At 72.1% G+C, this 56,225-nt stretch carries 55 protein-coding genes and 1 riboswitch (1 of these 56 only partly in view); of the genes, 34 read left to right on the plus strand and 21 right to left on the minus strand.

Annotated features, from left to right (window positions below; translation table 11 throughout):
- Window positions 1-128: 128 nt before the first annotated feature.
- The 5 genes from AB0D85_RS05685 to AB0D85_RS05705 all read left to right on the plus strand — a co-directional run bounded on the left by AB0D85_RS05685 (window position 129) and on the right by AB0D85_RS05705 (window position 4,543).
- The gene (locus tag AB0D85_RS05685; RefSeq protein WP_362314073.1) at window positions 129-572 is read left to right on the plus strand and encodes an SRPBCC family protein; all 444 of its coding nucleotides are present in this window, start codon (window positions 129-131) and stop codon (window positions 570-572) included.
- Window positions 573-707: 135 nt separating this feature from the next.
- On the plus strand, window positions 708-1,862 hold the full coding sequence (locus tag AB0D85_RS05690) for an ArsA-related P-loop ATPase (RefSeq protein ID WP_362314076.1): 1,155 nt from the start codon (window positions 708-710) through the stop codon (window positions 1,860-1,862).
- Between the two features lie 63 nt (window positions 1,863-1,925).
- A complete protein-coding gene (locus AB0D85_RS05695) occupies window positions 1,926-2,387 on the plus strand; it encodes a DUF5304 domain-containing protein (RefSeq protein WP_362314079.1) in 462 nt (153 codons plus the stop codon).
- A gap of 310 nt (window positions 2,388-2,697) precedes the next feature.
- Window positions 2,698-3,651: an ROK family glucokinase gene (locus AB0D85_RS05700; protein ID WP_362314082.1), complete on the plus strand. Its 954-nt coding sequence runs from the start codon at window positions 2,698-2,700 to the stop codon at window positions 3,649-3,651.
- Window positions 3,652-3,793: 142 nt separating this feature from the next.
- Window positions 3,794-4,543, plus strand: a complete 750-nt coding sequence (locus AB0D85_RS05705; protein ID WP_362314085.1) for an endonuclease/exonuclease/phosphatase family protein — start codon at window positions 3,794-3,796, stop codon at window positions 4,541-4,543.
- Between the two features lie 4 nt (window positions 4,544-4,547).
- Here AB0D85_RS05705 and AB0D85_RS05710 read toward each other — a convergent pair whose 3' ends face one another.
- From AB0D85_RS05710 to AB0D85_RS05725, 4 genes are all read right to left on the minus strand, one after another.
- Window positions 4,548-5,558 (minus strand): CU044_5270 family protein, encoded by a 1,011-nt coding sequence (locus AB0D85_RS05710; RefSeq protein ID WP_362314088.1) that lies wholly within the window; start codon window positions 5,556-5,558, stop codon window positions 4,548-4,550.
- Window positions 5,551-6,174, minus strand: coding sequence for a sigma-70 family RNA polymerase sigma factor (locus AB0D85_RS05715; protein ID WP_362314091.1), 624 nt, complete (start codon window positions 6,172-6,174; stop codon window positions 5,551-5,553). The genes AB0D85_RS05710 and AB0D85_RS05715 overlap by 8 nt, the downstream gene beginning before the upstream one ends.
- A 170-nt stretch (window positions 6,175-6,344) precedes the next feature.
- Window positions 6,345-6,926 (minus strand): hypothetical protein, encoded by a 582-nt coding sequence (locus tag AB0D85_RS05720; protein WP_362314093.1) that lies wholly within the window; start codon window positions 6,924-6,926, stop codon window positions 6,345-6,347.
- Entirely contained in the window at window positions 6,919-7,698 is a 780-nt protein-coding gene (locus AB0D85_RS05725) for an alpha/beta fold hydrolase (protein WP_362314096.1), read from the minus strand. The genes AB0D85_RS05720 and AB0D85_RS05725 overlap by 8 nt, the downstream gene beginning before the upstream one ends.
- A gap of 178 nt (window positions 7,699-7,876) precedes the next feature.
- On the opposite strand from AB0D85_RS05725, the gene AB0D85_RS05730 reads away from it, so the two are divergent.
- The 4 genes from AB0D85_RS05730 (at window position 7,877) to AB0D85_RS05745 (ending at window position 11,716) form a co-directional block, all read left to right on the plus strand.
- Complete coding sequence (locus AB0D85_RS05730; RefSeq protein WP_362314099.1) at window positions 7,877-8,599, plus strand: lysophospholipid acyltransferase family protein; 723 nt, start codon at window positions 7,877-7,879, stop codon at window positions 8,597-8,599.
- 69 nt (window positions 8,600-8,668) lie between these two features.
- Complete coding sequence (locus tag AB0D85_RS05735; RefSeq protein ID WP_362314101.1) at window positions 8,669-9,880, plus strand: DUF5931 domain-containing protein; 1,212 nt, start codon at window positions 8,669-8,671, stop codon at window positions 9,878-9,880.
- Window positions 9,877-10,539, plus strand: coding sequence for a response regulator transcription factor (locus AB0D85_RS05740; RefSeq protein ID WP_362314104.1), 663 nt, complete (start codon window positions 9,877-9,879; stop codon window positions 10,537-10,539). The genes AB0D85_RS05735 and AB0D85_RS05740 overlap by 4 nt, the downstream gene beginning before the upstream one ends.
- A gap of 148 nt (window positions 10,540-10,687) precedes the next feature.
- Window positions 10,688-11,716 carry a 6-phosphofructokinase gene (locus AB0D85_RS05745; RefSeq protein ID WP_362314106.1) on the plus strand — a complete coding sequence of 343 codons (1,029 nt, stop codon included), beginning with the start codon at window positions 10,688-10,690 and terminating at the stop codon, window positions 11,714-11,716.
- 74 nt (window positions 11,717-11,790) lie between these two features.
- On the opposite strand, the gene AB0D85_RS05750 is transcribed toward AB0D85_RS05745, so the two are convergent.
- Together AB0D85_RS05750 and AB0D85_RS05755 are read right to left on the minus strand one after the other, a co-directional pair.
- Window positions 11,791-13,671, minus strand: a complete 1,881-nt coding sequence (locus AB0D85_RS05750) for an anthranilate synthase family protein (protein WP_362314109.1) — start codon at window positions 13,669-13,671, stop codon at window positions 11,791-11,793.
- 106 nt (window positions 13,672-13,777) lie between these two features.
- Complete coding sequence (locus AB0D85_RS05755) at window positions 13,778-13,846, minus strand: trp operon leader peptide (RefSeq protein ID WP_362315180.1); 69 nt, start codon at window positions 13,844-13,846, stop codon at window positions 13,778-13,780.
- 106 nt (window positions 13,847-13,952) lie between these two features.
- Between AB0D85_RS05755 and AB0D85_RS05760 the strand changes: the two genes are divergently transcribed.
- Window positions 13,953-15,305 carry a class II 3-deoxy-7-phosphoheptulonate synthase gene (locus tag AB0D85_RS05760; protein ID WP_362314112.1) on the plus strand — a complete coding sequence of 451 codons (1,353 nt, stop codon included), beginning with the start codon at window positions 13,953-13,955 and terminating at the stop codon, window positions 15,303-15,305.
- A 122-nt stretch (window positions 15,306-15,427) separates the two neighbouring features.
- Window positions 15,428-15,685: a (2Fe-2S)-binding protein gene (locus AB0D85_RS05765; RefSeq protein ID WP_362314115.1), complete on the plus strand. Its 258-nt coding sequence runs from the start codon at window positions 15,428-15,430 to the stop codon at window positions 15,683-15,685.
- Here the strand turns inward: AB0D85_RS05765 and bfr are convergent.
- Complete coding sequence (gene bfr / locus AB0D85_RS05770; RefSeq protein WP_362314117.1) at window positions 15,682-16,164, minus strand: bacterioferritin; 483 nt, start codon at window positions 16,162-16,164, stop codon at window positions 15,682-15,684. The genes AB0D85_RS05765 and bfr overlap by 4 nt on opposite strands.
- 180 nt (window positions 16,165-16,344) lie before the next feature.
- Here bfr and AB0D85_RS05775 point away from each other — a divergent pair, with 180 nt between their 5' ends.
- From AB0D85_RS05775 to AB0D85_RS05800, 6 genes are all read left to right on the plus strand, one after another.
- A complete protein-coding gene (locus AB0D85_RS05775) occupies window positions 16,345-16,977 on the plus strand; it encodes a sulfite oxidase-like oxidoreductase (protein ID WP_362314120.1) in 633 nt (210 codons plus the stop codon).
- A gap of 203 nt (window positions 16,978-17,180) precedes the next feature.
- Window positions 17,181-17,843, plus strand: a complete 663-nt coding sequence (locus tag AB0D85_RS05780; RefSeq protein WP_362314123.1) for a Crp/Fnr family transcriptional regulator — start codon at window positions 17,181-17,183, stop codon at window positions 17,841-17,843.
- 112 nt (window positions 17,844-17,955) lie between these two features.
- On the plus strand, window positions 17,956-18,717 hold the full coding sequence (locus AB0D85_RS05785; protein ID WP_362314126.1) for a hypothetical protein: 762 nt from the start codon (window positions 17,956-17,958) through the stop codon (window positions 18,715-18,717).
- Between the two features lie 3 nt (window positions 18,718-18,720).
- Complete coding sequence (locus AB0D85_RS05790) at window positions 18,721-20,928, plus strand: hypothetical protein (RefSeq protein WP_362314129.1); 2,208 nt, start codon at window positions 18,721-18,723, stop codon at window positions 20,926-20,928.
- Complete coding sequence (locus AB0D85_RS05795; protein WP_362314132.1) at window positions 20,925-22,001, plus strand: hypothetical protein; 1,077 nt, start codon at window positions 20,925-20,927, stop codon at window positions 21,999-22,001. Before AB0D85_RS05790 ends, AB0D85_RS05795 begins: the two co-directional genes overlap by 4 nt.
- Window positions 21,998-22,486, plus strand: a complete 489-nt coding sequence (locus AB0D85_RS05800; protein ID WP_362314134.1) for a Pycsar system effector family protein — start codon at window positions 21,998-22,000, stop codon at window positions 22,484-22,486. Before AB0D85_RS05795 ends, AB0D85_RS05800 begins: the two co-directional genes overlap by 4 nt.
- A 17-nt stretch (window positions 22,487-22,503) precedes the next feature.
- Here the strand turns inward: AB0D85_RS05800 and AB0D85_RS05805 are convergent, their stop codons facing one another.
- A complete protein-coding gene (locus AB0D85_RS05805; RefSeq protein WP_362314137.1) occupies window positions 22,504-23,406 on the minus strand; it encodes a deoxyribonuclease IV in 903 nt (300 codons plus the stop codon).
- A gap of 34 nt (window positions 23,407-23,440) precedes the next feature.
- On the minus strand, window positions 23,441-25,363 hold the full coding sequence (gene pknB / locus AB0D85_RS05810; RefSeq protein ID WP_362314140.1) for a Stk1 family PASTA domain-containing Ser/Thr kinase: 1,923 nt from the start codon (window positions 25,361-25,363) through the stop codon (window positions 23,441-23,443).
- Window positions 25,364-25,505: 142 nt separating this feature from the next.
- On the opposite strand from pknB, the gene AB0D85_RS05815 reads away from it, so the two are divergent.
- Window positions 25,506-25,988, plus strand: coding sequence for a MarR family transcriptional regulator (locus AB0D85_RS05815; protein ID WP_362314143.1), 483 nt, complete (start codon window positions 25,506-25,508; stop codon window positions 25,986-25,988).
- A complete protein-coding gene (locus AB0D85_RS05820; protein WP_362314146.1) occupies window positions 25,985-26,431 on the plus strand; it encodes a MarR family winged helix-turn-helix transcriptional regulator in 447 nt (148 codons plus the stop codon). The genes AB0D85_RS05815 and AB0D85_RS05820 overlap by 4 nt, the downstream gene beginning before the upstream one ends.
- Window positions 26,432-26,602: 171 nt before the next feature.
- Here the strand turns inward: AB0D85_RS05820 and AB0D85_RS05825 are convergent, their stop codons facing one another.
- The 3 genes from AB0D85_RS05825 to thiO form a co-directional block, all read right to left on the minus strand.
- Complete coding sequence (locus AB0D85_RS05825; protein ID WP_362314148.1) at window positions 26,603-27,397, minus strand: thiazole synthase; 795 nt, start codon at window positions 27,395-27,397, stop codon at window positions 26,603-26,605.
- A gap of 3 nt (window positions 27,398-27,400) precedes the next feature.
- Window positions 27,401-27,613: a sulfur carrier protein ThiS gene (gene thiS / locus AB0D85_RS05830; RefSeq protein ID WP_362314151.1), complete on the minus strand. Its 213-nt coding sequence runs from the start codon at window positions 27,611-27,613 to the stop codon at window positions 27,401-27,403.
- Window positions 27,610-28,770, minus strand: coding sequence for a glycine oxidase ThiO (gene thiO / locus AB0D85_RS05835; protein WP_362314154.1), 1,161 nt, complete (start codon window positions 28,768-28,770; stop codon window positions 27,610-27,612). Before thiO ends, thiS begins: the two co-directional genes overlap by 4 nt.
- A riboswitch (TPP riboswitch) is annotated at window positions 28,768-28,879 on the minus strand. Its footprint overlaps the gene before it by 3 nt.
- Window positions 28,880-29,007: 128 nt before the next feature.
- On the opposite strand from thiO, the gene AB0D85_RS05840 reads away from it, so the two are divergent.
- The 5 genes from AB0D85_RS05840 to AB0D85_RS05860 all read left to right on the plus strand — a co-directional run bounded on the left by AB0D85_RS05840 (window position 29,008) and on the right by AB0D85_RS05860 (window position 33,516).
- Complete coding sequence (locus AB0D85_RS05840) at window positions 29,008-30,246, plus strand: FAD-dependent oxidoreductase (RefSeq protein WP_362314157.1); 1,239 nt, start codon at window positions 29,008-29,010, stop codon at window positions 30,244-30,246.
- A 115-nt stretch (window positions 30,247-30,361) separates the two neighbouring features.
- Window positions 30,362-30,727 carry an Rv2175c family DNA-binding protein gene (locus AB0D85_RS05845; RefSeq protein ID WP_362314159.1) on the plus strand — a complete coding sequence of 122 codons (366 nt, stop codon included), beginning with the start codon at window positions 30,362-30,364 and terminating at the stop codon, window positions 30,725-30,727.
- A gap of 32 nt (window positions 30,728-30,759) precedes the next feature.
- Window positions 30,760-31,407: a thiamine phosphate synthase gene (thiE, locus tag AB0D85_RS05850; RefSeq protein ID WP_362314162.1), complete on the plus strand. Its 648-nt coding sequence runs from the start codon at window positions 30,760-30,762 to the stop codon at window positions 31,405-31,407.
- 130 nt (window positions 31,408-31,537) lie between these two features.
- Window positions 31,538-32,461, plus strand: coding sequence for a methylenetetrahydrofolate reductase [NAD(P)H] (metF, locus tag AB0D85_RS05855; RefSeq protein WP_362314165.1), 924 nt, complete (start codon window positions 31,538-31,540; stop codon window positions 32,459-32,461).
- Between the two features lie 56 nt (window positions 32,462-32,517).
- On the plus strand, window positions 32,518-33,516 hold the full coding sequence (locus tag AB0D85_RS05860) for a hypothetical protein (RefSeq protein ID WP_362314167.1): 999 nt from the start codon (window positions 32,518-32,520) through the stop codon (window positions 33,514-33,516).
- Between the two features lie 19 nt (window positions 33,517-33,535).
- Here the strand turns inward: AB0D85_RS05860 and AB0D85_RS05865 are convergent, their stop codons facing one another.
- The 5 genes from AB0D85_RS05865 to AB0D85_RS05885 form a co-directional block, all read right to left on the minus strand.
- Complete coding sequence (locus AB0D85_RS05865; protein ID WP_362314170.1) at window positions 33,536-35,044, minus strand: NAD(P)/FAD-dependent oxidoreductase; 1,509 nt, start codon at window positions 35,042-35,044, stop codon at window positions 33,536-33,538.
- 47 nt (window positions 35,045-35,091) lie between these two features.
- On the minus strand, window positions 35,092-35,706 hold the full coding sequence (locus tag AB0D85_RS05870) for a DUF4126 domain-containing protein (RefSeq protein ID WP_362314173.1): 615 nt from the start codon (window positions 35,704-35,706) through the stop codon (window positions 35,092-35,094).
- A 382-nt stretch (window positions 35,707-36,088) separates the two neighbouring features.
- The gene (locus tag AB0D85_RS05875; RefSeq protein ID WP_362314175.1) at window positions 36,089-36,715 is read right to left on the minus strand and encodes a TetR/AcrR family transcriptional regulator; all 627 of its coding nucleotides are present in this window, start codon (window positions 36,713-36,715) and stop codon (window positions 36,089-36,091) included.
- A 62-nt stretch (window positions 36,716-36,777) separates the two neighbouring features.
- Window positions 36,778-38,862: a YhgE/Pip domain-containing protein gene (locus AB0D85_RS05880; RefSeq protein WP_362314178.1), complete on the minus strand. Its 2,085-nt coding sequence runs from the start codon at window positions 38,860-38,862 to the stop codon at window positions 36,778-36,780.
- Entirely contained in the window at window positions 38,834-39,586 is a 753-nt protein-coding gene (locus AB0D85_RS05885; RefSeq protein WP_362314181.1) for an ATP-binding cassette domain-containing protein, read from the minus strand. Before AB0D85_RS05885 ends, AB0D85_RS05880 begins: the two co-directional genes overlap by 29 nt.
- A 179-nt stretch (window positions 39,587-39,765) precedes the next feature.
- Here AB0D85_RS05885 and AB0D85_RS05890 point away from each other — a divergent pair, with 179 nt between their 5' ends.
- The 3 genes from AB0D85_RS05890 (at window position 39,766) to AB0D85_RS05900 (ending at window position 41,935) form a co-directional block, all read left to right on the plus strand.
- Window positions 39,766-40,338: an SAV_6107 family HEPN domain-containing protein gene (locus AB0D85_RS05890; protein WP_362314184.1), complete on the plus strand. Its 573-nt coding sequence runs from the start codon at window positions 39,766-39,768 to the stop codon at window positions 40,336-40,338.
- A 160-nt stretch (window positions 40,339-40,498) separates the two neighbouring features.
- Entirely contained in the window at window positions 40,499-41,269 is a 771-nt protein-coding gene (locus AB0D85_RS05895) for a methyltransferase (RefSeq protein ID WP_362314187.1), read from the plus strand.
- Between the two features lie 276 nt (window positions 41,270-41,545).
- Window positions 41,546-41,935, plus strand: a complete 390-nt coding sequence (locus AB0D85_RS05900) for a DUF3040 domain-containing protein (RefSeq protein WP_362314189.1) — start codon at window positions 41,546-41,548, stop codon at window positions 41,933-41,935.
- 160 nt (window positions 41,936-42,095) lie between these two features.
- Here AB0D85_RS05900 and AB0D85_RS05905 read toward each other — a convergent pair whose 3' ends face one another.
- The 4 genes from AB0D85_RS05905 to AB0D85_RS05920 form a co-directional block, all read right to left on the minus strand.
- Window positions 42,096-44,480: a DUF3488 and transglutaminase-like domain-containing protein gene (locus AB0D85_RS05905; RefSeq protein ID WP_362314192.1), complete on the minus strand. Its 2,385-nt coding sequence runs from the start codon at window positions 44,478-44,480 to the stop codon at window positions 42,096-42,098.
- On the minus strand, window positions 44,480-45,826 hold the full coding sequence (locus AB0D85_RS05910) for a DUF58 domain-containing protein (RefSeq protein ID WP_362314195.1): 1,347 nt from the start codon (window positions 45,824-45,826) through the stop codon (window positions 44,480-44,482). The genes AB0D85_RS05905 and AB0D85_RS05910 overlap by 1 nt, the downstream gene beginning before the upstream one ends.
- On the minus strand, window positions 45,826-46,866 hold the full coding sequence (locus AB0D85_RS05915) for a MoxR family ATPase (protein ID WP_362314199.1): 1,041 nt from the start codon (window positions 46,864-46,866) through the stop codon (window positions 45,826-45,828). The genes AB0D85_RS05910 and AB0D85_RS05915 overlap by 1 nt, the downstream gene beginning before the upstream one ends.
- 262 nt (window positions 46,867-47,128) lie before the next feature.
- Window positions 47,129-47,677 (minus strand): carbonic anhydrase, encoded by a 549-nt coding sequence (locus AB0D85_RS05920; RefSeq protein ID WP_362314202.1) that lies wholly within the window; start codon window positions 47,675-47,677, stop codon window positions 47,129-47,131.
- Between the two features lie 355 nt (window positions 47,678-48,032).
- Here AB0D85_RS05920 and rsmH point away from each other — a divergent pair, with 355 nt between their 5' ends.
- The 7 genes in view from rsmH to murD are tightly spaced (at most 42 nt apart) and all read left to right on the plus strand, a layout consistent with a single transcriptional unit that may run on beyond the window.
- Window positions 48,033-48,989 (plus strand): 16S rRNA (cytosine(1402)-N(4))-methyltransferase RsmH, encoded by a 957-nt coding sequence (rsmH, locus tag AB0D85_RS05925; RefSeq protein ID WP_362314205.1) that lies wholly within the window; start codon window positions 48,033-48,035, stop codon window positions 48,987-48,989.
- Between the two features lie 42 nt (window positions 48,990-49,031).
- Entirely contained in the window at window positions 49,032-49,610 is a 579-nt protein-coding gene (locus AB0D85_RS05930; protein ID WP_362314208.1) for a septum formation initiator family protein, read from the plus strand.
- 5 nt (window positions 49,611-49,615) lie between these two features.
- Window positions 49,616-51,601 (plus strand): penicillin-binding protein 2, encoded by a 1,986-nt coding sequence (locus tag AB0D85_RS05935; protein WP_362314211.1) that lies wholly within the window; start codon window positions 49,616-49,618, stop codon window positions 51,599-51,601.
- Between the two features lie 42 nt (window positions 51,602-51,643).
- Window positions 51,644-53,305 (plus strand): UDP-N-acetylmuramoyl-L-alanyl-D-glutamate--2,6-diaminopimelate ligase, encoded by a 1,662-nt coding sequence (locus AB0D85_RS05940; protein WP_362314214.1) that lies wholly within the window; start codon window positions 51,644-51,646, stop codon window positions 53,303-53,305.
- Between the two features lie 28 nt (window positions 53,306-53,333).
- On the plus strand, window positions 53,334-54,761 hold the full coding sequence (gene murF / locus AB0D85_RS05945; protein WP_362314216.1) for a UDP-N-acetylmuramoyl-tripeptide--D-alanyl-D-alanine ligase: 1,428 nt from the start codon (window positions 53,334-53,336) through the stop codon (window positions 54,759-54,761).
- Window positions 54,761-55,831: a phospho-N-acetylmuramoyl-pentapeptide-transferase gene (gene mraY, locus AB0D85_RS05950; RefSeq protein WP_362315182.1), complete on the plus strand. Its 1,071-nt coding sequence runs from the start codon at window positions 54,761-54,763 to the stop codon at window positions 55,829-55,831. Before murF ends, mraY begins: the two co-directional genes overlap by 1 nt.
- Window positions 55,813-56,225, plus strand: the 5' portion of a protein-coding gene (gene murD / locus AB0D85_RS05955) for a UDP-N-acetylmuramoyl-L-alanine--D-glutamate ligase (protein WP_362314220.1). Its footprint extends 1,006 nt past the window's final position; 413 of the gene's 1,419 nt are visible here — the first part of the coding sequence; its start codon is at window positions 55,813-55,815; its stop codon lies off the right edge, out of view. Before mraY ends, murD begins: the two co-directional genes overlap by 19 nt.

A 56,225-nucleotide genomic window follows, 5' to 3' on the forward strand; every position in this document is an offset into this window, starting at 1 on the left:
CCCCGGACAGGGGGTGAAGTCGGCTGGTCGGACGCGCGGTAGCCTTCACGCTGCACACGCGTGCGCACGCGCGCACGGCGACCCCTTTTCATCGGTCTCACCGGCCCGCATCTGGAGGAGCCACGGCGATGGCGGAACACACCAGCTCGAGCATCACGATCGAGGCGGCCCCGGCCGACGTCATGGCGGTGATCGCCGACTTCGCCCGGTACCCGGACTGGACCGGCGAGGTGAAGGAGGCGGAGGTGCTGCAGACCGACGCCAGGGGCCGGGCCGAGCAGGTCCGTCTCGTCATGGACGCCGGCGCGATCAAGGACGACCAGACGCTGGGGTACACGTGGACCGGCGACAACGAGGTCTCCTGGACGCTGGTGAAGTCCCAGATGTTGCGGTCGCTGGACGGCTCCTACCTGCTGAAGCCGGCGGGCGAGGGGGCGACCGAGGTGACGTACTCGCTGACGGTGGACGTCAAGATCCCCATGCTCGGGATGATCAAGCGCAAGGCCGAGAAGGTCATCATCGACCGGGCACTGGCGGGACTGAAGAAGAGGGTGGAGTCGGGGGAGAAGTGACGTAGGGGACAGCTGCGGGCAGGCGTGCCGCAGGGCGGCACGGGTGGGCGCAGCGGCACCCTGCCAACGCCGGTAGGTGACACCCCCGCCCGCCACGGCGAGGGCTCACCTGGACGTCCGTTACGGTTCACCCTCATGCGCACCATCCTGATCACCGGCCCCGGCGGCAGCGGCCGTACGACCGTCGCCGCGGCCACCGCCCTGCGCGCCGCGGGCGAGGGCACCCCGACCCTCGTGCTCAGCGCCGACCGCACGGACACCCTCGGCGCGGCCCTGGGCACGGCGACGGGACCGGTGCCCACCCGCCTCACCCCCGCCCTCACCGCCTGGCGCCCCGACGCGGCCGCCCGGTTCCGCGAGGACCTCACCGCCTTCCAGACCCGCGCCGCGAACGTCCTCGACCTCCTCGGCGCCTCCCGCCTGGACGCCGAGGAGCTCACCCCCCTCCCCGGCGCCGAGGAACTCTCCTTCCTGCGCGCCCTGCGTGACGCCGCCCTCTCCGAGCGGTACGAGCTGCTCGTCGTGGACCTCCCGCCCGCGTCCCAGGCCCTCGCCCTGCTCGCCCTCCCCGAGGAGCTCCGCCGCTACCTGCGCCGCCTCCTCCCGCCCGAGCGGCAGGCGGCCCGCGCCCTGCGCCCCGTCCTCGGCCGGCTCGCCGGCGTCCCCATGCCCGCCGACTGGCTCTACGAGACCGCGGCGCGCTGGGACGTCGAGCTGGCCGCCGTGGAGGCCGTCCTCGCCGACCGCCACACCGCCGTACGGCTGGTCGCCGAACCCGGCCCGGCCGGCGCCGACGCCGTCCGCACCGCCCGCCTCGGCCTCGCCCTGCGCGGCCTGCGGGCCGAGACGGTGGTCGCCAACCGCGTGCTCCCCGAGGCCACCCCCCTGCACAACCTCGTCGCCCAGCAGCGCAAGGCCCTCGCCGACTGGGCGGAGACGTACGACGTCACCCCTGTTCCGCACCTCGGGCACGACCCGCGCGGCACCGACGACCTCGCCGCGCTCGCCGTGCCCGGCGTCAACACCGCGCCCGCCCCGGTCGAGTGGCCCGTGGCCGACCGCATCGAGGAGGACGGTGTCCTCGTCTGGCACATTCCGCTGCCCGGCGCGATACGGGACGACCTGGACCTCGTCCGGCGCGGCGACGAGCTCGTGATCACCGTCGGCGGCTTCCGCCGGATCGTCACCCTGCCGTCCGCCCTGCGCCGCTGCACCGTCGCCGGGGCCGCGCTGCGCGACGGCGAGCTGCGGCTGCGGTTCGCGCCGGACCCGGATCTGTGGCCGCGCTGACGGTGAAACCGGTACGCCCGTTCGGGTAACGTCGTAGAGACGAACCGTAGTCAGGAGTGCGTCATGAGCGAAGAGCGCCCCACAGCCGACGCCTTTGAGGAAGCGGACGAGGTACGGGCGACCGACGACGACGCCTGGGCCACGGCCTGTGCCGAGGACCTGGCACGGGAGAAGGCCCGCCGCCGCACCCAGTACGGCCAGCCCCCCGGTACGGCCGCCGAGGAACTGCGCAAACTCGTCGACGCCGTCGCCGACAAGCTCTCCGGCCTCCAGACCCCGCTCCTCGGCGCGGTCGCGGGCCCCGCCGCCCAGCAGGTGGTCCGGCAGGTCGTACAGCAGGCGAAGAACGCCGTCGACCCCGTCATAGAGCGCAACCCGGACGTCTTCGACCACCTGGCCGCGGCCGGCAGCGAACTCCTCGCGGCCTACCGCTCCGCGGTCCAGACCCAGGAGACCCGCTGGACCTCCGCCGGCCACGACAAGGGCGACGACCCCGGCCCCGGCGAACGCATCGACCTCGACTGACAGCCCCCGGAAGACCCTGCCGTCGGGTTCCCTCCCCCCACTGCCTGAAGGGCGTGGGAGGTGCCCCCAGCCGGGCGGGGGCTGGCACGCGCTCCCCCAGAGGGGGTGCCCCCAGCGGTGTTGTCGTCAGTCGCCGACGTCCCCCAGCCTTCGGCCGGGAGGTGCCCCCACCGCGTCGACTCCCTCCTCCGCCTTGCAGCTGCACGTACCAGCCCCCGCCCGGCCCGCCCTCCGGGCGGACGACGGGAACCCGACCGCAGGGCCTCGGGTACGGTTGGCCGTAGCGGGGCTCGACCGAACTGAGGGATTCATGGGACTCACCATCGGCGTCGACATCGGCGGCACGAAGATCGCGGCCGGCGTGGTCGATGAGGAAGGCAACATCCTCTCGACCCACAAGGTGCCGACCCCGGGCACGCCCGAGGGCATCGTGGACGCCATTGCTTCCGCCGTAGAGGGCGCCCGCGCCGGGCACGAGATCGTCGGCGTGGGCATCGGTGCGGCCGGTTACGTGAACCGGCAGCGCTCCACGGTCTACTTCGCGCCCAACATCGACTGGCGCAACGAGCCGTTGAAGGAGAAGGTCGAGGCCCGCGTCGGCCTCCCCGTGGTCGTGGAGAACGACGCCAACGCCGCCGCCTGGGGCGAGTACAGGTTCGGCGCCGGCAAGGGCCACCGCAACGTCATCTGCATCACCCTCGGCACCGGCCTCGGCGGCGGCATCATCATCGGCAACAAGCTGCGCCGCGGTCACTTCGGGGTCGCCGCCGAGTTCGGCCACATCCGCATGGTCCCGGACGGGCTGCTGTGCGGCTGCGGCTCGCAGGGCTGCTGGGAGCAGTACGCCTCCGGCCGCGCCCTCGTCCGCTACGCCAAGCAGCGCGCCAACGCCACCCCCGAGCACGCCGAGATCCTGCTCGGCCTCGGTGACGGCAGCCCCGAGGGCATCGAGGGCAAGCACATCTCCATGGCCGCCCGCCAGGGCGACCCGGTCGCCGTCGACTCCTACCGCGAGCTCGCCCGCTGGGCCGGCGCCGGCCTCGCCGACCTCGCCTCCCTCTTCGACCCCTCCGCGTTCATCGTCGGCGGCGGCCTCTCGGACGAGGGCGAACTGGTCCTCGACCCGATCCGCAAGTCCTACAAGCGCTGGCTGGTAGGCGGCAACTGGCGCCCGGTGGCCGAGGTCATCGCCGCCCAGCTGGGCAACGAGGCGGGCCTGGTGGGCGCGGCCGACCTGGCGAGAGAGCCCGACCCGATCATGTAATCGCGGCCGGCTGTATGGCCCTCAGGGGCGCGGGGCGGTAGTCGATATGCGGCTACCGCCGCGCGGGCGCGACCAGCCACCACGCACCGGCAGTCGCACACCCACCTCGCGCCCCGAGCCATTGGGCGTACAGTTGATCCACATGGCGCCGCTCCCCAACTCCCACACAGAGCCCGATGGTTCCGCCGTCATCCGCGTCCTCAGCTACAACATCCGCTCCATGCGGGACGACACCGACGCCCTCGCCCGCGTCATCAGGGCCTGCGCCCCCGACCTGGTCCTCATCCAGGAAGCCCCCCGCTTCTTCCGCTGGCGCAAGAAGCTCGCGCGGCTGGCCTCCGCCGCCGACCTGGTGATCCTCACCGGCGGAGCGACCGCGGCGGGCCCGGCGGTGCTCTGCTCCCTCCGCGCCACCGTCGAGCGCACCGAGGACGTCCTCCTCCCCCTCACCCCCGGCCTGCACCGCCGCGGCTTCGCGACCGCCGTCGTCCGGTTCGGCGCCGCCCGCCTCGGCGTCGTCAGCTTCCACCTCAGCCTTCAGCAGGACGAGCGCTACGAGCAGGGCGGCCTGCTCCTCGACCGCCTCGCCGGCCTGGGCGTGGACCACGCCATCGCGGGCGGCGACCTCAACGACCGCCCCGACGGCCGCACCTTCCGCCGCCTGGCCGACGCCCTCCAGGACTGCCGTACCACCGCACCCTGGGGCGGCGAGTTCACCTCCTGGTCCACCAACCCCCACCAGCGCATCGACGCGATCTTCGCGACCAAGGGCATCGAGGTGCTCGGCTGCGGGGTTCCCGAGGACCGGCCAGGTCTCACCGGCGCGGACCTGAGGGCGGCCACGGACCACCTCCCGGTCCTGGCCGCCCTCAGGGTCCCCGCCGCCTCCTGACGGTCTACGGCCGCTGCTTCACCCTGTCCACGACGGCCCAGCCGTCGAGATACGAGAGCTGGGTGTACGTCTTCATGGCCGCGCCGTCGCCCGAGGTGCGGGTGTCACGGAAGCCCAGGAACCGGTATGTCACCGGGTCGAAGATGAAAGAGGCGGCGAAGTCCGTGGCGCCCTTCGGGAGCGTCGGGTCGTCGTACGTGACGGCCACCCCGGTACGCCCCTTCGCGTCCTTCTGATCCGGCACGAGCCTCACACCCGGCACCATGCCGAGCGCCTCGTAGGCCGCCGGCCGCAACCCCTCCGGCATCACCGGGACCAGCTTCAGCAGCCCGGCGAGGTCGAAGTGGATCGCCCACCAGTCCTCGTCGGTGAGGTCGTCGAGGGACTTGTTCCCGCCGCCGATGACGTACTTGTCGGCGAGCGAGAGGATCAGCTTCTTCGGGTCGGTCGGCAGTTTCCGCAACGTGCCCCAGTCCTGCGGCGGCCACACGGTCTCGTTCTTCTTCAGCGGCGGCGACCACCAGCCGTGGCCGATCTCCATGACCCAGGACCGCTGGGAGCGGTCCACCGAGCGCCAGTCCTCGTCGACGTAGCTCTTCGTGGCACCCGTCTTCTGATCGGTCTCCTTGATGATCTCCTTGGTGTAGATGAACTGGTCGTCGCGCGGACTGACCGTCCGCTCGTGCTCGCGCGCATACGCGGCAGCCCCCTTGAGCACCGTCTGCGCGCTCACGTTCCGCATGGCCGGCGCACTGGTGGCCGGCGGTTTCGCCGTGCGGTGCGTGCGGGTGCCGTCGTCGTCCCGCACGGCGACCAGTACGCCGGCGGTGACCGCGGCGGCCAGCCCGGCCGTCAGGGCGATGCGCAGCGCGGGGCGGCGGTGCCGTACGCGCACGGCGGGTCCGTCGATCGCCGTGATCAGACGGGCCCGCGCCCGGCGCCTGGTCGCCTCGTCGAGCGGGGGAGCTCCTGTGTCGAAGTCCCGCAGTGCGCGCAGTTCGTCGATGTCACGCATGGGCGTCTGCCTCTCGGAAAGCCGTCGGATCGGTGCCGCCCAGTGCTTCGCGCAGTCTGCCGCGGGCCCGGTGCAGTCGCGATCTGATGGTGCCGACCGGCACCTCGAGCGCCTCGGCGGCCTCCTCGTAGTCGAGGCCGGCCCACGCCACCAGCAGCACGACATCGCGATGCCGGGCGGACAACCCGCCCAGCGCTGCCGCCAGTTGCCGGCGCACCCCCGTGGCACCGGCCCTGTCGACAGCGCGGTCCGCGACCGGCTCCTCGTGCTCCACCGGCTCCGGCAGCCGGGACAGCGCCCTGAACCGGCGTGCCTCGGCCCGGCGGTGCCGGCCGACGAGGTTGGTCGCGATGCCGAACAGCCACGGGCGGGCGTCGGCTCGTGTGAGGTCGTACGTGTGGCGCCGCTGGAAGGCGGTGACGAAGGTCTCCGCCATCAGATCCTCCGCCGCCTCCGGACCCAGCCGCCGGGCCGCGTAACGGTGCACGGCGTCGGCGTACCGGTCGAAGAGCACGGCGAACTGCTCGGGCTCCTCCCGGGACCGCGCGATCACCCGGGCGTCACTGTCCTCGCGATCCTCGTCGCGGGTACCTGTGCCCGGTGGGCCGACGGTCATCGGGGCTCCTTCCGTTCGTCCGAACGCCTCGAAGGCTTGGGCTTGTTGGTTCACCTCTTCCTTCGCCGATCGGCGGAATCGAGTTCCCTTTCGGGACAGCGACCGCTCCCGGAAACGCGAGGGCCCGTCCGGAGCGACTCCGGACGGGCCCTCGGGCGGGAGCTGATCGGTCAGACGACGGCACCCCGCCCCGGGTCGCCGTCCTCGTCGTCGTCCGTCTTCATCCGGGTCACCAGCGTGACGAAACCGCCCAGGAACCCGCCGATCCCCAGCGTCGCCAGCCACCAGGTCATGTCCCAGCCGAGCAGCACCGCGAGCAGCAGCAGGACCGGCCCGCCCACCACGCCGAGCCAGGCGAACTTGGCGGTCGTGTCGGCGATCGGCAGCGGCGGCGGCTCGGGCGGCACGAAGTGCCCCTCGTCGTCCTCGTCGAAGTCGTCCTCGGAGGGCTCCGGCGCCGTGTAGTCGCGCGGGCCCACCCCGGGCGCGAAGGAGACGGAGCTGCCCAGCGGCCGCACGGGCCGCTGCTGCTCCTCGCTCGCTTCTGCGCCGGTGTCGTCGTCGGTGTCGTCGTCCTCTTCCGCCGGCGGCAGCGCCAGATCCTCCACCGGCTTGTAGGGCTTCGCGCCCGGCGGATCCGGCGGCTCCTCGCCGTACCCCGCGACGATCGCCGCCCAGGCGGCCTCCTCGTCGAAGGGCACCCCCTTCTCGTCCGGCTCGCGGTCCTCGCGGTCGGAGTCGTGCTCAGCCAACTGCGGCCGTCCCTTCCTTGCCGACACTGGGTGCGAGCCGGCCGACGAAGGCGAGGCTCTCCTCGAAGATCCGGTCCGCGTCGTGGTCCAACGTCGCCACGTGGTAACTCTGTTCCAGCACGACCTCCGTTACGTCCGTGGAGGACACCCGGCTCAGGATGCGGGCGGAATCGACCGCCGGAACGACGTGGTCCCGGGTGCTGCGCAGGAGCAGCAGGGGCTGGGTCACCTGCGGAAGTTCACCGTCCACCCGGCGGAAGAAGTTCCGCAGGGAGTGTGCGCAGTGCAGCGGCACCCGGTCGTACCCCACCTCCGCGGCGCCCGGCTTGGCGATGTCACTGGCGATGCCCCGCGTCGTCCGCACGAGATGCCGGGCCACCGGAAGGGCGTACGCCGACAGGCCGTGCACCTTGTTCGCCGGGTTGACGACCACCACGCCGTCCACACCCGTCCCGTTCCTGGCGGCCAGCCGCAGCGCCAGCGTGCCGCCCATGGACAGGCCCGCCACGAACACCTGGGAGCACCGCTCGCGCAGCAGCCGCAGCTCGCGGTCCACCTCCGCGTACCAGTCCTGCCAGCCCGTGACCTGCATGTCCTCCCAGCGGGTGCCATGCCCGGGCAGCAGGGGCAGGGACACGGTCAGGCCGTGGGCCGCATGGTGCTCCGCCCAGGGGCGCAGCGACTGGGGCGAGCCGGTGAAACCGTGACAGAGGAGGACACCGACCTCCCCGCCGGCATGGCGGTACGGCTCGGCTCCGGGGAGAACCGGCACCTTCGGTCTCCAATTCATGAGAGGGCGGGAACTGGAAGAGGCACGCACGACGACTCCAGTTGTGCTTCACGGTACGCGACGGCACTGACACCGACCAGGGTCGTCGGTCCCATTCCCGGCGCTCCGGGTTAAGGTCTGATCGACGGAAACAGGAGGCACTCGGTTGTTGTACGGCGCGATGAAGGTCGCTATCGGGGGACCGCTCAAGGTCACCTTCAGGCCCTGGGTGGAGGGCCTGGAGAACATCCCGGCCGAGGGCCCGGCCATCCTGGCGAGTAACCACCTGTCCTTCTCGGACTCGTTCTTCCTGCCCGCGGTGCTGGACCGCAAGGTCACCTTCATCGCGAAGGCCGAGTACTTCACCACGCCCGGCGTGAAGGGCCGGCTGACGGCCGCCTTCTTCAAGGGCGTCGGCCAGCTCCCCGTGGACCGCTCCGGAGCGCGCGGCGCCGGCGAGGCGGCGGTGAAGAGCGGCATAGACGTGCTGGAGCGCGGTGAGTTGTTCGGTATCTACCCGGAGGGCACCCGCTCGCCCGACGGCCGTCTCTACCGGGGCAAGCCCGGCGGCCTCGCGCGCGTGGCGCTCGCGACCGGCGCCCCGGTGATCCCGGTCGCCATGATCGACACGGAGAAGATCCAGCCGCCGGGGCAGGTGATGCCCAAGCTGATGCGTCCGGGCATCCGGATCGGCAAGGCCCTGGACTTCAGCCGTTACCAGGGCATGGAGCACGACCGTTTCGTGCTCCGCGCGGTGACCGACGAGGTCATGTACGAGATCATGAAGCTCTCCGGCCAGGAGTACGTCGACATCTACGCGACCGCCGCCAAGCGGCAGATCGCGGAGGCCGCCAAGGCGGAGAAGGACGCGGCGAAGGCCGAGAAGAAGGCCGCTGAGTCGTAATCGGCGACGGAGCCTGCGGCGGGGGCCGACGGCGGGGGCCGGCGGCGGGGACTGGGGGGACTGGGGGACATGACCAAGCGGGAACGCGTCATACGGATGTCGGTCGAGCAGCCCCTGTGGCGTGCCCTCACCGGCTACCGCGTACTGACCCTGCTGTACGCGATCGGCCTGTTCGCCTCCGCCTACGACGACTACGACCGTCCCGGCGCCGCCATCGGCTACTACGCCGTCCTGACCGTCTGGACGCTGGCCACCCTGCCCCGCGTCCAGAACGCGGCGGCCTGCACCAAGCGCTTCCTCGCCGTCGACCTGGCGATCGCGATCACCGGCATCGTCCTGACGCCCTGGGTGGTCACCCAGGGCCACATCGACCGCGGGGGACCGACCCTGCCGTCGATCTGGACCGCCGGTTCGGTCCTCGCCTTCGCCATCAAGGGCGGCTGGCGCTGGGCCGCGTTCGCCTCCACGCCGGTCGCCGCCGCCAACCTGATCGAGCGCGGCCACCCGGCCCGCGACACCGTCCACAACGTGATCCTGGTCTGGGTCGCCTCCATCGCCATCGGGTACGTCGTCGAGGTCGCCCGCGCCTCCGAACGCACCCTCGCCCGCGCCCTGGAGATCGAGGCGGCCACCCGGGAACGGGAGCGGCTCGCCCGGGACATCCACGACAGCGTGCTGCAGGTGCTGGCCATGGTGCAGCGCCGGGGCGCGGTCCTCGGCGGCGAGGCGGCCGAACTGGGCCGGATGGCCGGGGAACAGGAGGTCGCCCTGCGCACGCTGGTCTCCGGCGGCCTGGTGCCTGCCTCACGGGTCTCGGAGGACGAGGCCGAGGGCGCGGTCGTACGCCTGGTCGAGGAACCGGACGACTCCGGTCCCGCCGATCTGCGCACCCTGCTCGCGCGGTACGCCGGATCCCGGGTCAGCCTCGCCGAGCCCGGCGCGCCGGTGCCGCTGCCGCCGGCCGCGGCCCGCGAACTGGCCGCCGCCGTCGGTGCCGCCCTGGACAATGTGCGCAGGCACGCGGGGGAGGGGGCGCGGGCCTGGATCCTGGTCGAGGACGAGCCCGACGAGATCGTGGTGACCGTACGGGACGACGGCCCCGGCATCCCGGAGGGACGGCTCGCCCAGGCCGAGGGGGAGGGGCGGCTCGGGGTGGCCCAGTCGATCCGGGGAAGGCTGCGCGACCTCGGCGGCAGTGCCGAGCTGATCTCGGTCCCCGGGCAGGGCACGGAAGTCGAGCTGAAGGTACCGAAGGTCTCGGGGAAGGCGGAGCGGGGATGAGCATCAAGGTCATGGTGGTCGACGACCACCCCATGTGGCGCGACGCGGTCGCCCGGGACCTGGCCGAGTCCGGGTTCGAGGTGGTCGCCACCGCCGGGGACGGTGAGCAGGCGGTGCGCCGCGCCAAGGCCGCCGCGCCCGACGTCCTCGTCCTGGACCTCAACCTGCCCGCCAAGCCCGGTGTCCAGGTCTGCAAGGAACTCGTCGGGCACAACCCGGCGTTGCGGGTCCTGGTCCTCTCGGCGAGCGGGGAGCACGCCGACGTCCTGGAGGCGGTGAAGTCCGGCGCGACCGGCTATCTGCTCAAGTCGGCCTCCACCGAGGAACTCCTGGACGCGGTCCGCCGTACCGCCGTCGGCGACCCGGTGTTCACGCCCGGCCTCGCCGGACTGGTCCTCGGCGAGTACCGCCGGCTGGCCTCCGAACCGGCCCCGGCCGCGGACGCCGAGGGGCCCGACGCGCCCCGGCTCACCGACCGCGAGACCGAGGTGCTGCGGCTGGTCGCCAAGGGCCTGAGCTACAAGCAGATCGCCGAGCGCCTGGTCATCTCGCACCGCACGGTCCAGAACCATGTCCAGAACACCCTCGGCAAGCTCCAGCTGCACAACAGGGTGGAGTTGGTCCGGTATGCGATAGAGCGCGGCCTGGACGACGAATGATCCACAGGTGATGTGATCTTCGCGTTTGACGGCAAGTAAACCAACCGTCCGCCGATTCACCGGAATTGCCGGTCCCGCCCATCCCTGTGTGACCTGGATCACCACTAGCGTGAGCCGCACCAGGCAACCGCGGCGAAGGGACATTTCCATGCGGGTCGGAGTACTGACCGGGGGCGGCGACTGCCCCGGGCTCAACGCCGTCATCCGGGGCGTCGTCCGCAAGGGCGTCCAGGAGTACGGCTACGACTTCGTCGGCTTCCGGGACGGCTGGCGCGGACCCCTCGAAGGCGACACCGTCCGCCTCGACATCCCCGCCGTGCGCGGCATCCTGCCCCGCGGCGGCACCATCCTCGGCTCCTCGCGCACCAATCCGCTCAAGCAGGAGAACGGCATCCGGCGGATCAAGGACAACCTCGCCAAGCTGGAGGTCGGGGCGCTCATCGCGATCGGCGGCGAGGACACCCTCGGCGTGGCCGCGCGCCTCACCGACGAGTACGGCGTGCCCGTCGTCGGCGTACCGAAGACCATCGACAACGACCTCTCCGCCACCGACTACACCTTCGGCTTCGACACCGCCGTCGGCATCGCGACGGAGGCGATCGACCGCCTGCACACCACCGCCGAATCGCACATGCGGGTCCTGGTCTGCGAGGTGATGGGCCGGCACGCCGGCTGGATCGCCATCCACTCCGGCCTCGCGGGCGGCGCCAACGCCATCCTCATCCCCGAACAGCGCTTCGACGTCGACCAGGTGTGCGCCTGGGTCACCTCCCGCTTCAAGGCGTCCTACGCCCCGATCGTGGTCGTCGCCGAGGGCGCCATGCCGAAGGACGGCGACGCCGTCCTCAAGGACGAGTCCCTCGACTCCTTCGGACACGTCCGCCTCTCCGGGGTCGGCGAGTGGCTCGCCAAGGAGATCGAGAAGCGCACCGGCAAGGAGGCCCGCACCACCGTCCTCGGCCACATCCAGCGCGGCGGCACCCCGAGCGCCTTCGACCGCTGGCTGGCCACCCGCTTCGGGCTGCACGCCATCGACGCCGTCCGCGACGGGGACTTCGGCAAGATGGTCGCGCTGCGCGGCACCGACATCGTCCGGGTGCCGATCGCGGAGGCCACGGCGAAGCTGAAGACCGTCGACCTGAAGCTGTACGACGAGGTCGGGGTGTTCTTCGGCTGACGCCTGACGGCTCCGTCGGTCGACTGACTGCTCCCCTCGTAGAAGAGGGGAGCAGTGCTCCTGGACCAGCTGGGTTACAGGGCCGGCCGCTGCTCGGAGAACGTCCTCGTGCCGCGCAACTGCCCCACCAGCTCCCGCACCACCGCCGCCCCGTTCAGCGTGAGAACCGACTCGGGATGGAACTGCACCCCGGCGAACCCGGGCCCCCGCAGCGCATGCACCTCGCCGTTCGCCGCCCGGCTCACCTCCACGCCGTGCGCCGACAGCTCCCGCAGCGCGTCCTCCTCGCACCGCGCCACGAAGCTGTTGTAGAACCCGACGGTCTCGTCCCGCCCGAACAGGTCCACCGTCGTCTGCGCCCCCTGGTACGGCACTTCCTTCCGTACGATCTCCAGCCCCAGCTCCGCCGCGATCAGCTCGTGCCCGAGGCACACCCCCAGCACCCCGTACCGGTGCTCCCGGATCACCGTCGCCGTCAGCTCCCGCAGGAACCGCATCTTCGGATCGTCCAGGTCGGACGGGTCACCGGGCCCCGGGCCGAGCACGACCGGCCCCGCGTGCGCGAGCACCGCCTCCCGCAGCCCCGGCTCGTCGTACCGCCGGACGGTCACGTCGAGTCCGCCCGCGCGCAGCACATGCGCGAGCATTGCCGTGAACGTGTCCTCGCCGTCCACCACGAGCGCGTGCCCGGCCAGTTCCTCCGTCCGCTCCTGCATCCGCAGCCAGAACGGCGCCAGCGCGGCCCGGCGCCCGTCCAGCGCGGCCCGCACCCGGGGGTCGTCGGCCAGCCGGGGGCGCGCACTCTCCGCACGCGGCCGTGCCGGTCGTACGCCCAGGGCCGCCAGCACCCCGGCCGCCTTCGCATGGGTCTCCGCGACCTCGCCCGCCGGGTCCGAGCCGCGCACCAGCGTGGCGCCGACGGGCACCCGGAGCCGCCCCTCGGCGTCGATGTCGGCGGTGCGGATGAGGATGGGGGAGTCGAGGGTCTGGGCGCCCCCGGAGTCCCGGCCGAGCAGGGCCAGCGCACCGGCGTAGTAGCCGCGCCCGCCCACCTCGTGGCGCTCGATCACCCGGCAGGCGTTCTGCACCGGCGAGCCCGTGACGGTCGCCGCGAACATGGTCTCCTTCAGGACCTCGCGCGCGTCCAGCGAGGACTTCCCGCGCAGCTCGTACTCGGTGTGCGCGAGATGGGCCATCTCCTTGAGCCGGGGCCCGACGACCACACCCCCCATGTCGCCCACCGTGCACATCATCTTGAGCTCCTCGTCGACGACCATCGACAGCTCCTCGATCTCCTTGCCGTCGGCGAGGAAGCCGAGCAGGTGCTCGGGCGTGGGCCCCTCGGCGGGGTAGCGGTACGTGCCGCTGATCGGGTTCATGACGACCGTGCCGCCGGACATCCGGACGTGCACCTCGGGGCTGGCCCCGACCAGCGTCCGGTCCCCGGTGTGGACCACGAACGTCCAGTACGCGCCCCGCTCGCCCTCCAGGAGCCGGCGGAAGAGAGCGAGGGCGTCGGCCCGCCCGAAGCCGGGGATCTCGCCCTCGTACGTCCGCCGGATCACGAAGTTCGCGCCCTCGCCCCGCCCGATCTCCTCGCGGAGCACCCGGCCGACGATCTCGGCGTACTCGTCGTCGTCGACGTCGAAGCCGCCGGACTCGACGCGGACGTCGTGGGAGGGCAGGGTGGCGAGGGCCTCGGCCAGCGGAATGTGGCGTACCACCGTCGGCGTCAGTGCCAGCAGCGGTGTCCCGTCGTCGCGCACGTCGAACCCGCGCTCGCGGATCTGCCGGTACGGGACGAGGGCGAGTCCCTCGTCGGGCAGGTCGGCGAGGCGGTCGTGGGCGGTGACCGGGCCGAGCAGGAGCTCCACCGTGCTCTCGTCGTGGCCGGGCGCGCGGCGGCGGAGCAGGGCGAAGGGGCGGTCGTCGTGGAGCAGCTGGTTCAGGTCCATGGTTCCTCGGTTCCTCTGCCTGGTGAGGCTGGTCAGGAGGAACGACCCCGGGAAACACCGAAGGCCGCCCCTCGGGCGGCCTTCGCGAAGTCTTGCGTACGCGCAGTCAGTGGGCCGCCGGAGAAGCGGTCCACCACCAGTTCTGGATCGGGTTCTGGGTCGAAAGCGCGAACATGCGGCACACCCTAGCGCACCCGACCCCCCGTCCACAGGACAATCACGCCGTCTCACCAGTCGAGCCAGAGGAAAAACCGTGGACACGACCCCGTAATGTTTACGGGGTGACCGTGAACGCTAAGACCAGCCAGAGCGCTGGCAACACCTGGCGAGACCTGCCCGCGGCGCAGCAGCCCGAGTACCCCGACCCCGAGGCTCTGCGCGCAGTCGTTGCGGAGCTGGAGTCGTATCCGCCGCTCGTCTTCGCGGGCGAGTGCGACCAGCTGCGCGCCCGGATGGCGGCCGTCGCCAAGGGAGAGGCGTTCCTCCTCCAGGGCGGCGACTGCGCCGAGGCCTTCGACGCGGTGTCGGCCGACCACATCCGCAACAAGCTCAAGACGCTCCTCCAGATGGGTGCCGTGCTGACGTACGCGGCGTCGGTGCCCGTGGTGAAGGTGGGCCGGATCGCCGGCCAGTACAGCAAGCCGCGCTCCAAGGGGACCGAGACCCGCGACGGCGTGACGCTGCCGACGTACCGCGGTGACTCGGTCAACGGCTTCGGCTTCGACGAGAAGGCCCGGATCCCGGACCCCGAGCGGCTGAAGCGGATGTACCACGCGTCCGCCTCGACGCTGAACCTGGTGCGTGCCTTCACCACCGGTGGCTACGCGGACCTGCGCCAGGTGCACGCCTGGAACCAGGACTTCGTGAAGTCCTCGCCGTCCGGCCAGCGCTACGAGCAGCTCGCGCGCGAGATCGACAACGCGCTGAACTTCATGCGGGCCTGCGGCGCGGAGCCGGAAGAGTTCAAGACGGTCGAGTTCTTCTCCTCGCACGAGGCGCTGCTGCTGGACTACGAGTCCGCCCTGACCAGGGTCGACTCGCGCACCGGCAAGCTGTACGACGTCTCCGGGCACATGGTGTGGATCGGTGAGCGCACCCGGCAGCTGGACGGGGCGCACATCGAGTTCGCCTCGAAGATCCGCAACCCGCTCGGTCTCAAGCTCGGCCCGACGACGACGGCCGAGGAGGCGCTGCGGTACATCGACCGCCTCGACCCGGACCGTGAGCCGGGCCGGCTGACCTTCATCGTCCGGATGGGCGCGGACAAGGTCCGTGACAAGCTCCCCGAGCTGGTCGAGAAGGTCACCGCGTCGGGCGCCACCGTGGCCTGGGTGACCGACCCGATGCACGGCAACACCTTCGAGGCGGCCTCGGGCCACAAGACCCGCCGCTTCGACGACGTGCTCGACGAGGTCAAGGGCTTCTTCGAGGTCCACAAGGGCCTCGGCACCCACCCGGGCGGCATCCATGTCGAGCTCACCGGTGACGACGTCACCGAGTGCGTGGGCGGCGGCGACGAGATCTTCGTCGACGACCTGCACCAGCGCTACGAGACGGCCTGCGACCCCCGCCTGAACCGCAGCCAGTCCCTTGACCTGGCGTTCCTCGTGGCGGAGATGTACCGGGACCAGTAGCCGGTCCGAGTGTGAAGTGGGGCGCGGATCACAAATGATCCGCGCCCCTTCCACTTTTGCGGACCCCGAGTGATGGGTAAGGTTAGGTTTGCCTTATTGATCTCGGCGGGAGGTGAGTCCGCGTGTACGTCTGCAGTTGCTTCGGGGTGACCGAAGAGCAGGTCAAGCAGCACGCGGAGGTCGGCGCCTGCACCCCTCGCCAGATAGCGTCCGCCTGCAAGGCGGGCACGGACTGCGGTTCGTGCGTCCGCCGCATCCAGGCGATCCTGGGCAGGGGTGCCGGTGAGCGCCCCGAAGGGGCGCGAGGAACTGCGCGCCCGGCCACGACGGGCCCGCGGGCGATCGACGACCTGCCCCGGTCCCTCCCGCGGAGCGCCTAGCTGCTCTCGGGCTGCTCGATCACCTGCGCGATGTAGAGCGCCTCACCGAGCTTCTCCACCAGCTCCAGCTGGGTGTCGAGGTAGTCGATGTGCTGCTCCTCGTCGGCGAGGATGTCCTCGAAGATGTTCGCGGACGTGATGTCGCCCTTCTCGCGCATCACCTTGATCCCGCGCTTGAGCCGGTCGATCGCCTCCACCTCGATCTGCCGGTCGGCCTCGAACATCTCCTTCACGGTCTGCCCCACGCGCACGTGGAACAGCCGCTGGTAGTTGGGCAGTCCCTCCAGGAACAGGATCCGGTCGGTGAGCACCTCGGCGTGCTTCATCTCGTCGAACGACTCGTGCCGGGTGTACTTCGCGAGCTTGTACCAGCCGAAGTTCTCCTGCATCTTCGCGTGCAGGAAGTACTGGTTGATCGCGGTGAGCTCACCGGTGAGCTGCTCGTTGAGGAATTCGATGACCTCGGGGTCGCCCTGCATCGCAGAGGCTCCTTCCGGACTGGGGTGTTTGCGGCGCATGATTGCACCGGCGCGGAAGATCGTCCAGTAAGTGCGTACTTAGTAAGTAAGTGCATGCTTGATGTCAGTTGACCGATTTGCCGGTCTCGGGAGGGTCTGCCTGGTCAGGTGCACCGCTCGTGGTCTGTCAGGATGGAAGACATGGGTCATCCGGTGGAGCGCGCGTCTCGAGAAGCTGCAGGGTCCGAGCTTCCGCCGGGACAGCGACTGCAGCGCGGCTGGCCGGTCACCCACTACGGCCCGGTGCCCAAGTTCCGTCCCGAGCGCTGGGAGTTCAGGGTCTTCGGCGCCACCGCCGACGCCGGCGCGCACAGCTGGAACCACGAGCAGTTCACGGCGCTGCCGTACACCACCGTGGTCGCCGATCTGCACTGTGTGACGAAGTTCAGCATGCTCGGCGCGGAGTGGGGCGGGATCCCGGCCCGGACCGTCCTGGAGCTCGCTCCGCCCGCCCCCGACGTCACCCATGTGATGGTCTGGGCGGAGTACGGCTTCAGCTCCAACCTGCGCCTCGCGGACTTCGCCGCCGAGCGCACGATCTTCGCCACCCACAAGGACGGCGAACTCCTCACCGCCGAGCACGGCTTCCCGGTGCGCCTGGTCGTGCCCCACCTCTACGCCTGGAAGGGCCCCAAGTGGGTCCGCGGCATCGAGTACATGACCGCCGACCGCCGAGGCTTCTGGGAGGAGCGCGGCTACCACAACATCGGCGACCCCTGGAAGGAGCAGCGCTACTCCTACCAGGAGGGGCCGGGGGACGGTCCGGGGCTCTGAGCCCTCCGGCGGAGGCTTCGGGCTCGTTCCGGTAACGGCGGGCACATTCCGTGCCCAGAGCGCTACTCTGAGATCCTTGCCTGGCGGGAGACACGCCGGGCGGAGACGGATCCGGGGGGCCCGTGGGGTTCCGCTTGTGATCCGGTTCGGGGGCGAGCGGTCGGGGGACGACGGTGGGGCTGTTCGGAGAGCGGCATACCTTCATGGGGGGACTCGGTCCGGGGGACCGGGAAGCACTGGCGGGATTAGGCACCCGGCACGAGTACCCGCCGTACGACACGGTGATCGCGGAAGGCGACCGCACCACCTTCGCGGTGGTCCTGCTCAGCGGCTGGTGCACGGTGTGGACGCCGACCGAGCGTGGCGGCCGGCTGATCCTGGCCCTGCGCCGGGCCGGCGAGGTCGTCGGCGACATGGCGGCGCTCGACGGCCGCCCGCGCAGCGCCTCGGTGAGCACCCTGGGGCAGGTGACGGGACTGGTCGTACCCGGTGAGCGCTTCCGGCGGTTTCTCGCCTCCAGGCCGCACGCCAACGCCCTGATGATGAGCCAGCTCACCGAACGGCTGCGCAGCGCCGACCACGAGCGCCGCGCCCTGGCCTCCATGACCGTGCTGCAGCGGCTCGCCGAGCGCCTGGTCGAACTCGCCGACCGCACCGGCCGGCCGGAGAACGAGGCCGTGACCATACGACTGCCCCTGGCCCAGCACGAACTGGCCGCGTCCGTGGGCTCCACCCGCGAGGCCGTCGCCAAGGCGCTGCGCCTGTTACGCGAACAGGGCCTGGTCCGCACCGGCCCCGGCACCTTGGCCGTGGCCGACCTGGACCCGCTCCGCCTGCTCGCCGCCGGACAACCGCACGAGACCTAGGAACACCGAGTCCCGCGCGCTGTGTAAACGGCTACAGCGACCACCGGCCGGCTCCGCGACCATCGCAGCCAGGGAACCGGTGGTCCGGCGGGACGGCAGGGAGGAGAAAGCGATGGAGGGGGAAGCCGCGTACGGCTTCATCGTCAACGTGGACGCACAGGGCTCGGGCCTGCTGTCCGACACCGAGAAACCCGAGATGCGGCGCAGACTCTACGACGTCACGGGCACCGCCTTCGAACGGGCCGGCATCCGCTCGCCGCGGCTCTACCAGGAGGACCGCGGCGACGGCATCCTCAGCGTGCTGGCACCCGACGTACCGCCCGTCCGGGTCGTGGGGGAGTGGTTGGAGCACCTCCACCAGAACCTGAAGGAGATCAACCGCGGCCGGGAGAAACCGCTGCGGCTGCGTGCGGGGCTGCACATCGGCCCGGTCACCGTCGACGCCCACGGCCGCTCCGGACGCGCCGTCGACCTGGCCTGCCGGCTGGGCGACTGCGACACCGCGAAGGCGCTCCTCAGGGCCGCGGACGGTGCCCCCATGGTGGTGGCCGCCTCCGACCGGCTCTACGAGGACGTCATCCGGGCCGGTGGACGCTGGGTGGAACCCAAGCACTACCGCCGACACGACGTGCACCTCAAGGAGGGCCGCAAAACCGCCTGGTTCATGGTCCCCGGACTGCCCGAGCCTCCCGACCTGCCCGAAGAGCCGGGGCCCGAGGGGCCGTCCGGTCCACCGGGGGGCACTCGGCCGCAGCCGCCGGCCCCCAGGGAGACCGGGGGCGACTTCGTCCAGAACATCCACCAGCACGGCGACGGGGAAGTCATCGCCGCCAAGGACATCGGCACCATCAACATCGACCGTCGCAAGGGGTGACCGGTGAACGCACAGAACCCCCCGCCGCCCCAGGGCGGCCCGAAACCGCAGCCGCAGCAACCGCAGCCCCAGCAGAAGGCCGAGCCGGACAAGCCGAAGGGCGCCGAGTCCGCCGGCCCACCCGAGCCGGACAAGTCCGACGTCATCGGCGGCTCCGCCGCCGACCCGCTCGGTGAGGAGGCGCTGCCCGGCGCCGCGGCCGCCGCCTCCCGCATCTACCGCTCGACCGTGAGCCAGCACGGAACCGGCACCCTCATCAGCTCCGGATCCGTCGGCACCATGAACTTCTTCGGCCGGCAGACGGCCGAACGCCTGCTCGCCGGCCCGCTCCCGGAGGACGAACTGCGCAGGCTGCGCCGGGTCTTCCAGGAACCCGCGGACTACGGCGAGTACCGCGAGCAACTGCGCGGCGGACGGCTCCTCGTGCTGTACGGCCAGCCCGGCACCGGCCGCGCCTACACCGCCCTGTCCCTGCTGGACGACCTGGCCCGCGGCCGGGTCTCCCGGCTCGACCCGCGCACCGACCTGGACCGGCTGGAGGACGACCAGATCGACGAGGGCCACGGCTACGCGCTGGAGCCCAGCGCCACGGGGCTGCCCGACGGGCCCGGCCTCGACCGGCTCTGCGAACTGCTCGGCAGGAAGGAGGCGTACGCGGTCCTGCTCGCCACCCCCGAACCCGGTGACGTGCTCTCGCGCAGCGGCCGCTACTACCGCGCCCACACCCCGGCCGCGCAGACCGCCGTACTCGAAGGCCATCTCCTCCTCGAACTGCAGGACTTCGGACCCGAGCTGTACGAGCGGGCCCGGGCGACCGCCCTCGACCCCGACGTCCTGGAGGCACGCGGCCTCGACGAACTGCGGCCCGCGGAGGCCGCCGACTTCGCCGGGCTCCTCGCCCGGCACACCCGGGACGAGCTCACCCACGACGAACTCCTCGCCGCATGCCGGAAGTTCGCCGAGAACCAGGCCGCCGAGTGGTTCGCCGGCGGGGTGCGCTCCGAGACCCCGGAGCGGCTGCGGGACGCGGCCTACCGGATCGCCGTCGCCGTCCTGGACGGGGCCTCGCTCAGCGCCGTCGCCGAGGCCGCCGAGATCCTCGCCTGGGAACTGGCCGTCACCGTCGACCCGGAGGCCACGCCCGGCCGCCCGCTGTTCAGCGACGGCGTCGACGCCCGGCTGGTCTCCGCCCGCGCGGTCGCCGAACTCGGCACCGAGGAGGTCGGCACCGAGGAAGTACCGGTCCGCACCGTCCGGTTCGGCGGCGAGGCCCTCGCCCCCGCCGTCCTCGGCCATCTGTGGCAGCACCGGCACAACGCGCGCGGCCCCGTACTGCGCTGGCTGGCCGGACTGTGCGAGGACACCCGGCCCCAGGTCTGGGTACGGGCCGCCGTCGCCGCCGGGCAGCTGTGCCGGCTCGACCTCTCGCACACCGTGCACGAACTGGTGCAGCCCATGGCCCAGGCCGAGCGGGTGCGCCGCCGGGTGTTCGCCGCGACCGTCCTCGACGTGGCCGTCCGCTCCCCGGAGGTCGGCGGCGCGATCCGCGCCCTGGTGACCTCCTGGGCCCGCCACTCCGACGAGCAACTGCGCTGGACGGCGGGCGCGGTGCTCGGCCGGGGCCGGGCCACGGACACCGTCCGCGAGACGCTGGACCTGCTCGGCGGGATCGGCGTCCGGGAGGACGGCAAGCTGCGCACCGACGCGGCCGTCCAGGTCGCCCACCTCGCCGGCGCCCACCCCGAGGCGCAGACGGTGCGCCGGATCCGCGCCTGGCTCTCCGACGAACGCCGGCCCCAGCAGGACCTCGGCCTGCAGAGCACGGTCTTCCTCGCCGCCCTCCCCGTGTCCGACCTCTGGAACCAGCACGAGGACCTGGAGGGCTACGGCGACTGGCCGCTGATGCTGGCCCTGGCCGCGGTCCGGCCCGCCCTGGCCGCGGAACTCGCCGGGCTCCTGTGGACGGCCCTGCTGACCCCACGCTCGTACGAGGCCGCGATCGAGACCCTGTCCGACTGGCTGCGCGGCTCGGCCGACCAGCCCTGGGCCGACCGGCTGGAGCGGTTCCTGCCGCTCCTCGTGCACAGCCACGACGACCGCAACCGGCTGTTGAACCTCATCAAGGAACTCACCGAAGACCCCGACCAACCACTGAACGATCAGCAGGTCCGCCGCCTGTGGGGGGCGGTCCAGGGAGCGAGTACACCATGACGCACAACCAGTGGCAGCCGTGGCCGCCACAGGACGAGGAGTTCGTCCTTCCGATCGACCTCAGAGGCCCCTTCGTCCGAGAGTTCGCCCCCCAGACGACCTACCGGCACCGCAACAGCCAGGTGGCCTCGGTGCTCTACTACAAGAACGGCGGACACAGCATCATCACCGTCCGCGGCGCCGAGCACGTCAACAAGCCGCTGATGGGCAAGCCCACCTCGGTGTGCTGGATCGCCCGCGGCCAGCACCAGGTCTCCTTCCAGCTGGCCCTGCCCACCTACGGCGACCGCTCCCAGTTCCGGGCGGGCGCCGACGTCAACTGGGAGGTCCGCGACTTCTACGTGGCCGCCGAGAAGCGGGTGGTCGACGTGGAGCGGATGCTCCGCCCGTCGCTGGAGGCCCGGCTGCGCGGGCTCAGCCGCCGCTACAGCCTGGACTCGGCCCAGCAGGTCGACGAGGCCATCCAGGACGAACTGGCCAGCGGCCGGTGGAGCGACTTCGGCGCCGAACTGGGCCTCGCCACCCAGGTGTTCGTCCGTATCGACCTCGGCCAGGCCGCCGCCGACCACCAGGCCCAGATGGTCGCGGTCGAGAAGGACAGCCTGGTCCAGGAGGCCGTCGACACCGCCAACAAGGCGCGTATCGCGGCCAACCTCGACGACGCGCACAAGCTGATCACCGCGGGCGAGACCGTCCAGTACGCCACGATGCTCGCCCAGGACCCGAGCCGGGCGCACGAAATCCTCGGCGTGCTCCAGCAGCAGGCCCGGGACCAGCGCCAGGGCGCCCTGGACTACCTGACCAACCTGATCAACCAGGGCGTCGTCCAGCGCCACCAGATCGACGACCAGGTCCAGGCCCTCATCGACTTCAGCCGTACGGCCGCGGGCACCGTCTTCCCGAACGGCCTGCCGCAGGCCCCGACCTCGCTGCCGATACCGCCGATGCCGCCCGCGCCCCCGCTGCTCCCGGCCGACGCGCCGCCGCCGATCCCGCCCGCGCCGCCGATGGACACCCTCCCCGGAGAGGGGACGGGGGTGGAGGACGACTCCAGCCCCGAGGCGCGCCGATGACCCCAGGCGATCCCGACGCCGCCGCGCACTACGTCGCCGAACGGCTGCTGCTGACCGTGCGCGAGGACCTGGGCAGGGCGGACGTGAAGGCGTCCGTCCTGCTCTCGGGCGCGGTGGCGGTGCCCGCGCTGGTCCTCGGGCGCGGGACGCCCGGCGTGTCCGGGCTCGCCCTGGTCTTCCTCGCGGCCGGCGGGGCGCTGTGGGCGGCCGGCACGCTGCTGCTGCTCGCGGTGATCGTGCCCCGCACCCGCACGGTCCGTTCGGCGCCCGGCCCGACCTTCTACGCCGACGCCCTCACCGCCGCCGACCCGGAGGCGCTGCGCCGCGCCGCCGCCGAGGCCGGGGCGGACCCGGTGGGCTGGCTGCTCACCCAGTTCCAGGACGTCAGCGTGATCCTCTCGGCGAAGTACCGCTGGCTGCGCCGGTCGATGGCGCTGCTGGGGGCGGGACTGCTGCTGGCGGCGGTGCCGCTGGCGGTGGGGTGAGCCCGCTTCTACGGGGCTCAGCCGTCGCGGAGCCGCTTGAGGCGCTCGACGTCCGCCGCGTGCCCCTCCTTGCCGCCGGGCGTCTCGATGATCAGCGGTACGCCCGCGGTCGCCGGGTGGGTCATCAGCGCGCGGAACGGGTCCTCGCCGATGTGCCCGGAGCCGATGTTCTCGTGCCGGTCCTTGTGCGCGCCGACGACGTCCTTGGAGTCGTTGGCGTGGATCAGCTTCAGCCGGCCCTCGCCGACGGTGTCCACCAGCAGGTCCAGCGTCCGGTGCATCCCGCTCGGCCCGGTCAGGTCGTGCCCGGCGGCGAAGATGTGACAGGTGTCCAGGCAGACGCCGAGCTTCGGGTGGGCGTCCAGCGCCTCGAAGTACGGCCCGAAGTCCCAGGTCCGCGAGCAGAGCGAGGCGCCCTGACCGGCGGTGGACTCCAGGAGCAGGAACGGGTCGTCGTCATGGGTCAGCTCGTCCAGCAGCGGCAGCAGCTGCGCCCGCACCTGCTTCAGGGCGACCTCCCGGGCCCGGCCGCCGGTCGCGCTTCCGGTGTGCACGACCACACCCAGCGCTCCGATCTCCCGCCCGCGGCGCAGTGAGTGCCGCAGCGACTCCACCGACTTCTCCACGGTCGCCTCGGTGTGCGAGCCGAAGTTGATCAGGTAGGGGGCGTGCACATACGCCGGGACCGACTCCTCCTCGCAGGCCGCGCGGAACGCCTCGTCCTGCTTCGGGTTGCCCGTCGGGGTGGCCCAGCCGCGCGGGTTGGCGACGAAGACCTGCACGGTCTCGGCCTTCAGCTCACGGGCGTAGGACAGTCCCACGGAGTGCAGACCGCCGGCCACCGGGACATGACCGCCGACGGGGTTGCGGGCGGGACCGGACTGCGGGCTGCCGGCGCCGCCGGACTGCTGGCTCTTCACCCTTTCAGGGTGTCACGCCGGTCGCCCGCCCCCGTCAGCGGATGGTGATGGTGATCGTCGATCCCTTGGGTGCCTGCGCGCCGGCGTCCACCGACTGCTTCTTCACGGTGTCGCCGAACAGCCCGAGCAGCCCGCGGTCCTGCTTGACCTTGAAGCCGGACTGCTCCAGCAGCTTGGTCGCGTCGTCGACACTGGACCCGACGACGCTCGGCACCTCGACCTGCTCCGGGCCCTTGGACAGCGTCAGCGTCACCGTGTCGCCCTCGGCGGCCTGCGCGTCGCCCACCGGGGTCTGCTGGGCGACCTGCCCTTGGTCGTATTCGGAGTTGACCTCGGTGGCGGAGACCGTCACCTTCAGCCCCGCATCCTGAAGATCCTGCCGGGCCTCGTCCAGGTCCTCACCGGTGACGTCCGGGACGTCGACCGGCGAGCCCTTGCTGACGACGAGCGCGATGGCCGAGCCCGCGTGCCGCTTCGACCCGGCGCCGGGGTCGGAGCTGATCACCGACCCCTTGGGCACGTCGTCGCTGAACTCCCGCGTCACCATGCCCGGTGCGAGCCCGTCGGCCTTGAGCAGCGCCCTGGCCTTCGCCACCGTCCGGCCCTGCACGTCCGGCACGTTCACGGTCTCCGGGCCGTCGGAGATGGTCAGCGTCACCGAGTCGTTGCTGCGGATGCGGCGGCCGGCCGCCGGGTCGGTGCTGATCACCGTGCCCCGCTTCACCGTGTCGCTGTAGGCGTGCTCGACCGTCTTGACGTCGAGCCCGGCCTGCTTCAGCCGCGCGGTGGCCTGCGCCTCGGTCTTCGCCAGCAGCGGCGGGACCTTGGTGAACTGCCCGGAGTTGATGTACCAGACGCCGGCACCGGCGCCGAAGACCACGAGGACGGCCGCGAGAACGGTGAGGAGCCCCCGCCGGGAGCGGGACCCGCGCCGCCGCCCGTCCGGCACCGGCGGCGCCTCGAACCGGCTGGTCCGCAGGACGCCCTCGTTCTCCTCGTTCACGGGCAGTGGCCGGGGCACGGTGAGCGACCGGGGGATCACGCTCGTCCGGTCCTCGGCGATGTCGTGCGCCTCGGACAGCGCCTGCGGCGGTATCGCGTCCAGCTGCCCGTCTCCGAGCGCGGCCCGGGTCTCCCGCACCCGGGCCAGCAGCGCCACGGCGTCGTACGGCCGGGCCTCGGGACTGCGGGCGGTGCCGAGGGCGACCAGCTCGTCGAGTTCGTACGCCAGCCCCGGCACGATGGCGGACGGCGGCGGCACGTCCTCGTGGAGGTGCTTGTAGAGGACCACCGCGGGCGAGTCCCCGTCGTGCGGCTTCTCCCCGGTGAGCATCTCGTACAGCACGACACCGCACGCGTACACGTCGACGCGCGGATCGGCGGCCCCGCTCTCGACCTGCTCGGGCGCGAGATAGGCCACGGTGCCGAGGACGGCCCCCGTCGTGCTGGTGACGCTGCCCACGGACCGCACCAGCCCGAAGTCCGCGACCTTGACCCGCCCGTCGTCCCCTATCAGCACGTTCTCGGGCTTCATGTCCCGGTGCACGAACCCGGCGCGGTGCGCGGCGCCCAGCGCGGCCAGCACCGGCTCCAGGATGTCCAGGGCGGCCCGCGGCTGGAGTGCGCCGCGCTCCCGCAGCACGTCACGCAGGGTGCACCCCGCGACGTACTCCATGGCGAGATACACATACGACCCGTCGGTTCCCTGGTCGAAGACCTGGACGACGTTCGGGTGGGCCAGCCGGGCGACCGACTTGGCCTCGCGGATGAACCTCTCGACGAACGACCCGTCGGCGGCGAGCGCCGGATGCATCACTTTCAGCGCGAGCACACGGTCCAGCCGGACGTCCAGGGCCCGGTAGACCGTGGCCATCCCGCCGACGGCGATCCGCGCGTCGACGCGGTATCGGCCGTCGAGCACCTGCCCGACGAGAGGGTCCTGAAGGGTCGTATCCACGCAGCGAGTGTACGAGGACGAATCGGCAGTCCCACTGGTGAGACCGCTTTCCCCGGCGACTGCAGCGGACCTGTGACGCTCGGCACCCGCCCGACCGGGAAAACAGTAGCCATGTACATAGTAGCCATGTACTGTATCTGCCATGAGCGCAGCAGCTGAGAGCGCCACGGCGGGGTTCCTGGTCTGGCGCCTGTCGATGAAGTGGCGGGTGGCCGTCGACCGGGCGGTCGCGCCCCTGGGCCTGACCCACGCCCAGTACGCGTTGATGGCGTCGCTGTACGGCATGGGGCGCACCGGACTGCGGCCCAGCCAGCGCGGCCTCGCCGACCACACGGGGCTCGAACCGCTGTACGTCTCCAAGCTCGCCCGCGCCCTGGAGACCGCCGGACTCGTCGCCCGCACCCGGGACCCCGCCGACCCGCGCGCCATGCAGCTGACGCTCACCGAGCAGGGGCGCGACGTCACCCGCCGGGCGATCAGGGTGGTCCAGGGCCTGCTGGACCAGCTGCTGGAGCCGCTCGGGGGACAGGACTCCCCGCGCGCACGGCAGTTCACCCACGAACTGGCGACCCTGCTCGACGCACCTCTTGATCCGCATCCCGAGAACGAGAAGGAGCAGTCATGACCACCACCGCACCCTTGCTCAACGCCCGGGTCATAGCCCTGGCGCACCACGCCCCGCGCGCCCTTCTGGAGCGGGTGCTGGACCGCCACGGTGTCACGTTCCACCAGAACGTGACGCTCCGGCTCGTCGCGGTCGCCGACGGGTCCATCGCCCGCGACGACCTAGCCGGCGAGGTCACCGGCGCGCTGAAGACCGACGTGTCGGTCGTGCACGGCGTGATCGGGGAACTGACGGCCGGGAAGCTGGTGGAGGCGGACCCGGCGGACGCGACCCGGCTGCGGGTCACGGACGCGGGACGGGAGCTGTACGAGACCGTCTCCGCCGAGAGCGCCGAGATCGCCGCCCGGCTGTACGCCGGCATCCCGGAGGAGGACCTGGCGGTCGCCGGCCGCGCCCTGACCTTGATCACGGAACGCGCGAACACAGAACTGGCTACAGCCTGAGCCCCCCACCACGCACGGCCTGAGCCCCCCCCACACGGCCCGAGGCCCTCTCTCCCCACGCACGGCCCGAGGCCGCCGACGGCGCTCGGCCCCCACGGGAGAGTTCCACCTTTCAAGGCGGAGTTTCGGGCGGTGCGCGGGTGGGAGAACAAGGCGGGACCGGACGCCCGGTCAGAACGCAGGGCGCTCGGGATCCAGCACGGCAAGGCCCTCCGCAGGAGACGACGCCTCGGCGAAGTGCCGCCGCGGGATACGCCCCGCCAGCCGGGCCAACCGCCCCGCCTCCACCCCGGCCCGCATGGCGTGAGCCATCCGCTCGGGATCCTGCGCCCGCGTCACCGCCGACGCCAGCATCACCCCCGCACACCCCAGCTCCATCGCCAGCGCCGCATCCGACGCCGTACCGGCCCCCGCGTCCAGAATCACCGGCACGCGCGCGTGCTCGACGATCAGCTGGAAGTTGTGCGGGTTGCGGATCCCGAGCCCCGACCCGATCGGCGACCCGAGCGGCATCACCGCCGCACACCCGACGTCCTCCAGCTTCCGCGCCAGCACGGGATCGTCGTTCGTGTACGGCAGCACCGTGAACCCGTCGTCGACCAGCGTCTCCGCCGCCTCCAGCAGCTCGATCGGGTCCGGCAGCAGCGTCCGCTCGTCGGCGATGACCTCCAGCTTGACCAGCGAGGTCCCCAGCGCCTCCCGCGCCAGCCGGGCCGTCAGCACGGCTTCTCCCGCGGTGAAGCACCCGGCCGTGTTCGGCAGCACCCGGATCCCCAGCCGTTCGAGGACCGAAAGGACGGACCCCCGTACCCCCGGATCCACCCGCCGCATCGCGACCGTGGTCAGCTCGGTCCCGGACGCCACGAGCGCCCGCTCCAGCACCTCCAGGCTGGGCGCACCCCCGGTCCCCATGATCAGCCGCGAGGAGAAGGCCGTACCCCCGAGGACGAACGGATCGTCGGCCATGGTTCAGCCCCCCTGCACGGCGGTCAGGACTTCCACGCGGTCACCCTCGGCGAGCGCCGTGCCCGGCCACTCCCCGCGCGGTACGACGGTCTCGTTGACGGCCGCGGCCACGCCCGAGGGCGCGGCCGTGAGGGACCGTACGAGCGTGTCGAGAGCGGTGCCCGGGGCGATCTCCCGGTGCTCCCCGTTGACGGAGATGGTGACGGAGACGTTCATGCGGTCTGCTCCACGAGTACGGCGCCGAATCGCCTCGGCGTGAACGGACGGGCCTGTTCCGGCAGCTCGCCGCCGGTCAGCAGCTCCGCCATCACGTCCCCGGTGACCGGCGTGAGCAGCACCCCGTTGCGGTAGTGCCCGGTGGCCAGCAGCAGCCCGTCGAGGCGGGTCGGCCCGAGCAGCGGCGCGTTGTCGGGGGAGCCGGGCCGCAGCCCCGCCCGGGTCTCGGTCAGCGGCAGCTCGGTGATCCCGGGGACCAGTTCGTGCGCGTCCCGCAGCAGCTCGTAGACGCCGCCCGCCGTGACCGTCGTGTCCCAGCCGAGTTCCTCGCTCGTCGCGCCCACGACCAGCTCGCCGTTCTCCCGGGGCACCAGGTAGACGTTGCCGCCGCGCACCACGGCCCGGACGGTCCGGCTCAGGAACGGCGCGTACCGCGGGGGCACGGTCAGCCGCAGCACCTGCCCCTTCACGGGCCGCACCGGCGGCAGCACGTCGTCGGGCACGCCCGCGAGCCGCCCGCTCAGGCTCCCGCCCGCGAGCACCACCTGCCCGGCGCGCAACGGGTCACCCGCGCGGGTGCGGACACCGGCGGCCCGCTCCCGCACCACCTCCAGCCGCTCCGCCCAGTCCCGGTGGAAGACCACCCCGGCCCGCTCGCACGCGGCCACCAGCGCGGCCGCCAGCCGGCGCGGGTCGATCTGGTGGTCGCCGTCCACCCGCAGCCCGCCGCGCACCCCCGGCGCGAGCATCGGTTCCAGGCGCCGGCACTCCCGCCCGGACAGCCACTCGGAGTCCAGCCCCGACTGCTGCTGGAGGGCGTGCAGCTCGCGCAGATGGGCGCGGTCGTCGGCGTCGAGGGCCACCGCGAGCGTGCCGCAGCGCCGGTAGCCCAGGTCGTGGCCGGTCAGCTCGGTGAGCTCGGCGACGAAGTCGGGATAGCGGCGGGCGGAGGCCAGGTTGAGGCCCAGCAGGGTCTGCTCGCCGTAGTGCAGTTCGGTGACCGCGGCCAGCATCCCGGCCGCGACCTGCGCCGCCCCGCCACCGGGTGCGGGGTCGACCACGGCGGTCGCGAGCCCGCGCTGGGCCGCCCGCCAGGCCGTGACCAGGCCGATGATGCCGCCCCCGATGACGAGGACGTCGGACGTACGTGAGGACATGGGCGTCCAGCCCCTCCCTTCGCCGGCATGACCCGGATCAGGTTCGTACGGTCGGAGGCCGCCAGCCTCCCTCTCAGCCCGGTACGTCCGGGCTCCCGCGTGTGCTTGTCCGCCACCCTAGCCCGCGGGACTCCGCCCTTGTAAGACGGCCTCGTCGGGGCTGTGCAACAGCTCACTCAGCACGCCCCCTGACTGACTCTTTGTCAGTTGTCTATCGTTCTTGTCTATGGTGATCAGGTGAGCGAGCAGACGCAGCAACGGGGCACGTCACAGACGCGACGCGTGGTCGTCGTGGGCGCGGGCATGGCCGGGGTGCAGACCGCCGTCGCCCTGCGCGAGCAGGGGTTCGCCGGCACCGTCACCCTGATCGGCGCCGAACCGCACCAGCCGTACGACCGGCCGCCGCTCTCCAAGGCCGTACTGCTCGGCAAGGCGGAGGGCTCCGCCTTCGAGGTCGACTTCGAGGCGCTCGGCATCGAGCTGGCCCTCGGCCGCGAGGCGCTGGCCGTGCGCCCCGCCGACCATGAGCTGGACACCGAGGCCGGACCGGTGCCGTACGACGTCCTGGTCCTCGCCACCGGCGCCGAGCCGGTCGTCCTGCCCGGCACCGAGGGGGTGCCCGGCGTCCATCTGCTGCGCACCCTCGACGACGCCGAGCGGCTGCGGCCCGTGCTCGCCCGGCAGCACGATATCGTGGTCGTCGGCGCGGGCTGGATCGGCGCCGAGTTCGCCACCGCGGCCCGCGAGGCCGGCTGCGCGGTCACCGTCGTGGAGGCCGCCGACCGGCCGCTCGCCGGAGCGCTCCCCGCCGAGGTCGCCGCACCGATGACCGCCTGGTACGCCGACAGCGGCGCCGAACTGCGCACACACGCGCGTGTGGCGCGTGTCGAGCCCGGCGCGGTGGTCCTCGACGACGGCTCGCGGGTGCCCGCGGGCGCCGTCGTGGTCGGCATCGGCGCCCGCCCCGCCACCGCCTGGCTGGCCGGCTCCGGCATCGAGCTGGGCGGGCACGGCGAGGTGGTCGCCGACGAACGCCTGCGCACCAGCGTCCCGGACGTCTACGCGGTCGGCGACTGCGCCTCCTTCCCGTCCGGCCGCTACGGCGAGCGCCTTCTGGTCCACCACTGGGACAACGCCCTCCAGGGCCCGCGCACGGTGGCCGCCGACATCCTCGGCGAGTCCGACGCGGTCTACGACCCGGTGCCGTACTTCTGGTCGGAGCAGTTCGGCCGCTTCGTCCAGTACGCCGGCCACCACGCCGTGGCCGACCGCATGGTCTGGCGCGGCGACCCGTCCGGCCCGTCCTGGAGCGTCTGCTGGCTCCGCGAGGACCGCCTGGTAGCCCTACTGGCGGTGGGCCGCCCGCGTGACTTGGCGCAGGGCCGACGACTGATCGAGGCGAGCGCCCGAATGGACGCCGAGGCCCTGTCCGACCCGGCCCGCCCTTTGAAGAACGCGACTTCAGCGCCCCGCTAGGGGCGCGGGGCCGTGACATACGGCTCCGCCGCGTGGGCGCGACAGGCCCCCACCGCGCCGCACCCGAACAACCACCCATCGCGCCCAAACCAGTGGAACGCCTACGCTAGATCCCGTGACCGAGATTGACGCAAACATCGATGCTCTCGTCCCCGCATGGCTCACCCTCCCCGACATCGCAGAGATGCTCGACGTCGAGGTGACGCGTGTGCGGCAGCTGGTCAAGGAGGGCCAGCTCATCGCCGTACGCCGTGGTGAGAACCGTGCGCTGCACGTCCCCGCCGCCTTCATCGACGGGGACAAGGTCGTCAAGGGCCTGTCCGGGACCCTGACGCTCCTGCGGGACGACGGCTTCACCGACGAAGAGATGGTGGAGTGGCTCTTCACCCCCGACGAGACCCTGCCCGGCACCCCCGCGCAGGCCCTGAGCGAGAATCGCGGCACGGAGGTGAAGCGCCGCGCCCAGGCGCTCGCCGTCTGAGGCAGCCAGTACCGACTCAACGGGGGACACCGATGACCGACACCGCCCGCGCCCAGCTGGCCGACGCCCGTCTCTACCTGTGCACGGACGCCCGCAGGGAGCAGGGCGACCTCGCCGGGTTCCTGGACGAGGTCCTGGCGGGCGGTGTCGACATCGTCCAGCTGCGTGACAAGGGCATGGAGGCCGCCGAGGAGCTGGAGCACCTCGCCGTGTTCGCCGACGCCTGCGCCCGGCACGGCAAGCTGCTCGCGGTCAACGACCGCGCGGACGTGGCCCACGCGGCCGCCGCCGACGTGCTCCACCTCGGCCAGGGCGACCTCCCGGTGCCCGCCGCCCGCGCGATCCTCGGCCCCGACGTCCTGATCGGCCGCTCCACGCACGCCGAGTCCGAGGCCGCCGCGGCCGCCGTCCAGGACGGCGTGGACTACTTCTGCACCGGCCCCTGCTGGCCCACCCCCACCAAGCCCGGCCGCCCCGCCCCCGGCCTGGACCTGGTGCGGTACACCGCCGCCCTCGGCACCGACCGCCCCTGGTTCGCCATCGGCGGTATCGACCTCGGCAACCTAGACCAGGTGCTGGACGCGGGCGCCCGCAGGGTGGTCGTGGTCCGCGCGCTCACCGCGGCCGACGACCCGGGCGCGGCGGCGGCCGAGTTCGCGAAGCGGCTCCGGTCGGCGTGACGCTCCGTCCACCGCTCTGTTCAGGCCGACTGTCCGGAAACTTGTCCAGTATCCGGACATGAGGTCGACAATTCGGGCAATTTTCCCGAGTGCGGTTGGGTGACCGTCCACCCCTGGCTAACCTGCGGGTATGGCCCTAGGAACCGCATCCACCAGGACTGATCGCGCACGCACCGTGCGCGACATGCTCGCCACCGGCAAGACCACGTACTCGTTCGAGTTCTCGGCGCCGAAGACCCCCAAGGGCGAGCGGAACCTGTGGAGCGCGCTCCGGCGGGTCGAGGCGGTCGCCCCCGACTTCGTCTCCGTGACCTACGGCGCCGGTGGTTCCACCCGCGCGGGCACGGTCAAGGAGACCGAGCAGATCGTCGCCGACACCACGCTCACCCCGGTCGCCCACCTCACCGCGGTCGACCACTCCCTGGCCGAGCTGCGGAACATCATCGGCCAGTACGCGGACGCCGGGATCCGCAACATGCTGGCCGTGCGCGGCGACCCGCCCGGCGACCCGATGGGCGACTGGGTGGCGCACCCGCAGGGCCTGACCTACGCGGCCGAACTGGTCCGGCTCATCAAGGAGTCGGGCGACTTCTGTGTGGGCGTCGCCGCGTTCCCGGAGATGCACCCGCGCTCCGGCGACTGGGACACCGATGTGCGGCACTTCGTCGACAAATGCCGTGCGGGCGCCGACTACGCCATCACGCAGATGTTCTTCCGGCCCGAGTCGTACCTTCGCCTTCGCGACTCGGTCGCCGCGGCCGGCTGTGAAACCCCTGTCATTCCGGAAATTCTTCCGGTCACCAGTGTGAAGATGCTGGAACGGCTGCCCAAACTCAGCAACGCAGTCTTCCCGGACGTCCTGAAAGAGCGGATCCTCACAGCGAAAGACGATCCGGCGGCGGTACGCTCCATTGGCATCGAATTCGCCACGGAGTTCTGCGCGCGGCTGTTGGCCGAGGGTGTCCCCGGACTGCACTTCATCACGCTCAACAACTCCACGGCGACGCTGGAAATCTACGAAAACCTGGGCCTGCACCATCCCCCGCGGGCCTAGACCGGCCGCACCGGAGTACGACACACTGCGTAGCGGTCACTGGGAGAGGGGCGTACATGGGCTGGACGGTCCTCTACGTAGCGTTCGGCATCGTCGCGCTGTGGTTGCTCGGCGAGGTACTGCTGCAGTACAAGGCGCGGCTGCGCTGGCGGCTGCTCGCCTTCGTCGGCTTCCTCGGGGTCGTCTTCGGTGTCCTGATTCCGTCCGTGATCGTCATCGGTATCGGCGCGATCGCCTTCGCGGTCGGCCAGACCTACGTCACGCTGTCGTTCCGCCGCGGCTTCGAGGCCGGCTGGGCCGTCAAGCGCCCCGGTGCGGACGACGAAGGCGGCGGCCTGATCAAGCGCCGTCGCGGTGAGCCGGACGAGGACCCGGGCCTGGCGGCCACCGACCCGGACGCGGCCGACGCCGCCTACGCCGAGCAGAAGTCCGCCTACGCCACGGGCAGCAACCCCGTCTACGGCGGCGACGACTACGACCGCGACGACGTCTTCACCCCGGCCGCGCGCGCTGGCGAACCCACCGAAGCCGAGTCCACCGCGGTGTACGAACCGCAGCCGATCCCCGACGACACCGGCTCCTACGGCGTCTACCGCGACTCCGGCTACGCCGCCACCGGCGACCAGCAGGCCGCCTACGCGACCGCCGGCCAGGACCCGTCGTACGCCGCCCAGGGCACCGACCAGAACTACGCCTACGACTACTCCGGGTACGGCCAGCAGCAGTACGGCTACGACGCGAACGGCCAGCAGCAGTACGCCAATTACTCCGACCCGTACATCGGCAACCAGACCTACGGCGGCACCGGGTACGACCAGTCGTACGGCACCCAGCAGTACGACCAGCAGGGCTACGCCCAGGGGCAGTACGGCACCGGCGGCTACGCCGAGACCCCGGCCGGCGGCGTCTGGGTCCCGCAGCAGCGCGCCGACGAGACCTACGGCGGCGAGCTCCCGCAGGAGCAGCAGTACCCGTACCAGGGCGACGCCCAGCAGCAGGGCCAGGGCCAGGGTCACCAGGGCAACGGGTACGACGAGCAGCAGTACCGTTTCTGAGCCGGGCGCGGCTGCCCGCTCACTGCGAGCCGCGGAACTCCGGTCCCTCCACGATCAGCCCGGCCACCAGCGCCCCCGACATGCCCGCGTGCGGGAGCCCGCCGCCGGGGTGTGACCAGCCGCCCGCGGTGAACAGGCCCGGCACTGCCGTGGTGTTGGCCGGATGCAGCACGCCTTCTGCCCCGGCCAGCGCCGGCGGCGGCACCGCACCGCCGATGGCGCCCGTCTCCCGCTCGGTGTCCAGGGGCGTGCGGACCTCCCGCCACAGCAGCCGCTCCCGCAGCCCCGGCACGGCACGCTCGGCGGCGGCCGCCATCCGGTCCGCGAACGCGTCGGCGGTTCCCGGCGCGGCCCAGTCGTACTCGGTCGCCGACGGCACCGTCGCCGTCACCACCACGGACTCGTGTTCCGCGTCGGGACGCAGGGCCGGGTCGTCCGGCCGGTCCACGACGACCGTCGGCAGCTCGGGCAACTCTCCGTGCCCGAACGTGGACAGATCATCCTCGGCGTCGGCGGCGTGCACCACCGTGCGGTGCGCCGCGCCCGGCTCCCGCGCACCGCGCAGCGCCAGACACATGACCACTCGGCCTGTGTAACGGCCCTCGGGCTGCGGGCGCACGTCCTGCGTGCCGTACAGCTCCCTGTCCCCGGCCAGGCCGCCCAGTCGCCACGGACCCGTGCCGACGACGAAGTCCGCCTCCGCCACCGTGCCGTCGGCCAACTCCACGCCCGCCGCCCGGCCGTCCTTCTCCAGGACCCGTACGACCTCCGCGTCGAAGACGAACTCGACCCGCCGCTTCAGGCACCGCTCGTACACCGCGCGGGCCAACTCCCGTATGCCGCCCCGCACGTACCAGGTGCCGAAGGCGTGCTCCAGGTAGGGCAGCACGGCCGCGCTCGCCGGGGCGGTTCCGGGATCGACGCCGTAGGCGAGCGCGTAGCCGTCCAGCAGCTGTGCCAGCCGTGGGTCGCGCAGCTCCCACGCGCCGATCTCGGCGAGCGTGCTCGCCCGGCGGGTGCGCAGGAGCTTCTTGTGCGGCACCGACGGGTACGGCTCGCGCTCGGCCAGCACCTGCCAGTTCGGCCACAGCGGCTCCTCCAGGAGGGGGCGCCGGGTGCGGTCCCAGGCCTCGCGCGCCCGCACCAGGAAGTCGCTCCAGCGCTGCCCGGCGCCCGGCCCGAGGGCCTCGTCGAGGGCGGCGACGACGCCCGCGCGGGACGCGTTCGGCAGCGACACCTCCGTGCCGTCCGCGAAGACATGCCGGGCCGACGGATCGACCTGGACCAGCTCGACGCAGTCCTCCAGCGGCTCCTTGCCGGTCTTCACGAACAGGTCGCGGTACACGGCGGGCAGCGGCAGCAGCCCCGGGCCGGTGTCGAAGGCGAACCCGTCCCGCTCGAAGCGGCGCACCCCGCCGCCGTACGTCTCCGTGCGCTCGTACACCGTCACCCGGTGGCCCGCGACGGCCAGCCGGGCGGCCGCCGCCATGGCGCCCATCCCGGCGCCGATCACCGCAATCCGTCCCATGCCCGCGACTTTATCGACCGCCACTGACAACCCGGTCCGGCGGGCCGTCAGCCCGGTGGCCGTCCCACCTGCGCCGCCATCCGCCGTTCCTCCCGGCGCTGGGCGCGGCGGCGCCAGAACCGGCGGATCCGGGAGACCAGGAACACCAGCACGATCAGGCCGGTGGCCAGCAGCACCGCCGCGATGATCGCCGCCGGCAGCGGGTGGAACACCGCGAACGTCACGATCCCGGCGACCCCGAGATCCTCGGCGAGGCTCACCACGATGTTGCTGAACGGCTCCGGCGAGGTGTTGATCGCCATCCGGGTCCCGGCCTTGACGGTGTGGCTGGCCAGGGCCGTGGAACCGCCGATCAGCCCGGCCGCCACGTCCGACAGGGAGCCGCTGTGCCCGGCGAGCAGCGCCCCGACCCAGGCGCCCGCGACCGGCCGGACGACCGTGTGCACGGAGTCCCACACCGAGTCGACGTAGGGGATCTTGTCGGCGACCGCCTCGCAGAGGAACAGCACGCCCGCGATGATCAGCACCTCGGGGCGCTGCAGCGTCTCTGGGACGTCGTGGCTCAGGCCCGTCGCGCCGAAGAGGCCGAGCAGCAGCACCACCGCATAGGCGTTGATTCCGCTGGCCCAGCCGCTGGTGAAGACCAAAGGGAGTACCGACACGGACGCGATCGTAGCCAGTCGGCGACCCGGCGTCCTGGGCCCGCGTGCGCAGGGCTGAGTACAGGTACCTAGGGAGCGAGTTGAGTACGCGCGCGGATGGGCCCCGACCTGCGTGAACGGGAGAGTGGAGACATGGAAAGGGGCGCGGGGTCCGGTACCGCCGACACGGGGCGGCGGAACGGCGCCGGCGCCCTTGACCGCTCCTTCCGCCGATTCGCGTCGGCGGAAGCGAGACACGGGGGAGAGGGGACCCGGGGGAACAACGGGAAACCGGGGGAGCACGGGGGAACGGGGAAGTACGGGGGTGCACGGAAGGCGCCGGTCCGACGGTGGCCCGCGGGGGACGCGGCCACCGGAGGGCCGGCGCCTTCGCACATCCGGTTCAGCCCTTCCCGCTCACCCGCCCCTGCAGCAGCCGGGACAGCGCCGCGTGGACGTCGTCCAGGGAGCGCTCCGGCTGGAAGGACTTCCAGTCCAGGGCCGCCACCAGCACCATCCCGACCAGGGCGGCCGCCGTCAGCTGGACATCGATGTCGTCGCTGAACTCGCCGTTCTCCACGCCCTCGCGCAGCACGCCCTCGACGACCGCGACGGCCTGCTGCCTGACCACCATCAGGGTGGACTGCCAGGCCCGGTTGGTGCGCCACAGCTCGGCCACGTAGAGCTGGGTGAAGGCCGGGTAGCGGTCGATGAAGACGAGGCCCGCGCGGACCATCGCGTCCAGGGCGTCGACCCGGCTGCCGCCCTCCCGCGCGGTCCGCTCGGCGGCCTCCCGCAGGGAGGCGGTGAGGAGGCCCACGCCGTGCCGCAGCAGCTCCTCGAAGAGGACCGACTTGCTCGCGAAGTTGTAGTAGACCGTGCCCTTCGCGACCCCGGCCCGTTCGGCGATCTCGTCCACCGTGGTGGCGGAGAAGCCCTGCTCGGCGATGAGTGTGACGGCGGCCTCGTAGAGCTTCTGCCGGGTGGCCTCACGGCGTGTGCTGCCGCCCGTGGTGCTGCTGCTTTCCATGGTCCTGATTCTCACAGGAACGGCGGCCCCCGCGGGCACGGAAGGGGAGGTCATGAACGTCCTCACAGGCTCAGTTCAGGATGCAGCCGGTCCAGTGTCCACACCTGGCGGCGCCGGGCCGACAGCGCGGTGAGCGCCAGGGCACCCGCCGTGAACGCCACCAGGACGCCGCACGCCTGCCACACCGGCCCCAGGCCGCCGCCCGTGATCAGCCGCCGCAGGGCCGCCACGACGTAGCTCATCGGCAGGAACGGGTGGATCGCGTTGAAGAAGCCCGGGCTGGTCTGCACGGGATACGTGCCGCCCGCCGAGGTCAGCTGGAGCATCAGCAGGGCGAGGACGAGGATCCGCCCGGCCGCCCCGAAGCGCGCGTTCAGCCACTGCACGATCGCCGCGAAGCAGGCCGCCACCAGGAACAGGAACCCGACCGTCCCGGCCGCGCGGACCATCTGCAGCCCGATCGCCCAGTGCAGTACGGCCATCAGCGCGGCCGTCTGCAGCACCCCGACCGCGACCACCGGCAGCCAGCCCGCCAGCGCGATCCGCCAGGCCGCCGAACCGGCCGCCAGAGCACGCCGGTTGAGCGGCTGGATCAGCATGTAGGCGACCATCGCGCCGACCCACAGGGACAACGGGATGAAGTACGGGGCGAAGCCGGTGCCGTAGTTGGGCGCCTTGTGCAGATCCTGCGAGGCGAGCTGGACCGGGTCCGCCATCACCCCGGTGCGCTGCTCGCGGTCCTGCTTGTCGTAGTCGGGGATCTTCGCCGCGCCGTCGTGCAGACCGCCGGCGAGCTTTCCGGAACCGTCGACCAGCTTGTACATCCCGCCGTTGAGGTCGTAGGCGCCGGTCTTGAGCTTGCCCAGGCCCGTGTCGAGGCCGGTCGCGCCGGTGGTGGCCGTGCCGAGGCCGGTGTGCAGCTTCTTCGCACCCGCGGCGACCTCGGCCGCGCCGTCGTTCAGCTCGTCGATCTTCTTGACGGCGTCGGCGACGTCCTCGGAGAGGTGCGGGGCGCGGTCGGCGAGGGCCTGGGCCTGCGTCTGGAGCGTGCCGAGGTTGCCGTCGAGCGTCTTCAGGTCGCCGTTCTGGTCGGCGATCAGCGTGTTCAGGTCGTCGGCGACCGAGGCCACGTCGTCGGCCGCGTCCCTGGCCTTCTTCAGGTCGGGGCAGACCGGGTCGGCCAGCAGGTTCGCCGAGCAGCGCGCCGCGTAGACCTCGTCCAGCGTGCCGGCGGCCGCGTGCGCGGTCTTCGCCGCCGCCGGGGCCGTCTTCACCAGGACACCCAGGTTGTCGCGCACGGTCCGCGCGGAGTCGGCGACCAGTCGGGCGGTGTCGCCGATGGTCTTCTCGTTCTTCGCCAGATAGGGGCCGACCTTGTCGTAGACCCCGTCGACCCGGTCCGCGAGGGCCTGGGTGCCGTCCGCGACCTGCCGTGAACCGTCCTCCAGCCGCCCGGCGCCCGCGTCCAGCTTCGTGATGCCCTTGGCGAGCTTCCCGCTGCCGGTCTTGGCGTCCTTCAGTCCGTCCGCGAGGTCCTTGGAGCCCCTCTCGGCCTTCCCGATGCCACCGGTGAGCGTGTCGGCGCCCTCGGCGGCCTTCACGGTCTGCCCGTGGATGCCGGAGAACGAGATGAAGATCCGGTCCAGGAAGGACCGGGACGCCTTGGTGGACGCGGCCGAGCGCACCTCGTTGAAGACCGTGCGGGAGATCTGCCCGACGATGTAGTTGTTCGCGTCGTTCGTACGCACCTGGAGCGCGCCGGTCTCCGGGGAGGCGCCCGCGCTGGACGCGATGCGCTCACTGAAGTCGGCGGGCATGGTCAGCGACAGGTAATAGGTGCCGTTCTCGACGCCCTGCCGTGCCTCGGCGGCGCTCACCTCGTGCCAGTCGAAGGTGTCGCTGTCGCGCAGCCCGCTGACGATGTCGTCGCCGGCGGCGATCTTCCTGCCGTTCGCGGTCGCGCCCTTGTCGTCGTTCACGAGCGCCACCGGGATGCGGTCCAGCCGGCCGTAGGGGTCCCAGAACGACCACAGGTACAGCGCGCCGTACAGCAGCGGCAGCACCAGCAGGGCCACCAGGGCCGCGCGCGGCAGCTTCCCCCGTCCGAAGCGCCTGAGCTCAAGCGCGGCCAGTCGCGGTGAGCGCATCACCGGCCTCCTCCCTCTCCGACGGCTCTGCGGCCTCCGCGTTGCCGGTGCGTATGACGACGGCCGCCTCCATCGCCTCCCCGCACACCGCCACCACCGTCGTCCCGGCCTCGGCGATCGACGCCAACAGCGCCCGGACCTCGGCCCGTTCGGCCTGTGACAGCTTCAGGTCCGCGTCGTCCACGGCCAGCAGCCGGGGCCGCCCCACCATGGCCAGCGCCACGGACAGCCGCAGCGCCTCGATCCGCTCCAGATCCCGTACGGCGGTCCGGGCGCCCTTCGGCAGCGACTCCAGGTCGAGCCCGGCGGCCGCCAGGGCGTCGCCGACCCGCTGCCCCGCGCGTGCGGCCCGTTCCGTACGCGGCCGCAGCAGGTCGCGCAGGCTGTCGCCGAACCGCCGCTGCAGCAGGGCGCGTTCGCGCAGGTGCTCGCCGACGGTGAGGGCGGGTTCGAGGTCGGTGACCCCGGCGACGTTGGCCACCGCGCTGATCCGGCGCACGGCCGCCAACTGCTTGGGCAGCCGGGCCGCGCCGACGGTCGCGGTGCCCTCGGTGGCCTTCATCCGGCCGGTGAGCGCGAGCAGCAGACACGTACGGCCGGAGCCGGACGGTCCCTCCACCGCGATCAGCGCGCCCGGCCCGGCGTCCAGGGAGATCCCCCGGAACGCCCAGCCGCGCGGGCCCTTGAGCCCTAGGCGCTCGGCTGTGACAGGTACGCCGTGCACTGGTCCCCCTCTTCCACGTCCACCCGTTTTTGAACTGACTGGTCAGTGCAAAAACTAGCCCGAACCTACGATCGAAGCAAAAGCCCAGGTCAGAACGGATTGTCAGTGCCATACCTCACGATGGGCACATACGGCACCCCGTGTGAGGGAGCCGTCACCCAGACGACAGGAGGTTCGTCATGGCCAACTCGTCAGCGGCCGCCGCCCACCGGCGCCGCGCCACCGGCCCTGCCCCCTCACTGACCGGCCCGGCGGGCGATGTGCACCCCGTGCTCCGCCGGGCCACGGCCCCGCCCGCCGCCCTCGACCTGCTCACCCAGGCCCGTGCCGCCCTCGACGAGGCCGAGCTGCTCGTCACTCCGAACGAGCGCTATGCGACGGCCCATCTGGCCGCCCTGCGCACCGCCGCCGCCGTGCTCGCCGCCCGCGCCCGCCCCGAGACCTCGCCACGGCGCAGGGCGCGCATCCGCAGCGCCTGGGAGGTGCTCCCCGAGGTCGCGCCCGAGCTCACCGAGTGGAGCGCCCTGTTCGCCTCCGGCGCCGGCCGCCGGGCCCGCGCCGAGGCGGGCATCCAGGGCGCGGCCGGCCGCCGGGACGCCGACGACCTGATACGCGACGTGGCGATGTTCCTCCGCATCGTCGAGCGGATGCTCGTCCTCCAGCCGGTCCTGCCGCAGCCGCGCCGGCAGGACACCGGGGACGGCGGACGGCCCGACGCCGACCCGGGGAGAGGGCTGCCCGACGCGGGATGACCGGCAGGGGAGATCCGGCACGTGGGATGACCAGGCGAGGCAGCGGAGGCAATAGGGTGGAGAGCGCCTGAAGCCTTCCTTCCTCCCGCACCCGGGCCGGGGAGGCACCGAGTTCGCGCCGCCGGGCAACAGGCGGTGCCGCGCCGAGGAGTCAACTGCCGTGCCGGACCCCACTCGACCCCGCGCCTCTCTCCGTACCGCCGTGGTCTGGGAGGTCCTCCAGGACGCCCTCGACCGCCGGGTCAAGGCCACCGGCCGGGACGTGCTGGACGTCCTCGACACCGGCGGCGGCAGCGGCAACTTCGCCGTCCCCCTCGCCCGCCTCGGCCACCGTGTCACGGTCGTCGACCCCAGCCCCAACGCGCTGTTCGCGCTGGAGCGCCGGGCCGCCGAGGCCGGCGTCGCCGACCGGGTCAAGGGCGTCCAGGGCGACGTGCACGGCCTGTTCGACGTGGTCGAGCGCGGCGGCCACGACGTGGTGCTGTGCCACGGCGTCCTGGAGTACGTCGACGACCCGGCCGAGGGCGTGGCCAACACGGTGGCCGCGCTGCGCGCCGAGGGCGTCCTCAGCCTGCTCGCCGCCGGGCTCGGCGGGGCCGTGGTCTCCCGGGCCCTCGCCGGGCACTTCAAGGAGGCCAAGCAGGCCCTCGAGGACCCCGACGGCCGCTGGGGCAGCGGCGACCCCATGCCACGCCGCTTCACCGCCGAGCAGCTCACCGGCCTGGTCGAGGGCGCGGGCCTCGCCGTCGCCGCCGTGCACGGCGTACGGGTCTTCGCCGACCTGGTCCCCGGCGTCCTGGTGGACACCGAGCCCGGCGCCCTCGACGCCCTGCTCAAGCTGGAGGCCGCCGCGGCCGAGCTCCCGGCCTTCCACGCCGTCGCCACCCAGCTCCATGTGCTCGGCGAGACACCGGGTGCGGCGGAGGTCTGAGGGTCTGCTGTGCCGAGCCGCTGATCAGGGGCTCGGCAGCGGATGGAGTACGCCACAGGCCCCCCGATCGAGGGGTTTGCGCCGTATGATCGAGGGAGACCGCCCGGCATGACGGGTCGGCCACTGGGGAATGGAAGCCTCAGCGAGCCGGGACAGTCATGGCGGGTTCCGGTTGGCCAATTGGCCTAGAGGGGCGGGTTTCACGGGGGCGATTCCCTGCCTATCCTGAAGGGACCCCCCGGGTCGCCCCGGCGACTGCACGATGAGGAGGACGCCGTGCCGCTCTCGGAGCACGAGCAGCGAATGCTTGAGCAGATGGAGCGAGCGCTGTACGCCGAAGACCCCAAGTTCGCGACAGCGCTTGAGGGAAACGGCCTGCGGACGTACACCCGGCGACGGGTCTACCAGGCGGTCGCCGGCTTCCTCGTGGGTATCGCGCTCCTCATGGCCGGAATGGTCGCGCAGCAGATCTGGGTCAGCGTGGTGGGTTTCCTCGTCATGCTGGGCTGCGCGGTACTCGCCGTCACCGGCTGGCGCAAGGCTCCCAAGCCCGGCGAGCAGCCCGCGGGAGGGCCGCAGGCGCGCCGTCAGAGCCGGCCGAAGCGCTCCATGATGGACCGCATCGAAGAGCGCTGGCAGCGCCGACGCGACGAGCAGGGCCACTAGAGGCTTCGCCGAACAGAGCATGACTGAGGGGTGACCGTCACTGGACGGTCACCCCTCAGGCGTTGCCGGACCTTGCTGGGGCCGCGGGGCACTGCGGGCCGGTGGGGGCCGGCCGCGCCCACGCGGCGGAGCCGCACATCGATACAGCCCCGCGCCCCCGTCAGCCCTGCTGACCCGACGGCTTCCGCAGGGTCGGCCGGGCCGCCGCGGCCCGTTCCCGCAGCCGTGCCCAGCCGGCCGACGCCGCCCACACCACGCGCACGGTCGACCGCGGAGCGAACAGCGCCCTGAGCCGTGTGGGGACGCCGACCGTGCCGTTGATCGCGGCCGTCACCCGGCGGACGTCGTCCGCGAGCCCCGCCGTCAGCCGTGGCTGCGGCGCGTACAGCACCTGTTCCACCGCGTCCGCCACCCGGTGCACCGAGGCCCCGGCGACCGGGTCGAGACGGCCTAGCCGCACGAGCCGGGCGGCCGCACCGCGCGGGGTCTGCGAGTCGTCCGGCAGGATGCCGAAGTCCCAGGCGGTGTCGATCAGTTCCTGCCAGACCGCCAGCGTGTGCGCGGCCACTCCCTCGGGGGTACGGTCGTACGCCCCCAGTCGGCGGGCCCGCAGCCGCCGCCGGTACAGCAGCGGCGACAGCGGTACCGCCGGCACGGCAAGTACCGCGAGCGCCCACAGGGCCAGCTGCCACCACGGCGGCCCGCCGTCGCCCCGCTGCACCGCGCCCGCCGCGGACGGGCTCGCGCAGGCGTCCAGCTTGCGCAGCCGGGCCGTGCAGCTCTCGCTCTCGGAGGGCGAGGCCGACGGCGCCGCCGAGGCGCCCTTGGAGGGCAGGACCTCGTCCGGCACGGACGAGCCCGGGGTGTCCGACACGGTGTACGACGGCGTCGTCCCCCGGGTCGGCGTCGGCTCGAAACGGGTCCAGCCCACGCCCTCGAAGTACAGCTCCGGCCAGGCGTGGGCGTCCTTCAGCCCCACCGACACCGAGCCGTCGGCCTGCGGGGTGCCGGGGGCGAAGCCCACCGCGACCCGGGCCGGGATGCCCAGCGTGCGGGCCATCGCCGCCATCGCGAAGGAGAAGTGCACACAGAAGCCGCGCTTCTGCTTCAGGAAGTTCGCGATCGCGCCCTCGCCCCGGCCGACCTCCACCTGGGTGTCGTACTGGAAGCCGCCGGTCACGGCGAAGTAGTCCTGGAGCTTGACCGCCTCCTCGTAGTGGCTGGTCGAGCCCGCGGTGATCTCCTTGGCCGTCTTCGCGACCACCGACGGCAGCGAGGAGGGGACCTTGGTGTACTCCTTCCTCATCGCCGCCGACGGCTCCGGCGCCGAGGCCAGCTGCTCCGGCGTCGGCTGCACGTTCAGGCTGGTGACCTGGTAGGTCTCACCGCGCGTGTTCTGCCCGTGGTCGCCGACCAGGGTCATCCCGACCGGCTCGTAGCGCCAGGTGCCGGCGATCCTCACCCCGCTCGGCGGGTACGGCATCGGCAGCCAGTCCTGGGCGTACCAGTCGGCGGCCGAGATCGTCGTCTTCACCGTCGTCCGCTTGATGTCCCCGCCCAGGCCCGCCGGGGTCGGGAACGTGCTGGGCACGCCCGTGATGTGCCGCTGGGCCGGCTTCCAGGTGGTGCCGTCGAAGTCGTCCAGGGAGACGATCCGCAGATACAGGTCGGAGACGTCGTCGGTGGTGGTCCGCACGGACAGCACCTGGCGGTCCTCGTCCACGTTGAGGCTGTCCCGCAGCGACACCAGCGGGTTGACCGCGGAGATCGTGCCGCCGTTCCCGTCGCCCACGCCGACACCGGTCCCGGTGCCGTCCAGCAGGCCGCCCTGGATCGAGGGCATCGCCAGCGGCACGAACAGGGCCACGCCGAGCACCGCGACACCGATTCGGCGTCCCGTGCGCACCGGCGCCACCGCACCGTTCTCCGGGCCGCCCTGGGCCCGCGAGACCCCGCCGAACACCCGGCCCCACTGCGAGAGCCGGTCCCGGCCCTCGGCGAGCAGCAGCATCAGATAGCCGGCCGCCGCCACCAGGAACCACAGCCAGTCGGCCGCCCCGTCGGACAGACCCGCCGCCACCGAGTACAGCGCGAGCAGCGGCAGCCCGGCCGGGGCCGCGCTGCGGAAGGTCACCGCGAGGGTGTCCACGATCAGCCCGATGACCAGCACCCCGCCGATCACCATCAGCCGGATGCCGTCGGTCAGCGGCGCGGGTATCGCATACCGGCTGACGTCCTGTGAGCCCTGCTGGAGCAGGTCGGCCAGGTACCGGAAGGTCTCCGGTCCCGGGATCAGCCCGGCGATCGCATGCCCCCGGGCGAAGACCAGGGTCAGCATCAGCAACGTGACCAGGGCCTGCGCGGCCACGGTCAGCGGCCGGGCCAGCGGCACCCGCCGGGCGGCCATGCCCACGCCCGTCTGGACCGCCACCAGCAGGGCCGCCTGGAACAGCCAGGTCATCGGGGAGACCAGGGGAAGCAAGGCGCAGGACGCCATCAGCGTCGCCGCGGCCGCGGTCAGGGCCAGCCGGGCCCGTCCGCTCATCACCGTGTCTCCCCGCTCGCCGCGGCGACCGAGAGGCGCTCCCGGTCGGCCTGCCGCCACAGTTCCGTCAGCGAGGCGCCGCGCGGCACGCCGACGGCCGTCCAGCCGGACTCGCGCAGCATCCGCAGCCGCTCCTCGTGTGCGTTGCCGGGCGCGGGCACGTCGGTGGGTTCCCGCACCCAGGTGTCCGGGTCCAGCACGAACGCGACGGCACCGCCGCTGCGCTGGCGCATCTTCGCGGCCACCGCCGCCTGTTCCTCGTCGAGATCGCCGAAGAAGGCCACCAGCAGTCCCTCGTTCCCGCCGCGCAGCAGGTCGTACGCCCGGGACAGGCCCGTGCCGTCCGAGTGGTCGATCACGGCCAGGGTGTCCATCATCAGCCCGGCCGCGTCCGCCGACTCCTGGCCGGAGCCCGCGAAACCGTCGGCGCCCTCGCCCGGCACCGAGCTGCCGGTGTCGGTCAACAGCCGCACCGAGAAGCCGCGTTCAAGCATGTGGACCAGGACCGAGGCGGTGCCGGAGACCGCCCACTCGAACGCCGAGTCGGGGCCCGCGCCCTCGTAGGCCCCGCCCCGGGTGTCGAGGAGCACCGTGCAGCGGGCGCGCTGCGGTTGCTCCTCGCGGCGCACCATCAACTCGCCGTAGCGGGCGGTGGAGCGCCAGTGCACCCGGCGCAGGTCGTCGCCGTAGCGGTAGCCGCGCGGGATCACGTCGTCCTCGCCGGCCAGGGCGAGCGAGCGCTGCCGCCCGTCGCCGTAGCCCTTCGCCTCGCCGCTGAGCCGGATCGGCGGCAGCGGCTCCACCTTCGGGATGACGGTCAGGGTGTCGAACGTCGAGAAGGAGCGGGTCAGTTCGCACATCCCGAACGGGTCGGTCAGGCGCAGCTGGAGCGGGCCCAGCGGATAGCGGCCGCGCAGGTCCGAACGGACCCGGTAGGACACCTCGCGGCGGCCGCCCGGCTCCACCCGGTCCAGGACGAAACGGGGGCGCGGGCCGAGGACGTACGGCACCCGGTCCTGGAGCATCAGCAGACCGGTGGGCAGCCGCGACACGTTGTCCATCCGCAGATGGACCCGGGCCTCCGAGCCGGCCGGCACCCGCGACGGGGAGAGCCGGCGGCTGCCGGACACCCGGTAGCGGGTGCGGTAGAGCACGGTCGTGCAGATCAGCGGCAGCACGGCGAGCAGCAGCCCGACCCGGCGCAGATCGGCCTGGCCGAGGACGTACGCGCAGATCACCGCCGCGATGCCGGCCGCCAGGAAGGAGCGGCCACGGGTGGTCAGCCCGGCCAGGGCCGTGCGGACGCCCCCCGACTCCTCGCGGTCGGCCTCCGCCGGGGCGCCCATCACCGACTCCGCGGGGGCTGCTGGGGATAGGCCGGCACGCCGCGGCCCAGACCGCCGAAGCCGGACTGCTGCTGGGGAGCCGCGGGCACCGGGACGCGCTGCAGGATCTCCTGGACGACCTGCTCCGAGGTGCGCCGGTTGAGCTGGGCCTGGGCGGTGGGCAGCAGCCGGTGGGCCAGGACGGCCACGGCGAGCGCCTGCACGTCGTCCGGCAGCGCGTACTCCCGGCCGCTCAGGGCGGCGGACGCCTTCGCCGCGCGCAGCAGGTGCAGCGTCGCGCGCGGGGAGGCGCCGAGTCTGAGGTCGGGGTGGGTGCGGGTGGCGGACACCAGGTCCACCGCGTACCGCCGGACGGTCTCGGCGACATGGACGCCCCGCACGGCCTCGACCAGTTTCACGATGTCGTGCGCGTGTGCCACCGGTTGGAGGTCGTCCAGGGGGTTGACCGAGCCGTGGATGTCGAGCATCTGCAACTCGGCCTCCACGCTGGGGTAGCCGACCGAGACCCGGGCCATGAAGCGGTCGCGCTGGGCCTCGGGCAGCGGGTAGGTGCCCTCCATCTCGACCGGGTTCTGGGTGGCCACCACCATGAACGGGCTGGGCAGTGCGTAGGTCTGCCCGTCGATGGTGACCTGGCGCTCCTCCATCGACTCCAGCAGCGCCGACTGGGTCTTGGGCGAGGCGCGGTTGATCTCGTCGCCGATCACGATCTGGGCGAAGATGGCGCCCGGTTTGAACTCGAAGTCCCGGCGCTGCTGGTCCCAGATGGACACGCCGGTGATGTCCGACGGCAGCAGGTCCGGTGTGAACTGGATGCGTCGCACACTGCAGTCGATGGACTTCGCCAGCGCCTTCGCCAGCATCGTCTTGCCCACGCCCGGGACGTCCTCGATCAGAAGATGTCCCTCGGCGAGCAGCACGGTCAGCGAAAGCCGTACGACCTCGGGCTTGCCCTCGATCACACCCTCCACCGAACTGCGGACCCGCTCCACAGTGGCGGTCAGATCAGTGAGGCTCGCTCGATCGTCATAGGTCGTCACCCGGCCCTCCTCGGCCCGTTATTGCCCGGGCCGGCGCTTCGTCTCGCATAACCGGCCCACCCCGAATCACGGACACCACGCGTGAATGGTTCCGCGCGACGTCCCACACCGCATTCTTGCTGCCGTTACCGATTCGTGTCACTCGCCTGTGGACAACTGCCCGCACTATGTCGGTCTTACGGGCTTTCGACCGTCTCTTCGACAGGGTCCTGACAGGGTGCGGCGGCGGTTTTCGGGGTGGGCGGTTCGCCGGGGAGGGGGATCAGACCGGGTCGACCTCGCGCAGCAGGCCGCTGCGGACGTCGAAGACGAAGCCGCGTACGTCGTCGGTGTGGAGCAGGAACGGCGAGGTGCGCACCCGCTGCATGGACTGCCGTACGTCCTGGTCGACGTCCCGGAACGACTCCACCGCCCAGGCCGGGCGCTGGCCGACCTCCATCTCCAGCTCGGTGCGGAAGTCCTCGGTGAGGGCCTCCAGGCCGCAGCCGGTGTGGTGGATGAGGACGATGCTGCGGGTGCCGAGCTTGCGCTGGCTGATGGTGAGGGAGCGGATCACGTCGTCGGTGACCACACCGCCGGCGTTGCGGATGGTGTGGCAGTCGCCGAGCTCCAGGCCGAGCGCGGCGTGCAGGTCGAGGCGGGCGTCCATGCAGGCCACCACGGCCACGTGCAGCACGGGCCGGGCGTCCATGCCGGGGTCGGTGAAGGCGTCGGCGTAGGTCCGGTTGGCGTCGACCAGGCGGTCCGTCACGGTGCCGCCGTCGGATATGGCGCCTTCGGATCCAGTGGGAGCTGCTGCGGAAGTCGTCATAGTCACGACGTTACTGGTCACGGCCGGTCAGGGCCTCCTGTGAGAGGGGACAAAGAACGTCATCGTGGCTTGTTGTGAGGTAACCCACACGGACGGCAAACCAGGGCCGTGAGGATGATTCCCATCCAATTGCGTCTCCCGCCGCTACGCCGTACGCGACGCGCAGGCCGGTTGATTGACCGGGCGACACGGTGGACTAAAGTGACGCGAAGCGGGAGGCGAGGCTCTCCCCGCTGGTGAAATCCCCTGGAGACCCCGGCATCGCGCCCGGTCCGTCTCCCCACGTGCGCGGCGCGCGTACCGAGCGGGCGGGGACCCGGCGGTGCGTCCCCCGTGCCGGAACTGAGAGGCCCCCTTGAGCGAGAGTCGACACGTCCCGGTGATGCTCCAGCGGTGCCTGGATCTGCTGGCACCCGCCCTGGAGCGGCCGGGAAGCGTGGTCGTCGACTGCACCCTCGGCCTCGGCGGCCACAGCGAGGCACTGCTGACCCGCTTCCCCGAGGCCCGTCTGGTCGCCCTGGACCGCGACAAGGAGGCCCTGCGCCTGTCCGGCGAGCGGCTCGCCCCCTTCGGCGGGCGCGCCACCCTGGTCCATGCCGTCTACGACGAACTCCCCGACGTACTCGAACGCCTCGGCATCGCGCGCGTGCAGGGCGTGCTGTTCGACCTCGGGGTCTCCTCCATGCAGCTCGACGAGGCCGGCCGCGGCTTCGCCTACGCCCAGGACGCGCCCCTGGACATGCGCATGGACCAGTCCACCGGCATCAGCGCCGCCGAGGTCCTCAACACCTACCCGGCCGGTGATCTCGTCCGCATCCTGTTCCAGTACGGCGAGGAGAAGCAGGCCAAGCGGATCGTCTCGGCGATCGTGCGGGAGCGCGAGAAGGAGCCGTTCAGCAACAGCGCCCGGCTCGTCGAGCTGATCCGGGACGCGCTTCCGCAGGCCGCCAAGCGCACCGGCGGCAACCCGGCCAAGCGCACCTTCCAGGCGCTGCGCATCGAGGTCAACGGCGAACTGTCGGTCCTGGAAAGGGCGATCCCGGCCGCCGTGCAGGCCCTCGCGGTCGGCGGACGCATCGCCGTACTGTCGTACCACTCGCTCGAAGACCGCCTGGTGAAGCAGGTGTTCGCGGCCGGCGCCGCGTCCACCGCGCCGCCCGGGCTGCCGGTCGTGCCCGAGCAGTACCAGCCCCGGCTCAAGCTGCTCACGCGCGGTGCCGAACTTCCCACCGAGGAAGAGGTCGCCGAGAACCGCCGGGCCGCGCCCGCGCGTCTTCGGGGAGCCCAGCGGATCAGGGAGTCCATTGAATGAGCGGCGTGAGCACGCGGGGTCCCCGGACCCACCGGAGGACACGTGAGTAGGAAACCCGAGCTCAAGGGGCGGGCCGCCCGGCTCGCCCGGCTCTTTCCGCCCGGCCGCGCCAACCAGGCCGCCCGTACCCCGTTCGTCCTGCTCGTCGTCCTGCTCCTCGGCGGCGGCCTGATCGGCCTGCTGGTGCTGAACTCGGCCCTCAGCGAGGGCTCGTTCAGACTCGACGACCTGCAGAAGCAGACCAAGAACCTCACCGACGAGGAGCAGGCCCTGCAGCGGGACATCGACGCGTACTCCGCCCCCGACGCCCTGCAGCGCCGGGCCCGCGAGCTCGGCATGGTGCCCGGCGGCGACCCGGCCTTCCTCGACCCCGACGGCACCGTGAAGGGCGTCCCCAGCCCCGCGGCCCTCCGGGGGACCAGCGCGCAGCTCGCCCCCGAGGTCCTCGGCGCCTCCTCGGCAACCGTCCCGGTGCAGACTCCGACGCCCACCGTCCCCGGGCAGCAGACCCCGACACCCACCACCCCCGTGGCGGTGACAACCCCGACCCCGGCCCCGACCCTGGCCCCGACGCCGGCCCTCACGCCCGTGACGACCCCGACCACGACCCCCGGCAGGTGACGGAAGTGCCAGACACCTCTGGAGAAAGGCCACCGCCGCGCCGCCGCGTGCCCGGCCCCGCCAAGCCGCCCCGCCCCCGGGACCCGAGGGGCGCCGTCCGGCGCGGTCCCGGCCCCGGTGCCCGCCCGGTCCGCCGCCCGGGCACCGCGCGCCCCCCGGCCGCGGCCCCCCTGCGGCTCGGCAGCCCCCGGCCCCGGCTGCGCATGGTCGGTCTCGCCCTGACCCTGGTGATGCTCGTCTTCGTCGGCCGGCTGCTCCAGGTCCAGGTCGTCGACGCCAGCGCGTATGCCGCGAAGGCCGAGCTGAACCGGTACGTCGTGCACACCCTGGCCGCCGAGCGCGGCGGGATCACCGACCGCAACGGCGTGGCGCTGGCCATCAGCGAGGACGCGTACGACATCACCGCCGACCCCACGATGTTCACCAGCAAGCAGCTCAGGGTGACCGACGGACCCGAGCAGGCCGCCGCGCTGCTCGCCCCGATCCTCGGCAAGGACCAGGCCACCCTGGTCAAGCTGCTGCGGCCGAAGAACAAGGACCTGCGCTACGTCCGGCTGGCCACCCGGCAGACCCCGCAGGTCTGGAAGCAGATCAAGGACCTGAAGGCCGCGCTCATCACCAAGGCCGCGACCGACAGCAGCACCGTCAACGTGCTGGCCGGCGTCTTCGCCGACCCCAGCAGCCAGCGCGTGTACCCGAACGGCGACCTGGCCGCCGGGATACTGGGCTGGGTCAACGCCGAGGGCAAGGGCGGCGGCGGGATCGAGCAGAAGCTCGACAAGCAGCTGACCGGCAAGGACGGCAAGATCCGCTATGCCCAGTCCGGCGGCCGCGAGGTGCCCACCGCGGGCTCCACGGAGACCCCGGCCGTGCCCGGATCCGACGTCGAGCTCACCATCGACCGCGACATCCAGTGGGCCGCGCAGAACGCCATCACCGAGCAGGTCAAGAAGTCCAAGGCCGACCGCGGCTACGTGGTCGTCCAGGACACCAGGACCGGGCAGATCCTGGCGATGGCCAACTCGCCCGGCTTCGACCCGAACGACCTGTCGACGGCCGACGCCGCCGACCTGGGCAACGCGGCCCTCCAGGACGCCTACGAGCCCGGCTCCACCGCCAAGGTGATGTCGATGGCGGCCGTCCTGGAGGAGAACGCCGCCACCCCGCTCACGCATGTGGTGGTGCCCAACCGGCTGCACCGCGGCGACCGTCTCTTCAAGGACGACGTCGACCACGCGACCTGGTACCTCACGCTCAACGGCGTGCTCGCCAAGTCCAGCAACATCGGCACCATCCTCGCCGCCGGCCAGCTCGGCAAGACCCAGGAACAGGCCAACCAGGTCCTCTACTCGTATCTGCGCAAGTTCGGCATCGGCAGCTACTCGGGGCTCGGCTTCCCCGGCGAGACCAAGGGCATCCTGGCCGCCCCGGGCCAGTGGTCGACATCGCAGCAGTACACGATTCCTTTCGGCCAGGGCTTCTCCATCAACGCCATGCAGGCGGCCTCCGTCTACTCGACGATCGCCAACGGCGGAGTCCGGGTGGAGCCGACCCTGGTGCGCGGCACCAAGGGCGCCGACGGCCGCTTCACCGCGACCGCACAGCCCAAGAAGACCCGCGTGATCAGCGAGAAGACCGCCAAGACCCTTGCGGAGATGCTGGAGTCCGTCGTGGACGACGAGCAGGGCACCGGCGCCAAGGCGCGCATCCCCGGCTACAACGTGGCCGGCAAGACCGGCACCGCCAACCGAGTGGATCCGGCCACCGGCAGGTACCGCGGCTACACCTCGTCGTTCGCCGGCTTCGCGCCTGCGGACAACCCCCGCATCACGGTCTACTGCGCCATCCAGAACGCCACCTCCGGCAGCTACTTCGGCGGCCAGATCTGCGGCCCGATCTACAAGCAGGTGATGGAGTTCGCCCTCAAGACCCTCCAGATCCCGCCGACCGGCGCCAAGGCGGCGAACCTGCCCGTCGACTACAAGCCCTGATCAGCGCCGCAGCGCTTCGCACAGACCACCAGGAACGAGCTCGTGACAACGATCACTCCCGATCCCGGGAACCACGGGGCCCGGCGTCCCTCACTTCGCTCCGGAGCGGGTGCGCCCGGTACGCTCACCGCCGTGCCACACGCTGATCAGTCCCAAACCACTCAGAAGGGCGCTTCCGTGACATATCCGGGGCCGCCCAGGCCGGTTCAGGTCTCCGCCACACCCCTCGCGGAGCTCGCCGACCAGCTGGGTGCCGCCGAGCCGGAACCCGCGCAGAACACAGAGATCACGGGCATCACCCATGACTCACGCGCGGTCCGGCCCGGCGACCTGTACGCCGCCCTGCCGGGCGCCCGGCTGCACGGCGCCGACTTCGTCACCCAGGCCGCCGGCCTCGGCGCGGCCGCCGTGCTGACCGACCCGGCGGGCGCCGGGCGCGCCGCCGCGACCGGCCTGCCGGTCCTGGTCGTCGACGACCCGCGCGCGCGGATGGGCGAACTCGCGGCCACCATCTACGGCCGCCCGGGCGGCGACCTGCTCCAGATCGGCATCACCGGCACCTCGGGCAAGACCACCACGGCCTACCTGGTCGAGGGTGGCCTGAAGTCGACCCGTGCCACCGGACTCATCGGCACGGTCGAGATGCGCGTCGGCGACGAGCGCATCAAGTCCGAGCGCACCACCCCCGAAGCCACCGACCTGCAGGCCCTGTTCGCCGTCATGCGCGAACGCGGCGTCGAGGCGGTCGCCATGGAGGTCTCCAGCCACGCCCTGGTCCTCGGCCGGGTCGACGGCTGCGTCTTCGACATCGCCGTCTTCAGCAACCTCAGCCCGGAACACATGGAGTTCCACTCCGACATGGAGGACTACTACCGGGCCAAGGCGCAGCTGTTCACCCCGGAACGCAGCAAACGGGGAGTGGTCAACCTCGACGACGAGTACGGCCGCAGGCTCGCCCGGGAGGCCTCCGTCCCGGTCGTCACCTACTCCGCCGAGGGCCACCCGGACGCCGACTGGCGCGCCGCCGACGTGCACATCGGCCCCATGGACTCGACGTTCACCGTGGTCGGGCCCGAGGGCGTCCGGATCGCCGCCAAGTCGCCGCTGCCGGGCCCCTTCAACGTGGCCAACACCCTGGCCGCGATCGTCGCCCTCGCCGCGGCCGGCCTCGACCCGCAGACCGCCGCCGACGGTGTCGCCGCCGTCCCGGGCGTGCCGGGCCGTCTGGAGCGCGTCGACGCCGGTCAGCCCTACCTCGCGGTCGTCGACTACGCCCACAAGACGGACGCCGTCGAGTCGGTCCTCAAGGCCCTGCGCAAGGTCACCAAGGGCCGGCTGCACATCGTCCTCGGCTGCGGCGGCGACCGCGACCGGACCAAGCGCGCCCCGATGGGCGCCGCCGCGGCCCGGCTCGCCGACACGGCCGTACTGACCTCCGACAACCCCCGCTCCGAGGACCCCCTCGCCATCCTCGCGACCATGCTCGAAGGCGCGGCCTCCGTCCCCGCCCACGAGCGCGGCGAGGTGCTCCTCTTCGAGGACCGGGCCGCCGCGATCGCCGCCGCCGTCGCCCGCGCGCACCCCGGCGACACCGTGCTGGTCGCGGGCAAGGGCCATGAGCAGGGCCAGGACATCGCCGGTGTGGTCCGTCCCTTCGACGACCGCCAGGTGCTTCGCGAAGCCATCCAGAAAACCCAGGGATGAAAATCCAGAAGACCCAGGGGATGAACTTGTGATCGCCCTCTCTCTCGCCGAGATCGCAGAAGTCGTCGGCGGGCAGACACACGACATACCGGATCCGTCCGTCCAGGTCACCGGGGAGGTCGTCCGGGACTCCCGCGAGGCGGGGCCGGGCAGCCTGTTCGCCGCCTTCGTGGGCGAGCGCGTGGACGGCCACGACTTCGCCGCCCAGGTCGTCGCACAGGGCGCGGTCGCCGTACTGGCGTCGCGCCCCGTCGGCGTGCCCGCGATCGTCGTGGACGACGTCCAGACCGCCCTCGGTGCCCTCGCCCGCCATGTCGTACGACGGCTCGGCGCGACCCTCGTGGCCCTCACCGGCTCGGCCGGCAAGACCAGCACCAAGGACCTCATCGCCCAGGTGCTGCGCACCAAGGCGCCGACCGTGTTCACGCCCGGCTCGTTCAACAACGAGATCGGGCTGCCGCTGACCGCCCTGTCCGCCACCGGGGAGACGAAGTTCCTGGTGCTGGAGATGGGCGCGCGCGGTATCGGCCACATCCGCTACCTGACGGATCTGACGCCCCCGAGGATCGGCCTGGTCCTCAACGTCGGCACCGCCCACATCGGCGAGTTCGGCGGCCGGGAGCAGATCGCCCAGGCGAAGGGCGAGTTGGTGGAGGCCCTGCCGGCCGCGGAGGACGGCGGCGCCGCGATCCTCAACGCCGACGACCCGTTGGTCCGGGCCATGTCCTCCCGTACCAAGGCGAAGGTGATCCTTTTCGGAGAGTCGGCCGAAGCGGACGTACGGGCCGAGAACGTACGACTCACGGACACGGGACAGCCCGCGTTCAGCCTTCACACACCCTCCGGTGCAAGCGATGTGACCATGCGCCTGTACGGTGAGCACCACGTGTCGAACGCGCTCGCCGCGGCCGCCGTCGCCCATGAGCTGGGCATGTCCGCGGAAGAGATCGCCACCGCGCTCTCCGAGGCGGGCACCCTCTCCCGCTGGCGTATGGAGGTCACCGAGCGCCCGGACGGCGTGACCATCGTCAACGACGCCTACAACGCCAACCCCGAGTCCATGCGAGCCGCGCTGCGCGCGCTCGCGGCCATGGGCACAGCCTCACAGGCAAGGGGGGGACGCACGTGGGCGGTGCTCGGCAAGATGGCCGAGCTCGGGGACGAGGCGCTCGCCGAGCACGACGCGGTCGGACGGCTCGCCGTCCGGCTCAATGTCGGCAAGCTCGTCGCCGTCGGGGGAGTGGAAGCCTCCTGGCTGCAACTGGGCGCATATAACGAGGGTTCGTGGGGTGAGGAGTCGGTGCACGTGTCCGACGCACAGGCGGCTGTCGACCTGTTGCGCAGCGAGTTGCGCCCGGGGGACGTCGTTCTCGTGAAGGCGTCACGTTCGGTGGGCCTGGAGAGCGTTGCGCAGGCGCTCATCGAGGCCGGTACCGAGGGTGTTGATGCCCGATGATGAAGCAGATCCTCTTCTCGGGTGTCATCGGTCTCTTCCTGACGCTGATCGGCACCCCGCTGCTGATCAAGCTCCTCGCGCGCAAGGGCTACGGCCAGTACATCCGTGACGACGGCCCGCGCGAGCACGCCAGCAAGCGCGGTACGCCGACGATGGGCGGTATCGCCTTCATCCTGGCGACGGTCGCCGCCTACTTCCTGTCCAAGGTGATCACCGGCTACGCCCCGACCTACTCGGGCGTGCTGGTGCTGGGTCTGATGTGCGGGATGGGCCTGGTCGGCTTCCTGGACGACTACATCAAGATCGTCAAGCGGCGTTCGCTGGGCCTCAGGGCCAAGGCGAAGATGGCCGGCCAGCTGATCGTCGGTATCTCCTTCGCGGTGCTGTCGCTGATGTTCGCCGACGCCCGCGGCAACACCCCGGCCTCCACCAAGCTGTCCTTCATCACGGACTTCGGCTGGACCATCGGCCCGGTGCTGTTCGTGGTCTGGGCGCTGTTCATGATCCTCGCGATGTCCAACGGCGTGAACCTGACGGACGGTCTGGACGGTCTCGCGACCGGCGCCTCCGTGCTGGTCTTCGGCGCCTACACGTTCATCGGCGTCTGGCAGTTCCAGGAGTCCTGCGCCAACGCGACGACCCTGACCAACCCGGCCGCCTGCTACGAGGTGCGCGATCCGCTGGACCTCGCGGTCATCGCCTCCGCGCTGATGGGTTCCTGCCTCGGCTTCCTGTGGTGGAACACCTCGCCGGCCAAGATCTTCATGGGCGACACCGGTTCGCTCGCGCTCGGCGGTGTCCTCACGGGCCTGGCGATTCTCTCCCGCACGGAAATCCTCGTGGCCATCATGGGCGGTCTGTTCGTCCTCATCACCATGTCGGTCGTCATCCAGGTCGGCTCCTTCAAGCTCACCGGCAAGCGCGTCTTCCGGATGGCACCACTCCAGCATCACTTCGAACTCAAGGGCTGGTCCGAAGTCCTGGTGGTGGTCCGCTTCTGGATCATCCAAGGCATCTGTGTGATTGTCGGACTTGGCCTCTTCTACGCAGGATGGGCAGCGGACAAGTGACCGACTGGCAGGGCAAGCACGTCACCGTCGCCGGGCTCGGCGTCTCCGGTGTCCCGGCGGCCAAGGTGCTGCACGCGCGGGGCGCGATCGTCACGGTCGTCAACGACGGCGACGACGCAGGCGCGCGTGAACAGGCCGCCGGACTGGAGGCGCTGGGCGTCACGGTACGGCTCGGTGACGGCGCCACCCTGCCCGAGGGCACCGAGCTGATCGTCACCGCGCCCGGCTGGAAGCCGGACAAGCCGCTGTTCCAGGCGGCCCGCGCGGCCGGCATCGAGATCTGGGGCGACGTCGAACTCGCCTGGCGGCTGCGCGGCCCCGACGCCGCCCCCTGGCTCGCCGTCACCGGCACCAACGGCAAGACGACCACCGTCCAGATGCTGGCCTCGATCCT

The sequence above is a fragment of the Streptomyces sp. NPDC048277 genome (genome assembly GCF_040652235.1).
Classification (GTDB): domain Bacteria; phylum Actinomycetota; class Actinomycetes; order Streptomycetales; family Streptomycetaceae; genus Streptomyces.

Bases quoted from the DNA above. Each gene is read 5' to 3' on its own strand.
- AB0D85_RS05685 (WP_362314073.1), top strand. From the start codon at position 129: ATGGCGGAACACACCAGCTCGAGCATCACGATCGAGGCGGCCCCGGCC.
- AB0D85_RS05690 (WP_362314076.1), top strand. From the start codon at position 708: ATGCGCACCATCCTGATCACCGGCCCCGGCGGCAGCGGCCGTACGACC.
- AB0D85_RS05695 (WP_362314079.1), top strand. From the start codon at position 1,926: ATGAGCGAAGAGCGCCCCACAGCCGACGCCTTTGAGGAAGCGGACGAG.
- AB0D85_RS05700 (WP_362314082.1), top strand. From the start codon at position 2,698: ATGGGACTCACCATCGGCGTCGACATCGGCGGCACGAAGATCGCGGCC.
- AB0D85_RS05705 (WP_362314085.1), top strand. From the start codon at position 3,794: ATGGCGCCGCTCCCCAACTCCCACACAGAGCCCGATGGTTCCGCCGTC.
- AB0D85_RS05710 (WP_362314088.1), bottom strand. From the start codon at position 5,558: ATGCGTGACATCGACGAACTGCGCGCACTGCGGGACTTCGACACAGGA.
- AB0D85_RS05715 (WP_362314091.1), bottom strand. From the start codon at position 6,174: ATGACCGTCGGCCCACCGGGCACAGGTACCCGCGACGAGGATCGCGAG.
- AB0D85_RS05730 (WP_362314099.1), top strand. From the start codon at position 7,877: ATGAAGGTCGCTATCGGGGGACCGCTCAAGGTCACCTTCAGGCCCTGG.
- AB0D85_RS05735 (WP_362314101.1), top strand. From the start codon at position 8,669: ATGACCAAGCGGGAACGCGTCATACGGATGTCGGTCGAGCAGCCCCTG.
- AB0D85_RS05740 (WP_362314104.1), top strand. From the start codon at position 9,877: ATGAGCATCAAGGTCATGGTGGTCGACGACCACCCCATGTGGCGCGAC.
- AB0D85_RS05745 (WP_362314106.1), top strand. From the start codon at position 10,688: ATGCGGGTCGGAGTACTGACCGGGGGCGGCGACTGCCCCGGGCTCAAC.
- AB0D85_RS05750 (WP_362314109.1), bottom strand. From the start codon at position 13,671: ATGGACCTGAACCAGCTGCTCCACGACGACCGCCCCTTCGCCCTGCTC.
- bfr (WP_362314117.1), bottom strand. From the start codon at position 16,164: ATGCAGGGCGACCCCGAGGTCATCGAATTCCTCAACGAGCAGCTCACC.
- AB0D85_RS05775 (WP_362314120.1), top strand. From the start codon at position 16,345: ATGGGTCATCCGGTGGAGCGCGCGTCTCGAGAAGCTGCAGGGTCCGAG.
- AB0D85_RS05780 (WP_362314123.1), top strand. From the start codon at position 17,181: ATGGGGGGACTCGGTCCGGGGGACCGGGAAGCACTGGCGGGATTAGGC.
- AB0D85_RS05785 (WP_362314126.1), top strand. From the start codon at position 17,956: ATGGAGGGGGAAGCCGCGTACGGCTTCATCGTCAACGTGGACGCACAG.
- AB0D85_RS05795 (WP_362314132.1), top strand. From the start codon at position 20,925: ATGACGCACAACCAGTGGCAGCCGTGGCCGCCACAGGACGAGGAGTTC.
- AB0D85_RS05800 (WP_362314134.1), top strand. From the start codon at position 21,998: ATGACCCCAGGCGATCCCGACGCCGCCGCGCACTACGTCGCCGAACGG.
- AB0D85_RS05815 (WP_362314143.1), top strand. From the start codon at position 25,506: ATGAGCGCAGCAGCTGAGAGCGCCACGGCGGGGTTCCTGGTCTGGCGC.
- AB0D85_RS05820 (WP_362314146.1), top strand. From the start codon at position 25,985: ATGACCACCACCGCACCCTTGCTCAACGCCCGGGTCATAGCCCTGGCG.
- AB0D85_RS05825 (WP_362314148.1), bottom strand. From the start codon at position 27,397: ATGGCCGACGATCCGTTCGTCCTCGGGGGTACGGCCTTCTCCTCGCGG.
- thiS (WP_362314151.1), bottom strand. From the start codon at position 27,613: ATGAACGTCTCCGTCACCATCTCCGTCAACGGGGAGCACCGGGAGATC.
- thiO (WP_362314154.1), bottom strand. From the start codon at position 28,770: ATGTCCTCACGTACGTCCGACGTCCTCGTCATCGGGGGCGGCATCATC.
- thiE (WP_362314162.1), top strand. From the start codon at position 30,760: ATGACCGACACCGCCCGCGCCCAGCTGGCCGACGCCCGTCTCTACCTG.
- metF (WP_362314165.1), top strand. From the start codon at position 31,538: ATGGCCCTAGGAACCGCATCCACCAGGACTGATCGCGCACGCACCGTG.
- AB0D85_RS05860 (WP_362314167.1), top strand. From the start codon at position 32,518: ATGGGCTGGACGGTCCTCTACGTAGCGTTCGGCATCGTCGCGCTGTGG.
- AB0D85_RS05865 (WP_362314170.1), bottom strand. From the start codon at position 35,044: ATGGGACGGATTGCGGTGATCGGCGCCGGGATGGGCGCCATGGCGGCG.
- AB0D85_RS05875 (WP_362314175.1), bottom strand. From the start codon at position 36,715: ATGGAAAGCAGCAGCACCACGGGCGGCAGCACACGCCGTGAGGCCACC.
- AB0D85_RS05880 (WP_362314178.1), bottom strand. From the start codon at position 38,862: ATGCGCTCACCGCGACTGGCCGCGCTTGAGCTCAGGCGCTTCGGACGG.
- AB0D85_RS05890 (WP_362314184.1), top strand. From the start codon at position 39,766: ATGGCCAACTCGTCAGCGGCCGCCGCCCACCGGCGCCGCGCCACCGGC.
- AB0D85_RS05905 (WP_362314192.1), bottom strand. From the start codon at position 44,480: ATGAGCGGACGGGCCCGGCTGGCCCTGACCGCGGCCGCGGCGACGCTG.
- AB0D85_RS05910 (WP_362314195.1), bottom strand. From the start codon at position 45,826: ATGGGCGCCCCGGCGGAGGCCGACCGCGAGGAGTCGGGGGGCGTCCGC.
- AB0D85_RS05920 (WP_362314202.1), bottom strand. From the start codon at position 47,677: ATGACGACTTCCGCAGCAGCTCCCACTGGATCCGAAGGCGCCATATCC.
- mraY (WP_362315182.1), top strand. From the start codon at position 54,761: ATGAAGCAGATCCTCTTCTCGGGTGTCATCGGTCTCTTCCTGACGCTG.